This window comes from Bowmanella dokdonensis, from assembly GCF_017254865.1.
GTDB classification, from domain to species: Bacteria; Pseudomonadota; Gammaproteobacteria; order Enterobacterales; family Alteromonadaceae; genus Bowmanella; species Bowmanella dokdonensis.
Map to the genome: position 1 here is coordinate 172,376 of NZ_JAFKCV010000007.1, position 56,280 is coordinate 228,655.

General features: G+C 56.5%; 58 protein-coding genes, 1 pseudogene and 1 riboswitch (2 of these 60 only partly in view). Of the genes and pseudogenes, 40 read left to right on the forward strand and 19 right to left on the reverse strand.

Annotated elements, in window-relative coordinates; translation table 11 throughout:
• The 9 genes from J0A66_RS13680 to J0A66_RS13720 all read left to right on the forward strand — a co-directional run.
• Positions 1–525, forward strand: the 3' portion of a protein-coding gene (locus J0A66_RS13680; RefSeq protein ID WP_206574393.1) for a DUF3450 domain-containing protein. 246 nt of this gene lie to the left of the window's left edge; only the last 525 of its 771 coding nucleotides appear in the window; the start codon falls outside the window, past its left edge; its stop codon occupies positions 523–525.
• Between the two features lie 12 nt (positions 526–537).
• The gene (locus J0A66_RS13685; RefSeq protein WP_206574394.1) at positions 538–1,902 is read left to right on the forward strand and encodes a MotA/TolQ/ExbB proton channel family protein; all 1,365 of its coding nucleotides are present in this window, start codon (positions 538–540) and stop codon (positions 1,900–1,902) included.
• Between the two features lie 5 nt (positions 1,903–1,907).
• Complete coding sequence (locus J0A66_RS13690) at positions 1,908–2,429, forward strand: MotA/TolQ/ExbB proton channel family protein (RefSeq protein ID WP_206574396.1); 522 nt, start codon at positions 1,908–1,910, stop codon at positions 2,427–2,429.
• A 61-nt stretch (positions 2,430–2,490) separates the two neighbouring features.
• A complete protein-coding gene (locus J0A66_RS13695; protein ID WP_206574397.1) occupies positions 2,491–2,895 on the forward strand; it encodes an ExbD/TolR family protein in 405 nt (134 codons plus the stop codon).
• 5 nt (positions 2,896–2,900) lie between these two features.
• On the forward strand, positions 2,901–3,512 hold the full coding sequence (locus J0A66_RS13700) for an energy transducer TonB (protein WP_206574398.1): 612 nt from the start codon (positions 2,901–2,903) through the stop codon (positions 3,510–3,512).
• A 10-nt stretch (positions 3,513–3,522) separates the two neighbouring features.
• Positions 3,523–4,833 carry a tetratricopeptide repeat protein gene (locus J0A66_RS13705; protein WP_206574399.1) on the forward strand — a complete coding sequence of 437 codons (1,311 nt, stop codon included), beginning with the start codon at positions 3,523–3,525 and terminating at the stop codon, positions 4,831–4,833.
• A gap of 234 nt (positions 4,834–5,067) precedes the next feature.
• Positions 5,068–5,865, forward strand: a complete 798-nt coding sequence (locus tag J0A66_RS13710) for a substrate-binding periplasmic protein (protein WP_206574400.1) — start codon at positions 5,068–5,070, stop codon at positions 5,863–5,865.
• 108 nt (positions 5,866–5,973) lie between these two features.
• Positions 5,974–6,477, forward strand: a complete 504-nt coding sequence (locus J0A66_RS13715; protein WP_206574401.1) for a GNAT family N-acetyltransferase — start codon at positions 5,974–5,976, stop codon at positions 6,475–6,477.
• Positions 6,478–6,509: 32 nt separating this feature from the next.
• On the forward strand, positions 6,510–7,148 hold the full coding sequence (locus J0A66_RS13720) for a 2-hydroxychromene-2-carboxylate isomerase (RefSeq protein ID WP_206574402.1): 639 nt from the start codon (positions 6,510–6,512) through the stop codon (positions 7,146–7,148).
• Here the strand turns inward: J0A66_RS13720 and J0A66_RS13725 are convergent.
• The 11 genes from J0A66_RS13725 to J0A66_RS13775 all read right to left on the reverse strand — a co-directional run bounded on the left by J0A66_RS13725 (position 7,098) and on the right by J0A66_RS13775 (position 17,505).
• Positions 7,098–7,523, reverse strand: coding sequence for a CBS domain-containing protein (locus J0A66_RS13725; protein WP_206574403.1), 426 nt, complete (start codon positions 7,521–7,523; stop codon positions 7,098–7,100). The genes J0A66_RS13720 and J0A66_RS13725 overlap by 51 nt on opposite strands.
• Positions 7,524–7,623: 100 nt before the next feature.
• Complete coding sequence (locus J0A66_RS13730; RefSeq protein ID WP_206574404.1) at positions 7,624–8,913, reverse strand: NAD(P)/FAD-dependent oxidoreductase; 1,290 nt, start codon at positions 8,911–8,913, stop codon at positions 7,624–7,626.
• A 223-nt stretch (positions 8,914–9,136) separates the two neighbouring features.
• Positions 9,137–9,487, reverse strand: coding sequence for a VOC family protein (locus J0A66_RS13735; RefSeq protein ID WP_206574405.1), 351 nt, complete (start codon positions 9,485–9,487; stop codon positions 9,137–9,139).
• Positions 9,487–9,660, reverse strand: coding sequence for a hypothetical protein (locus tag J0A66_RS13740; protein WP_206574406.1), 174 nt, complete (start codon positions 9,658–9,660; stop codon positions 9,487–9,489). The genes J0A66_RS13735 and J0A66_RS13740 overlap by 1 nt, the downstream gene beginning before the upstream one ends.
• Positions 9,661–9,719: 59 nt before the next feature.
• Entirely contained in the window at positions 9,720–10,838 is a 1,119-nt protein-coding gene (gene thiH, locus J0A66_RS13745; RefSeq protein ID WP_206574407.1) for a 2-iminoacetate synthase ThiH, read from the reverse strand.
• Entirely contained in the window at positions 10,835–11,602 is a 768-nt protein-coding gene (locus J0A66_RS13750) for a thiazole synthase (RefSeq protein ID WP_206574408.1), read from the reverse strand. The genes thiH and J0A66_RS13750 overlap by 4 nt, the downstream gene beginning before the upstream one ends.
• A 2-nt stretch (positions 11,603–11,604) precedes the next feature.
• Positions 11,605–11,805, reverse strand: a complete 201-nt coding sequence (gene thiS / locus J0A66_RS13755; protein ID WP_206574409.1) for a sulfur carrier protein ThiS — start codon at positions 11,803–11,805, stop codon at positions 11,605–11,607.
• Positions 11,796–12,551: a HesA/MoeB/ThiF family protein gene (locus tag J0A66_RS13760; protein ID WP_206574410.1), complete on the reverse strand. Its 756-nt coding sequence runs from the start codon at positions 12,549–12,551 to the stop codon at positions 11,796–11,798. Before J0A66_RS13760 ends, thiS begins: the two co-directional genes overlap by 10 nt.
• Positions 12,535–14,031 carry a thiamine phosphate synthase gene (gene thiE / locus J0A66_RS13765; protein ID WP_206574411.1) on the reverse strand — a complete coding sequence of 499 codons (1,497 nt, stop codon included), beginning with the start codon at positions 14,029–14,031 and terminating at the stop codon, positions 12,535–12,537. Before thiE ends, J0A66_RS13760 begins: the two co-directional genes overlap by 17 nt.
• A 1-nt stretch (position 14,032) precedes the next feature.
• Positions 14,033–15,970, reverse strand: a complete 1,938-nt coding sequence (gene thiC, locus J0A66_RS13770) for a phosphomethylpyrimidine synthase ThiC (RefSeq protein WP_206574412.1) — start codon at positions 15,968–15,970, stop codon at positions 14,033–14,035.
• Between the two features lie 87 nt (positions 15,971–16,057).
• Positions 16,058–16,174, reverse strand: a riboswitch (TPP riboswitch).
• Positions 16,175–16,236: 62 nt separating this feature from the next.
• A complete protein-coding gene (locus J0A66_RS13775) occupies positions 16,237–17,505 on the reverse strand; it encodes a Zn-dependent hydrolase (protein ID WP_206574413.1) in 1,269 nt (422 codons plus the stop codon).
• 103 nt (positions 17,506–17,608) lie between these two features.
• On the opposite strand from J0A66_RS13775, the gene J0A66_RS13780 reads away from it, so the two are divergent.
• From J0A66_RS13780 to asnB, 5 genes are all read left to right on the forward strand, one after another.
• Positions 17,609–18,031 carry a hypothetical protein gene (locus tag J0A66_RS13780; RefSeq protein ID WP_206574414.1) on the forward strand — a complete coding sequence of 141 codons (423 nt, stop codon included), beginning with the start codon at positions 17,609–17,611 and terminating at the stop codon, positions 18,029–18,031.
• The gene (locus tag J0A66_RS13785; protein WP_206574415.1) at positions 18,024–19,454 is read left to right on the forward strand and encodes a sodium:solute symporter family protein; all 1,431 of its coding nucleotides are present in this window, start codon (positions 18,024–18,026) and stop codon (positions 19,452–19,454) included. The genes J0A66_RS13780 and J0A66_RS13785 overlap by 8 nt, the downstream gene beginning before the upstream one ends.
• Positions 19,441–19,563, forward strand: a complete 123-nt coding sequence (locus tag J0A66_RS23595; protein ID WP_277603560.1) for a hypothetical protein — start codon at positions 19,441–19,443, stop codon at positions 19,561–19,563. Before J0A66_RS13785 ends, J0A66_RS23595 begins: the two co-directional genes overlap by 14 nt.
• On the forward strand, positions 19,557–20,630 hold the full coding sequence (locus J0A66_RS13790) for an aspartate/ornithine carbamoyltransferase family protein (protein WP_206574416.1): 1,074 nt from the start codon (positions 19,557–19,559) through the stop codon (positions 20,628–20,630). Before J0A66_RS23595 ends, J0A66_RS13790 begins: the two co-directional genes overlap by 7 nt.
• Before the next feature lie 160 nt (positions 20,631–20,790).
• A complete protein-coding gene (gene asnB, locus J0A66_RS13795; RefSeq protein WP_206574417.1) occupies positions 20,791–22,800 on the forward strand; it encodes an asparagine synthase (glutamine-hydrolyzing) in 2,010 nt (669 codons plus the stop codon).
• 79 nt (positions 22,801–22,879) lie between these two features.
• Here asnB and J0A66_RS13800 read toward each other — a convergent pair whose 3' ends face one another.
• The gene (locus J0A66_RS13800; RefSeq protein ID WP_206574418.1) at positions 22,880–23,320 is read right to left on the reverse strand and encodes a hypothetical protein; all 441 of its coding nucleotides are present in this window, start codon (positions 23,318–23,320) and stop codon (positions 22,880–22,882) included.
• Positions 23,321–23,636: 316 nt separating this feature from the next.
• Between J0A66_RS13800 and J0A66_RS13805 the strand changes: the two are divergent.
• The 3 genes and pseudogenes from J0A66_RS13805 (at position 23,637) to J0A66_RS13815 (ending at position 27,655) form a co-directional block, all read left to right on the forward strand.
• Positions 23,637–24,598: pseudogene (locus tag J0A66_RS13805) on the forward strand (PQQ-dependent sugar dehydrogenase).
• A 152-nt stretch (positions 24,599–24,750) separates the two neighbouring features.
• Positions 24,751–25,671 (forward strand): porin, encoded by a 921-nt coding sequence (locus J0A66_RS13810; protein WP_206574419.1) that lies wholly within the window; start codon positions 24,751–24,753, stop codon positions 25,669–25,671.
• 121 nt (positions 25,672–25,792) lie between these two features.
• Entirely contained in the window at positions 25,793–27,655 is a 1,863-nt protein-coding gene (locus tag J0A66_RS13815) for a methyl-accepting chemotaxis protein (RefSeq protein WP_206574420.1), read from the forward strand.
• A gap of 51 nt (positions 27,656–27,706) precedes the next feature.
• Here the strand turns inward: J0A66_RS13815 and J0A66_RS13820 are convergent, their stop codons facing one another.
• The 4 genes from J0A66_RS13820 to J0A66_RS13835 form a co-directional block, all read right to left on the reverse strand.
• A complete protein-coding gene (locus tag J0A66_RS13820; protein ID WP_338143897.1) occupies positions 27,707–28,036 on the reverse strand; it encodes an HU family DNA-binding protein in 330 nt (109 codons plus the stop codon).
• A gap of 200 nt (positions 28,037–28,236) precedes the next feature.
• The gene (gene ppx, locus J0A66_RS13825) at positions 28,237–29,766 is read right to left on the reverse strand and encodes an exopolyphosphatase (protein ID WP_206574422.1); all 1,530 of its coding nucleotides are present in this window, start codon (positions 29,764–29,766) and stop codon (positions 28,237–28,239) included.
• On the reverse strand, positions 29,766–31,847 hold the full coding sequence (ppk1, locus tag J0A66_RS13830; RefSeq protein WP_206574423.1) for a polyphosphate kinase 1: 2,082 nt from the start codon (positions 31,845–31,847) through the stop codon (positions 29,766–29,768). The genes ppx and ppk1 overlap by 1 nt, the downstream gene beginning before the upstream one ends.
• A gap of 100 nt (positions 31,848–31,947) precedes the next feature.
• Entirely contained in the window at positions 31,948–32,448 is a 501-nt protein-coding gene (locus tag J0A66_RS13835; protein WP_206574424.1) for a glycine cleavage system transcriptional repressor, read from the reverse strand.
• 189 nt (positions 32,449–32,637) lie between these two features.
• On the opposite strand from J0A66_RS13835, the gene J0A66_RS23715 reads away from it, so the two are divergent.
• The 12 genes from J0A66_RS23715 (at position 32,638) to J0A66_RS13895 (ending at position 44,626) form a co-directional block, all read left to right on the forward strand.
• Positions 32,638–34,749 (forward strand): ABC transporter permease subunit, encoded by a 2,112-nt coding sequence (locus J0A66_RS23715; protein WP_206574425.1) that lies wholly within the window; start codon positions 32,638–32,640, stop codon positions 34,747–34,749.
• Positions 34,742–36,313: a phosphate ABC transporter permease PstA gene (pstA, locus tag J0A66_RS13845; protein ID WP_206574426.1), complete on the forward strand. Its 1,572-nt coding sequence runs from the start codon at positions 34,742–34,744 to the stop codon at positions 36,311–36,313. The genes J0A66_RS23715 and pstA overlap by 8 nt, the downstream gene beginning before the upstream one ends.
• A 24-nt stretch (positions 36,314–36,337) precedes the next feature.
• Complete coding sequence (gene pstB / locus J0A66_RS13850; RefSeq protein ID WP_206574427.1) at positions 36,338–37,150, forward strand: phosphate ABC transporter ATP-binding protein PstB; 813 nt, start codon at positions 36,338–36,340, stop codon at positions 37,148–37,150.
• Between the two features lie 97 nt (positions 37,151–37,247).
• Complete coding sequence (phoU, locus tag J0A66_RS13855; RefSeq protein WP_206574428.1) at positions 37,248–37,964, forward strand: phosphate signaling complex protein PhoU; 717 nt, start codon at positions 37,248–37,250, stop codon at positions 37,962–37,964.
• A 128-nt stretch (positions 37,965–38,092) separates the two neighbouring features.
• Entirely contained in the window at positions 38,093–38,770 is a 678-nt protein-coding gene (locus tag J0A66_RS13860) for a TIGR00153 family protein (RefSeq protein WP_206574429.1), read from the forward strand.
• Between the two features lie 12 nt (positions 38,771–38,782).
• On the forward strand, positions 38,783–40,048 hold the full coding sequence (locus J0A66_RS13865; RefSeq protein ID WP_206574430.1) for an inorganic phosphate transporter: 1,266 nt from the start codon (positions 38,783–38,785) through the stop codon (positions 40,046–40,048).
• Positions 40,049–40,194: 146 nt separating this feature from the next.
• On the forward strand, positions 40,195–41,100 hold the full coding sequence (locus J0A66_RS13870; protein WP_206574431.1) for a hydrogen peroxide-inducible genes activator: 906 nt from the start codon (positions 40,195–40,197) through the stop codon (positions 41,098–41,100).
• Entirely contained in the window at positions 41,101–41,259 is a 159-nt protein-coding gene (locus tag J0A66_RS13875; RefSeq protein ID WP_206574432.1) for a hypothetical protein, read from the forward strand.
• Entirely contained in the window at positions 41,252–41,794 is a 543-nt protein-coding gene (locus J0A66_RS13880; protein ID WP_206574433.1) for a sigma-70 family RNA polymerase sigma factor, read from the forward strand. Before J0A66_RS13875 ends, J0A66_RS13880 begins: the two co-directional genes overlap by 8 nt.
• Positions 41,787–42,446, forward strand: coding sequence for a hypothetical protein (locus J0A66_RS13885; protein ID WP_206574434.1), 660 nt, complete (start codon positions 41,787–41,789; stop codon positions 42,444–42,446). The genes J0A66_RS13880 and J0A66_RS13885 overlap by 8 nt, the downstream gene beginning before the upstream one ends.
• A gap of 14 nt (positions 42,447–42,460) precedes the next feature.
• The gene (locus J0A66_RS13890; RefSeq protein WP_206574435.1) at positions 42,461–43,375 is read left to right on the forward strand and encodes a hypothetical protein; all 915 of its coding nucleotides are present in this window, start codon (positions 42,461–42,463) and stop codon (positions 43,373–43,375) included.
• A 126-nt stretch (positions 43,376–43,501) separates the two neighbouring features.
• Complete coding sequence (locus tag J0A66_RS13895; protein WP_206574436.1) at positions 43,502–44,626, forward strand: beta-ketoacyl-ACP synthase III; 1,125 nt, start codon at positions 43,502–43,504, stop codon at positions 44,624–44,626.
• A 39-nt stretch (positions 44,627–44,665) separates the two neighbouring features.
• Here J0A66_RS13895 and J0A66_RS13900 read toward each other — a convergent pair whose 3' ends face one another.
• From J0A66_RS13900 to fliK, 3 genes are all read right to left on the reverse strand, one after another.
• Entirely contained in the window at positions 44,666–45,208 is a 543-nt protein-coding gene (locus J0A66_RS13900) for an MgtC/SapB family protein (RefSeq protein WP_206574437.1), read from the reverse strand.
• A gap of 165 nt (positions 45,209–45,373) precedes the next feature.
• Positions 45,374–45,691 (reverse strand): EscU/YscU/HrcU family type III secretion system export apparatus switch protein, encoded by a 318-nt coding sequence (locus tag J0A66_RS13905; protein WP_206574438.1) that lies wholly within the window; start codon positions 45,689–45,691, stop codon positions 45,374–45,376.
• A complete protein-coding gene (gene fliK / locus J0A66_RS13910; protein ID WP_206574439.1) occupies positions 45,688–47,733 on the reverse strand; it encodes a flagellar hook-length control protein FliK in 2,046 nt (681 codons plus the stop codon). The genes J0A66_RS13905 and fliK overlap by 4 nt, the downstream gene beginning before the upstream one ends.
• A gap of 141 nt (positions 47,734–47,874) precedes the next feature.
• Between fliK and ccmA the strand changes: the two genes are divergently transcribed.
• The 11 genes from ccmA to tviB form a co-directional block, all read left to right on the forward strand.
• Positions 47,875–48,522, forward strand: coding sequence for a cytochrome c biogenesis heme-transporting ATPase CcmA (gene ccmA, locus J0A66_RS13915; protein WP_241264195.1), 648 nt, complete (start codon positions 47,875–47,877; stop codon positions 48,520–48,522).
• A complete protein-coding gene (gene ccmB / locus J0A66_RS13920; protein WP_206574440.1) occupies positions 48,519–49,187 on the forward strand; it encodes a heme exporter protein CcmB in 669 nt (222 codons plus the stop codon). The genes ccmA and ccmB overlap by 4 nt, the downstream gene beginning before the upstream one ends.
• Positions 49,187–49,936, forward strand: coding sequence for a heme ABC transporter permease (locus J0A66_RS13925; protein WP_206574441.1), 750 nt, complete (start codon positions 49,187–49,189; stop codon positions 49,934–49,936). Before ccmB ends, J0A66_RS13925 begins: the two co-directional genes overlap by 1 nt.
• Positions 49,926–50,165 (forward strand): heme exporter protein CcmD, encoded by a 240-nt coding sequence (ccmD, locus tag J0A66_RS13930; RefSeq protein WP_206574442.1) that lies wholly within the window; start codon positions 49,926–49,928, stop codon positions 50,163–50,165. The genes J0A66_RS13925 and ccmD overlap by 11 nt, the downstream gene beginning before the upstream one ends.
• On the forward strand, positions 50,149–50,616 hold the full coding sequence (gene ccmE, locus J0A66_RS13935) for a cytochrome c maturation protein CcmE (protein ID WP_206574443.1): 468 nt from the start codon (positions 50,149–50,151) through the stop codon (positions 50,614–50,616). Before ccmD ends, ccmE begins: the two co-directional genes overlap by 17 nt.
• An 11-nt stretch (positions 50,617–50,627) precedes the next feature.
• Positions 50,628–52,598, forward strand: coding sequence for a heme lyase CcmF/NrfE family subunit (locus J0A66_RS13940; RefSeq protein WP_206574444.1), 1,971 nt, complete (start codon positions 50,628–50,630; stop codon positions 52,596–52,598).
• The gene (locus J0A66_RS13945) at positions 52,595–53,164 is read left to right on the forward strand and encodes a DsbE family thiol:disulfide interchange protein (RefSeq protein WP_206574445.1); all 570 of its coding nucleotides are present in this window, start codon (positions 52,595–52,597) and stop codon (positions 53,162–53,164) included. The genes J0A66_RS13940 and J0A66_RS13945 overlap by 4 nt, the downstream gene beginning before the upstream one ends.
• Positions 53,161–53,601, forward strand: coding sequence for a cytochrome c-type biogenesis protein (locus J0A66_RS13950; protein WP_206574446.1), 441 nt, complete (start codon positions 53,161–53,163; stop codon positions 53,599–53,601). Before J0A66_RS13945 ends, J0A66_RS13950 begins: the two co-directional genes overlap by 4 nt.
• Positions 53,598–54,812, forward strand: a complete 1,215-nt coding sequence (gene ccmI, locus J0A66_RS13955; RefSeq protein WP_206574447.1) for a c-type cytochrome biogenesis protein CcmI — start codon at positions 53,598–53,600, stop codon at positions 54,810–54,812. Before J0A66_RS13950 ends, ccmI begins: the two co-directional genes overlap by 4 nt.
• Complete coding sequence (locus J0A66_RS13960) at positions 54,809–55,600, forward strand: MlaA family lipoprotein (protein ID WP_206574448.1); 792 nt, start codon at positions 54,809–54,811, stop codon at positions 55,598–55,600. The genes ccmI and J0A66_RS13960 overlap by 4 nt, the downstream gene beginning before the upstream one ends.
• An 87-nt stretch (positions 55,601–55,687) precedes the next feature.
• Positions 55,688–56,280, forward strand: partial view of a Vi polysaccharide biosynthesis UDP-N-acetylglucosamine C-6 dehydrogenase TviB gene (gene tviB / locus J0A66_RS13965; protein ID WP_206574449.1) — the 5' portion only. Its footprint extends 682 nt past the window's final position; only the first 593 of its 1,275 coding nucleotides appear in the window; the start codon lies at positions 55,688–55,690; the stop codon falls past the right edge of the window.

The window sequence follows — 56,280 nt, forward strand, 5'->3', positions numbered from 1 at the left end:
CGTAAACAGATTGAAAACCAGCTTGCCGAGATGCAGGACCTCAACGGTGCCATCGATGAGGTTAGCGTAATTGAACGTCAGATTACGCCCCTGATGATGCGCATGATCGAAGGCCTGAAACAATTTGTCGCCCTGGATATTCCTTTTTTACCCGACGAGCGCAGCAGACGGCTGGCCGATCTGGAAGCTCTGATGGACAGAGCCGATGTGGCCCCGTCTGAGAAGTTCCGCCGGGTAATGGAAGCCTACCAGGTGGAAATGGACTACGGTCGCACCCTGGAAGCCTACAGCGGACTGCATACGGTAGAAGGCCAGGAGCGCGATGTGGACTTTTTGCGCGTCGGTCGCACCGCGCTGGTGTACCAGACCCGGGACGCCAGCATGCAGGGAATCTGGAACAAGCAGACCCGCCAGTGGGAAGAGCTGCCGGACAGCTACCGCAGCCAGGTGACCAAAGGCCTGCGTATGGCCAAAAAACAACTGGCTCCCGATTTGCTGATGCTGCCCGTCGCCCTGACCGATTAAGAGAGTAGACAGATGAAATTATTCAAGATGATCACAGGCACCCTGTTGGCTTCCTTAATCGCCAGCGGAGCCGCCGCCCAGCAGCAGGACAAGGCCCTGAACCTGGATGAATTGCTCAAGCAACTGGAGCAGGGCCAGATTGCCCAAGGCCGCGACAATCAGCGTCGTGAGAAAGAATTTGCCGCTAAAGTGGCGGAGCAGGATGCCATGCTGCGGGAAACCACGGCCGAGCGTAATCAGGCTCTGCAGACCAGTGAAAGCCTGGAGCGTCAATTCCAGGAGAATGAATTTAAACTGGCCGATCTGAATGAAGCCCTGACCACGCGCTTAGGTTCACTCAAAGAACTGTTCGGGGTACTGCAACAGGTGGCCGGCGATACCAAGGGCAAATTCCAGAACTCGGTGATTTCAGCCCAGATCCCCGGCCGTGCGGCCTTTTTGGATGAGCTGGCTCAATCCATGGGCTCCAGTTCCAAGCTGGCCTCCATTGAAGAAATCGAGCGGGTCTGGTTTGAAATCCAGCGCGAGATGACCGAATCAGGCAAAGTTACCAGGTTTACCACCGATGTGGTGGAAGCCGGCGGTAACAAGGTCAGCAAGGAAGTGGTGCGTGTTGGCGCCTTTAACCTGGTGGCCGATGGCAAATACCTGGATATGAATCCGGCCACAGGTACAGTGGCAGAACTGGTGCGTCAACCTGCCGACCGTTATGGCGAAAGTGCGGCACAGCTGCAGGCGTCTAACGGCGAGCTGGTGGAATTCGGCCTGGATCCCACAGGCGGCTCCATCCTGGGTCTGCTGGTACAGGCCCCGGATCTGCAGGAACGGGTCGATCAGGGGGGCATTGTCGGCTACATCATCCTGGCGGTAGGCGCCATCGGATTGCTGCTGGCTCTGGAGCGCCTGATCAGCCTGACGCTGACCAAATCCAAGGTAGACCGACAGCTCAAGCAAAAAGAGGTGCGTGCAGATAACCCCCTGGGGCGGGTACTCAAAGTACGTGAGCAGTATCCCCATGCAGATACCGAAACCCTGGAACTCAAGCTTACAGAAGCTATTCTGGGCGAAGTGCCCAAGCTGGGCCGCAACCTGACCATTATCAAGATCATCTCCGTGGTGGCACCGCTGATGGGGCTGCTGGGTACCGTAACCGGGATGATCAACACCTTCCAGGCCATTACCCTGTTTGGTACCGGCGATCCCAAGCTGATGGCCGGTGGTATCTCCACCGCCCTGGTAACCACAGTGCTGGGTCTGGTGGTGGCCATCCCCATGACACTGCTGTACGCCATGCTCAACACGCGCAGCAAGAACATCGTCTATGTGCTTCAGGAACAGGCTTCCGGCGTCATTGCAGAACGCGCCGAGCGGGGATAAGCGTCATGTTTGTCGAGTTTTTTGAAGCCATCCGCGACTTCACCGAGACAGGGGGCCAGGTACTGCTGGTCATCGGTCTGCTGATCTTCGTGATGTGGCTTCTGATCCTGGAACGTGCCCTGTATTTCTTCATCTGGCACAAGCACTTCAAAAACGAGACGATCGCTAAATGGAATGCGCGCCAGGACAAGTCCTCCTGGTTTGCCGAGCAGATTCGACAGGCCATGATCTCCCGGGTCAGCCTCAGGCTGAACGGTCCGGTACCCATTATCCAGGCGCTGGTGGCCTTGTGCCCCCTGCTGGGTTTGATGGGGACGGTCACCGGCATGATTGAGGTCTTCGACGTGATGGCCATTTCCGGCTCGGGCAATGCCCGCTCCATGGCATCGGGTGTGTCCAAGGCGACCATCCCCACGATGGCAGGCATGGTCGGCGCCCTGTCAGGGGTATTTGCCTCCACCTGGCTGGCACGGATCAGCAAGACGGAAAAGATGCATATCGAAGATGCCATGGCCATGGAGCACTGAGAGTTTGTCAGTAAAACATGAAGTGGCACCTGGGATGAATCAAATTGAGTAAGAGAATTTTATGAAACAGCATTTTCAGAATCTGGTAGACGAAGAAGAAGCCACCATCGACCTGACGCCCATGCTGGACGTGGTCTTTATCATGCTGATCTTCTTTATCGTGACCGCCTCTTTCGTCAAGGAAGCCGGCATCGATGTGAATCGTCCCGAAGCGGCCACTGCGGTGAAAAAAGACCGGGCTAATATTCTGATCGCCATCAGTGAGAAGAACGAAATCTGGATTAACAAGCGCCGGGTGGATGAGCGTGCCGTACAGGCCAATATTGAGCGTCTGTACGCCGAAAACCCGCAGGGCAGTGTGGTAATCCAGGCCGACAAGAAGGCCACCACTGAAATGTTGATCAAAGTAATGGATGCCTCCAGGGCTGCCGGCGTCTTTGACGTCTCCATTGCCGCACAAGAGTAGCAGACATGCCTAGACTTCTGATAGCCCTGTTACTGTCAGCAGCCGTTACCCTGGGGCTCTTCTATCTGATGCAGTCGCTGATCCAGATGGGCGGCAGCGCGCTGACCGAGCCCCCTGTGGGGTCGGTGCTGGATTTCGTGCGGGTCAAGGAAGAAGAGACAGTGGAAAAAAAGGATCGTAAACCCAAAAAGCCACCTAAGCCCGAGGAGCCGCCCCCACAGATGGAGCAGCCACAGATGGACTCACCTACCCCCAATGCTGAAGGAAGCGGGGGCATGGACTTCTCTGCCGATGTGGGCGGTGATATGGCCATTGGCGGCGGCCTGGCCCTGGAAGGGGGCGACGGCGAATACTTGCCTATCGTCAAGGTGGCGCCTGTGTATCCCCGCCGTGCACTACAAAGGGGTATCGAAGGATATGTGATTGTGGAGTTTACCGTCACCAAGGCCGGCACCGTCAGCAACCCCTTCGTGGTAGAAGCCAACCCCGAAGGGATTTTCGAAGAGGCGGCTATGGATGCGGCCCTTAAATTCAAATACAAGCCCAGGGTAGTAAATGGTCAAGCCGCCGAAGTGTCCGGTGTGCAGAACCGTATTACTTTCCAGATCGATGGTTAAGGAGCCGGTGATGCAAAGACAAAATCCACTCAGCTCCCTGTTGCTTTGTGTTCTGCTTGGCATTGGCCTGTATAGTGGGCCCAGCCTCACGCCTGCCGGTCATACCATGGCCCAGGAAGAGGGAGAACCTAAGACCCGCCGCACGCCAGCCCTGCGCTCCAAGGTCTATGAGCAACTGGCCCGTGCCCAGGTGCTGGCCGATGAAGACAAGGTCAGTGAGGCCCTGGCCGTGCTGGACAACGTGAAGGACAAAAGCGGCTCCATGAACAGCTATGAGCTGGCCATGATGTATAACTTCTATGGTTTTATCCATTACAACGCCGAACAGTACGACAAGGCTATCCAGTCATTCGAGCAGGTGGTGGAGCAACAGCCCATCCCTGAGTCGTTTGAGCTGTCCACCCTGTTCAGTCTTGCCCAGTTGCATATGATGCAGGGCACCTATGACAAAACCCTGGCGTTTATCGAGCGTTGGGAAGCGCTGAACGGCGGCGAGATCCCGGCCAAGAACTATCTGCTCAAAGCCCAGGCCATGTACCAGATGAAGGACTATGAGCGTGCTTCACGTTTTATCAACCAGGCCGTGAAAATGGTTGAGGATGAGGGCAAGGTGCCGGAAGAGAACTGGTATGTGCTACAACGGGCCGTGTATTACGAGCTCAAGCAACCCGAGAAGGTCAGGGATGTGCTGGTTAAGATGGTTCGTCATTACAATGAAGGCAAATACTGGGTTCAACTGGGCGGTATGTACGGTGAACTGGGCGAGGAGAAAAAACAACTGGCGATTCTGGAGGCGGCCTATCAGCAAGGCTATATCAATGGCGGCTCAGACATCTTCAACCTGGCACAGTTGTATTACTACCATGGCGCACCGGTAAAAGGCGCCAGGCTGATGGAACAGGCCATGGACGAAGGTGTGCTGGAGCGTAACCTGAGAAACCTTAAGTTTACCGCCAATAGCTGGGCCCTGGCCAAAGAGGACGATAAGGCGGTGCCGGTGCTGATCTCAGCCGCAAGCCTGTCGGATGACGGGGAGCTGGATGCCCAACTGGCGCAGATGTACCTCAATATGGAAAAGCACGATAAGGCCATTGCCTCAGCACAAACTGCGCTGAGCAAAGGTGAGTTACGCAATCCGGGGATCGTGCATATGGTGCTGGCCATGTCCTACTTCAGCCAGAAACGCTTTAACGACGCCCTGAACGAACTGGCCCTGGCCGAGGCGTTCGATAGCTCCAAACGCATGGCCCAGCAGTGGCGCCAGTATGTGCAGTCTGAGAAAACCAGCCACGAACGGCTGCAGGCAGAACTGTCATCCTGATGCTTTCCCCTTAGTGCTTGTTGGCCGCCATTGAGGGCGGCCTTTTTGTTTCGGCTTTCCCTTGGCGACCAACGACTACCGGCTGTACTGTAAAGCTCTGACACCGTTGCCGGCCGGGTGACCCGTCCCATTTTGTTCAAACATCCTGCAGGTAAGGCTTTACTTAGCAGTGACACAAGTGTTTATCAGAACGCTGAACCACAACAGATAACGACACTTTCAGGAGGATAGACGATGAGACTCTTCAGAGTCTGGCTTTGCCTGATGTTGGTGGCTTTTAGTGGGCAGGCAAGGGAGCTCAATGTGGCATTGGCCGATGTGGACTACGGGCCTTTTTATTATCAGGAAAACAACGAAATCCATGGTATCTCAGTGGAGATCCTCGCTCATGTGCTGCAGGAAGTACGGGCGACACCGCAGTACAACCGCCTTCCCTGGTCAAGGGTGCTGGAGGAGCTCAAAGACGGTCGCCAGGATCTGGTGACAGTACTCTATCTGACCAGGAGCAGGCGTTCACAATACGCCTATGTCAGTCCCGCGTATTTGCGGGACAGTATCAACCTGCTCTGCCATAAACCATGCAACCTTGCATTTACCGGCAGCCTGGCTGATGTGCATGGTCGCTATGTGGGAGTGACGCGTAACTTTTCCTATGGGGAGAAACTGGACCATGAAGAGGGCATCCGACGCCAGACAGTAGAACGGGAACCGGAACTGTTCAGGCTTCTTAGCCAGGGCAAACTGAAATTGGCGGTAGCCTCCAGAATTACCTTTTTGTGGAGGGCAAGCCGACAGGATCTCCTGCGTAAGGTGGAAGTGATGGAGCCGGCACTGGACAGTGTCGGCATCCACTTTGTTTTAGGCCGCAAAGTCGCAGAGGACAAAGCTTTTACCACCGAGTTCAGCCAGGCTCTGCGGGACTATCTGCAAAGCCCCGCTTATCAGAAAAAGCTCAAAGAATACCAACTGGAACAACACAGTATCCTTCAGCCTGTCTTTGCGGATACCCATATTGCCCAAGCGCCCCGATAAAGCGTCCTGCTTGCGGATCCCCGTCTTGGCAGGCAGATTAAAAGGGGGCATGTTTTCAGCCGCTTGGGCAGAATAGCTGTTTCGCTGCACCGAATAAGGATTCGATAGATGGCAGATATCAGTGCGGTACCGGGATGCCAATTTATCCAGGCCGCAAAGCACCATATGCTGACTGTGATGGACTGGTTTCCCGATCAGAACGGCCTGACTAACTGGGGCGGACCGGCCATGCGTTTTCCTGTTTCACCGCAATCTTTCCTGCAGGACAGCCGCTGGCAGGAACTGGCCAGCTATGTGCTGCTCAAGGAAGAGCAACTATTGGGATTTGGCCAGTATTATCTGCGCGCCGGACGTTGTCACCTTGGTAGGTTGGCTATCGCTCCGGACTGGCGGGGTCGGCGCTTGGTTGAGACGCTGATCTACGCGCTGGTCGAAACTGGCTGTGCCCAATTGGCAGTCGATGAAGTGTCACTTTTCGTGTTGGCACAGAATAAACCGGCGCTTCGCTGTTATCAGCGCCTGGGGTTCCGGATCGTTGCGTATCCCGGACAGTTACAGGGTATTGAAGGCTGTCTTTACATGGTGGCAGGCAAGTCGCATATTCTGTCCTGAAACTTAAGACAGCTAACAGACAAGGAGCGCCGATGACCGTTGATTTCTGGTTTGAGTTTGCCAGTCCCTACAGTTATCCGGCCGCCATGCGTATTGAGCGTTTGGCCACACAGAGGAAACTGGCCGTCCGCTGGCATGCATTTCTGCTCGGGCCTATCTTCAAGGCCCAGGGCTGGCAGGATTCACCCTTTAACCAGATCCCGGCCAAGGGCCGCTATATGTGGCGTGATATGGAACGTCTTTGCAGCCACTATCAACTGCCCTTCCAGCGGCCTAGCCGCTTCCCCTGCAACAGCCGGCTTGCCACCCGGGTGGCATGCTGGAACAGTGGCGCCCCTTGGCTGCCGGAGTATGTCCGTGCGATATATCAGGCCAATTTCAGCCAGGATTTGAATATAGCCGATCCTGAGGTTATCGCCGCCTGCCTGGGCCAGGCGGGGCAGGTGGCCGGGCCCATCCTTGAACAGGCTGACTCGATGGAAAGCAAAGCCAAACTGCACCAGTTAAACCAGCAGGTGGTCCGTCAGGGAATTTTCGGCGCGCCTTTTATCCTTGCGGGTCAGGAACCTTTCTGGGGGCAGGACAGGCTGGAGCAGGCGCTGGATTATGCGCAGGCCTGCTCACCGCCCGTCCTTAAGCAGGCGAATGGCCAGCTTAACGAAGTCCGATGAGGTGACAATGCCCGCGAGTGTGCCATCGGTGTTAACCACCGGCAGGCAGCCGTGCTTGTGGGCGAGGAAATACTCGGCTACTTCCAACAGCGGCTGATCGGCGCTGATCCTGTCGCCATCCCTGACCGCCACTTCTTCTATGGGGATGCGTTTTTCCTGCTCATCCAGTTCGGCGGCCCCATACAGATTGGCCAGTTTCATCACCCTTGTTACCAGCGCCTTTTGTGTCACTATTGAGTGGAACACGCCGGTTTTGCTGTCCAGCACCGGGATGTGGCGGATGCCTTTGTCACGGCTCAGCCCGTGAGCATCGTGCAAGGTGGCGGTTTCATCCAGGGTATGGAGTTGTGTGGTCATGATGTCTCTGACTTGCATAGGGGCTCCCAATGAAAAACTCGGTTCCTAACAAGCATAGTCCTTTCGCCGGCACGGAGGATTGCGGTGGATCAAGCCACCGCCCTATGCCGCTGACTTGTCAGTGCAGCTTGAGCTTCGGCCGCACCGCCCGGTTCAACTGCTCCACCAGGATCATCAGCATGCCCTTGCGCCAGCCATGAATAGCCACCTGATGCATCCGGTACAGGCTGATATAGACGAAGCGGGCGATCCGACCCTCGATGAACAGGCTGTTACCCGTCAGGTTGCCCATCAGGTTCCCCACTGTACTGTAGCGACTGAGGTTGACCAGTGAGCCATGATCCTTGTAGACATAGGGCTTCATCGGCTTGTTCTGGCGCTGGCGTTGCAGATTGCCGGCCACCAGTGATGCCATCTGGTGGGCGGACTGGGCCCTGGGCGGCACCCAACTACCGTCTTCCTGCTGGCATCCGCAGCAGTCGCCGATTACGAAAATATCCGGATGGCCTTTGGCCTGCAGTTGGGGGGTGACGATGATTTGTTGCAGGCGATTGAGTTCGAATACCCCCGTCTCCCTGATAAAATCCGGCGCTTTGACCCCCGCCGCCCAGACCATCAGGTCCGCTCGGATGGTACGCTCATCCTGGGTAAAAAAGCCGTTTTCCACCGCTGAAGCGACCCGGGTGTTTTCCAGCACTTCCACGCCCAGTTTGACCAATTCCCTGCGGACCGCGTCACTGATTCGTCCCGGCAGGGCCGGAAGCAGACTGGGGCCGGCTTCAAGAAGACTTATTTTCAGTCGTTCGGCACTGATCCTGGGGAGACCATAGCGTCTGGCCAGGGCCGCCACATGATACAGCTCGGCAGATAACTCCACGCCGGTGGCTCCGCCGCCCACGATGGCGATATGCAGATCCTGCTGCTCGCCAGGCTGGTTGACACGCACAAAACTGTTAATCAGGGAGCGATGAAATTTGGCGGCCTGGGCGGGGGAGTCAAGAAAATAGCAATGCTCGGCCACCCCGGGGGTGCCGAAATCATTGGATACGCTGCCTACGGCCAATACCAGCTTGTCATAGGCGAGGCTGCGCGGGGGCACTACAACCCGGTTGTTTTCATCGAGAATCGGGGCCAGGTGAATGCACCTGCTATCTGGGTCCAGCCCGGTCATTTGTCCTTGCTGAAACTCAAAGCAGTGTTTGGCCCCATGGGCGCTATAGGCCACGCCGTCGGTACTGGTATCCAAAGACCCGCTGGCCACTTCATGCAGCAGCGGTTTCCAGATATGGCTGGTGTTCCTGTCGACCAGGATAATCTGGGCCTGCCGGGTCTTACCCAGCTTGCGGCCGAGTTTTGTTGCCAGCTCTAAGCCACCGGCCCCTCCACCGACGATAAGGATGGTTTCCATAGTGTTTCTCCAAGTTTGCAATACATAAACTTGTGACTCCTTGTAAGCCTTTTTTATGTTGTTAATGGCAAGAAGGGCTGATGTGGGTATATTACAGTCTTTCAAGACACTTACATATCAAGGGCCGGAAGAGAAATACTAGGGGGACTCATTAGTTAAAATAATGTTAACCAGCTGCCCGGGAGGCAGGTTGGCGACTATTCAGGTAATAGCTAAGTTGTCGTTATTCCGACCAGATGGCATATTCATTACCGCTGGGATCGGCAAAATGGAACCGGCGGCCCCCCGGGAAGGAGAAGACAGGTTTAATGATTTTTCCGCCCGCAGCTTCGACCTGCTGCTGTGATTGCTGCAGATCCTTGCTGTACAACACCATCAGCAGACTGCCCCCAGCCACTGTGGCTGAATCTTTGGCCCGATAGAAACCGCCATCCAAGCCGCCGTTGGTAAAGCAACTGTAATCGGGGCCGTAGTCAGTAAACTGCCAGTCAAAGGCCTGTTGAAAAAAGGCTTTGGTGCCGTCCAGGTCGGCAGCGGGTATCTCCAGGTAATTGATCTTGTGGTGGGTTGGCATTATTCGTTCCTCATCAGTGCATTCATCTCCTCTTCCATCACCTGGGCAGCCTGACGCCTGGCCAGTTCCAGAAACGGTGAGCCATGGGGCCAGACTTCCTCTGCCACTTCCTGATTACGCTTGTATTTGGTCTCAATGTCCTTGAGGGCCACTATCATCTGTTCTTTAGTCATGAGCTGTCCTTGTGATCCGCAGAGTCTGATTCTAGAACATCTGGTGCCGACAAGCGAAATCAGTAACCGCCGGAGAAGCTTCGCTGCCAGTCTGTCCATATGGGTTGCAGACCGGCCGCTGCCACTGCCTGTGCTACCTGGGCCGGGGAACGGCTGTCGTCAACGGCAAATTGTTCCAGGGCTTGCTGCCGTCCGGCGTAGCCGCCAGGCTGAGTGCTGGAACCGGCGCTGAGGCTGGTGATGCCAAGAGGCAGGACGCTGTCTCTGAAGCTGGCGGATTCACGGGTGGACAGGCTCAGTTCCACTTCCTGGTCGAACAGCCGGTAGGCGCAGATCAACTGCACCAGTTGTTTGTTGGTCATACCCTGCACCTGTCTTTGATTGCCGGTGCAGGGCCGCAGCCGGGGAAAAGACAGGGAAAAGCGGCTGCGCCAGTAGGTTTGTTGCAGGTAACGCAAGTGAGCAGCGGTCATAAGGCTGTCGGTGCGCCAGTCATCCAGACCCAGCAGTACGCCCAGACCTATCTTGTCTATTCCGGCCCGCCCCAGTCGGTCGGGGGTATCCAGTCGCCAGGCAAAATCCTGCTTGTTACCCTTCAGGTGATGCCTGGCATAGGTTCTGGGCTGGTAGGTTTCCTGGTAGACCATCACTGCATCCAGTCCCAGGCAGGTCAGTTCGCGGTAATCCTGCTCGCCGAGCGGCTGGACTTCCATCATCAGATAGCTGAAATGGGCTTTGACGCGGGGTAACACCCGGCGGAAATAGTCCATTCCCACTTTGGCTTCATGCTCACCGGTGACCAGCAGCAGCGAATCAAAGCCCATGGCCTTAATGGCCCGGCATTCACGTTCGATTTCATCCTCAGTCAGGGTCTTGCGTTTGATGCGGTTGCTCATGGAAAAGCCGCAGTAATCACACTCATTGGCGCACAGATTGGACAGGTACAGGGGCAGAAAGAATTGCAGGGTATGGCCGAAACGCTGGCGGGTCAGATGCCAGGATTGTCTGGCCATCTGCTCCAGGTAGGGTTCGGCGGCAGGGGACAGCAGGGCCATCAAATCGTTCAGGCCGCGTTTTTCTCTGACCAATGCCAGTTCCACCTGGGCCGGGGTGCTGGCCCGGATGCGCAGGCTGATATCATCCCACTCCAGGGATTTGAACTGTTCGATAAAGCTCATATGCCCTCCAGAAATCCTGTCAGAGGGCTGGATGGCAGGGCGCGGCTGCTGGTGGCCGGCAGACCTGCCTCGAAGGCCCTTCTGCCGGCCTGAACCGCCAGTTTAAACGCGCCGGCCATGGCGACCGGGTCGCCGGCCACGGCGATGGCGGTATTCACCAGCACCCCATCCACTCCCATTTCCATGGCCTCCGCAGCCTGGCTGGGCGCACCGATACCGGCATCCACTATCACCGGCACCCTGGCCTGTTCGACGATAATGCGCAGGAAATCGCGACTGAGCAGGCCGCGATTGGAACCGATGGGCGCGCCCAGCGGCATGACTGCGGCGCAGCCCACTTCCTGGAGGCGCTGGCATAATACTGGATCGGCACCGCAATAAGGCAGGACCACGAAGCCTTCTCTGACCAGGACTTCTGCCGCCTTGAGGGTTTCAACGGCATCGGGCAGCAGGTAGCGTTGGTCCGGATGGATTTCAAGCTTGAGCCAGTGGGTGTCCAGAGCCTGCCGGGACAGATGGGCGGCGAAGATGGCTTCCTCGGCCGTCCTGGCCCCTGAGGTATTGGGCAGTAAATGGACCCCCAATGTCTGCAGGGGAGGCAGGATTTCATCCTGACGCTGTCCCAGATCCAGTCGTTTCAGGGCCAGGGTGACCAGTTCCGAGCCACTGGCAGACAGTGCACTTTGCATCAACGAGGCACTGGAAAACTTGCCCGTTCCGGTCAGCAGGCGTGAGTTCAATTGTCGGTTGGCGATGGTCAGCATATTTATCCTCCCGCTACCACGTTAAACAGGTGCACGCTGTCACCTTCCTGCAAAAAGATCTGCGGCCACAGGCTACGACTGATCACTTGCCGGTTCAGGGCCAGGGCGATGCCCTTTTCAGGTTGCTCCAGCAACTCAAGCAGTTGCTGAAGACTCAGCGGGGCAGGAAACTGCGCTGTTTCATTATTAATCATCAATTGCATCGGGGGACTCCGCAGACTGGACAGCTTGGATTGGCGGGCAGATCAAATTCCTGCCAATGGTGCATTCCAGCATCGAAACATTTCAGCTTGCCCCAGGGTACCCGGCCTGCGCCAGCCAGGAATTTCAGGGCCTCCAGGGCCTGCAACAGGCCGATCATGCCGACTACCGGCCCCAATATGCCGCCATCAATACATTGCCGGTCAGTCGCCTGTTGCGGGTCATACAGACAGTGATAGCAGCCATGGGGCAAGGCTGGATCCAGCGCCAGCAGTTGCCCTTCCATACGGATGGCTGACCCACTGATAAGCGGCTTCCCTAGTTGATAGCAGGCAGCATTGATGGCCTGACGGGAGAGCATGTTGTCGGTGCAATCCAATACCAGATCGACTTCGCTCACCGGGCCGGGCAAGGCGTGCTTATCCAGTCTGACGGGGATTGCGGTAAGACGGATGTGCGGGTTTAACGCCCACAGCCTGTCCCTGGCCAGCGAGACTTTAGCCTGGTTAAGACCCGCAGAATCATACAGGACCTGGCGCTGCAAGTTGCTCAGGCTCAGCCTGTCCGGATCGGCCAGGGTCAGATGTCCCACACCGGCTGCGGCCAGGTACTGGGCGGCAGCACAGCCCAATCCCCCCAGACCGACAATCAACACCGCACTTTGGGCCAGCCTGGCCTGGCCGTTTTCTCCCACTTCCTCCAGCAACAACTGTTGCCCGTAGCGTAAGGCGTCAGGCTCTGTCAGCATGGCGCTTCTCCAGCATGTTCAACAAGGTGCGGGTGGTCGCCTCGGGATTGGCCGCATCGCGGATAGCACTGACCAGGGCGATACCGCGAATGCCGCTAGCCAGGACCTCGGGTACCCGCTCAACGCTGATACCGCCGATGGCCACCGTCGGCACTCCTTCGGCAAGTATCAGATACTGTCTTAGACGTGTCAGTCCCTGGGGTTTGGAGGGCATCTGCTTGGTTTTGGTGGCAAACAGATGTCCCAGCGCCAGGTAGGAAGGGGAAAGGGATTTGGCTAACTGCAGCTCTGCATAACCATGGGTGGAAATACCAAGCCGCAGCCCGGCCTGCTGGATAGCCAGCAGATCGGCGGTTTGCAGATCCTCCTGGCCCAGATGCACACCGTGGGCGCCGTGACGGATAGCCAGTTGCCAGTGGTCGTTAATATAGACCCGGGCTTCATGGTCACGGCCGAGCTTTATCGCACGGATAATCTGCTCTTCCAGATCGGTTTTCCTGGCTTTTTTGATCCGTAACTGAATGCAGTTCACCCCCAGAGGCAGCAACCGTTCCACCCAGTCGGCAGAGTCGACTATGGGATAGAGGCCGAGTTCAGATTCCTCAGCAAAGGGTTGCAGCGCTTTGGGAGGCTGCCAGTTACCGGGGATGACTGCCGGAAAGTACGCCACGTCCTTCGGCCAGCCCTGATGGGATAGGGGGCCGGGCCCTTCCCCGACTGCACTGGCCTGGCGTAGGCCCCGGTTGACATAAGCCTTGGCCAGACAAATGGCATCCTCAACCGGGTAATCCAGGGCCAGCGCAGTGGCCATGGCGCTGGCCAGTGTGCAACCACTGCCGTGGGAGTGGGGCGTATCGATGCGCACACTGCCAAAACGCCGGTAATCTTGCCCATCAAAATAATAATCTTCGGCTGTTTCTGCCTGCCAGGCCAGGTGCCCCCCTTTTACCAGAACCGCGCCACAGCCTGTCTGCAGCAGCTTCTGGGCAGCGGCGGCCAGAGCATCCGGACTGGTGGGGGAAACACCGGTCAGAAGTTCCAGCTCCTGGGCATTGGGGGTGAGGATATCCACCTGGCCCAGCAGGGCGGTAACATCGTTATCACCGGGCTTAATCTCAGACAGTGCCGCGCCGCTGCTGGCCCGCAGGACCGGATCCCAGACTACGAGGGGGGGCTTGCCGACACGTTTGAGCCAGGCTATGAATTCGGCCAGGCAGTGCAGCTGCAGGCTGTCGGCCAACATACCTATCTTGAGTGCCTGTGGAAATAAATCCTGAGCCAGACAGTTGAGCTGGGCGGTAAAGCTCTCCAGGGAAACGGCCTGGATATGAGCAACCCTCAGAGAGTTTTGCGCGGTTACCGCACTGATCACGCTGCATGCATGGCCACCCATGCCTCTGACGGCCAACAGGTCGGCCTGGATCCCGGCCCCGCCGCCCGAATCCGATCCGCCGATACACCAGATAATAGGCGTCTTCATGTCAGGACCCGTTACTGGTGCTTAGCGGCTTCCCGGCAGCTTTATGATTGAGGGGGGCATCCTTGCGGCGAACTGCCCGTGACATCTGCTTTGAGGCGGTCTGATAGGCTCTTGTGGACTGCTCGATGGCTTTCCAGTCCTGCTCTAACGTGTCCCGGCTGGCGGCATAGTCGCGGACTTCCTGGGAGATTTTCATGGAGCAGAATTTAGGCCCGCACATGGAGCAGAAATGCGCCACCTTGCCGGACTCCTGTGGAATGGTCTGATCGTGGTAGGCCCGTGCGGTGTGTGGATCGAGCGACAGATTAAACTGATCCTCCCAGCGAAACTCGAACCTGGCCCTGGACATGGCGTTGTCGCGTATCTGGGCGCCGGGATGGCCTTTGGCCAGGTCGGCGGCATGGGCGGCGATTTTATAGGTAATCAGACCCTGTTTGACGTCCTCCTTGTCGGGCAGGCCAAGATGCTCCTTGGGGGTGACATAGCAGAGCATGGCGCAGCCATACCAGCCGATCATGGCGGCACCGATGCCGGAGGTAATATGGTCATAACCCGGAGCAATGTCGGTGGTCAGCGGCCCAAGGGTGTAAAACGGCGCTTCATGACAATGTTTCAGTTGCTCGTCCATATTGGCTTTGATCAGGTGCATGGGTACATGACCGGGCCCTTCGATCATCACCTGCACATCGTTATCCCAGGCAATTCGCGTTAATTCGCCCAGTGTGCGAAGTTCGGCAAACTGGGCCTCATCGTTGGCATCGGCGATGGAGCCGGGGCGCAGGCCATCGCCCAGCGACAGGGAGACATCGTAGGCAGCGCAGATCTGGCAAATCTCATCGAAATGTTCGTAAAGAAAGCTCTGCCTGTGATGAGCCAGGCACCACTTGGCCATGATGGAGCCCCCCCGTGAGACGATCCCGGTGACGCGTTTGGCCGTCAGCGGCACATACTCAAGCAGCACCCCGGCGTGGATAGTAAAGTAGTCCACGCCCTGTTCGGCCTGTTCCAGCAGGGTGTCGCGAAACAGCTCCCAGCTCAGTTGTTCGGCTATCCCACCGGCCTTTTCCAGGGCCTGGTACAAAGGCACTGTGCCGATGGGCACAGGACTGTTACGCAGGATCCACTCACGGGTTTCATGGATGTTGCGGCCGGTGGACAGATCCATCACGGTATCCGCCCCCCAACGGGTGGCCCAGACCAGTTTTTCTACTTCCTCTTCGATGGAGGAGGTCACCGCCGAATTGCCGATATTGGCGTTGACCTTGACCAGGAAGTTACGTCCGATAATCATCGGCTCGGCTTCCGGATGATTGATATTGGCCGGAATGATGGCCCGGCCCTCGGCCACTTCCCGGCGCACAAATTCAGCGGTAATGGCCGCGGGCAGATTGGCACCGAAGGTCTGACCCGGATGCTGATGATTCAGTTGCTCATCTTGCACCCGCTCACGGCCCATATTTTCGCGGATGGCGATATATTCCATTTCCGGGGTAATAATGCCGGCCCTGGCATAGTGCAACTGCGTCACCCGCCTGCCGGCAGTGGCCCGCCTGGCTCTCCTTGTGGGGGTGAACCGCAGCTCGTCGAGACTGATATCGGCTTGTCTGGCCCTGGTGTAGTCGGAGCTAGGGCCGGACAAGTAGTCGGTGACCGCCCGTTCCTCTATCCAGCCCTGTCGCAGGGGAGACAGTCCCTGGTAAATATCCAGCTCTGCCTCAGGGTCCCCATAGGGCCCGGAGGTATCATAGACAGGGACAGGACTGTTGGTTTTTGGAACAGGCCCCGTCTGCGTATCATGCTGGTGGATCTCGCGCATGGCGACCTGAATATCCTGTCGGCTGCCCGGCAGGTAGATGCGTTGTGAGCCGGCAAAGGTGCCGCCTGTGATCTGATGCAGGAATTCCTGGGCTTGCTTGCGCGTTTCACGCCTGGTTGACATAGCATCCTCTCCGTTTGACTGGGATTGAAATGCTTGTCGGGAGTGTTGTGAAGAGCATCAGCGGCAAAGGGTGGACGGACTGCCACTGCTGATGTTCGACTTGTTCCCTTCGCAGGTATTAACCTGATCAGGTTCAACGGATCCCGCTTTCGCGGTCTCAGCTCGTTGCGCTTTTTGCACAACTGAGCACTCCGACAAGATACAGGCGGCAGTATAGACACGGCCACCCGGCAATTGCAACCAGAGTGGTTGCCCGTTTATTTCTGCTAGGCGCTGCTTTCCTTTGCTCGGCTGGCGTTGGCATACTCCAGGGCCGTGTTTAATAACAAATTGGTTCCCAGTTCGATATCCTGCCAGTGGGTCCACTCATCCGGAGCGTGGCTGATACCGCCGACGCTGGGTACGAAGATCATGCCGGTGGGGGTGATTTTGGCCATGTACTGGGCGTCGTGTCCGGCGCCGCTGGGCATCACTTCGTAGTCCAGGCCCATCTCTTGCGCCTGACGGCAAAACGCCTGGATAACCTCATCTGCCATGGCCTGAGGCTCCAGCCAGCTCATCTGCTCAAACTCGAACATCAGGTTATGCTTGCGGGCGATACTGGACAACACCCGCCTGCAGGCATCGGCCAGGTTACGCATGGTTTGCGGGTCCGTGTCCCGCCCCACCAGGGTGAATTCGGCTTCACCCGGCACGGTATGGGCATAACCGGGTTTGAGTTCCACCCGTCCCACGGTCAGACGGCTCTTGTCTGAGCCTTCCTCGGCGATAATGCGGGGGATCTCATGGGCAAAATCGGCCAGGCCCATAAAGGCGTCGCTACGCATGTCCATGGGTGCGGTGCCTGCATGGTTGGCTTTGCCAATCAGGCGCACCAGCCACTTGTACACCCCGGAGATGGCTTCCACCACGCCGATGGGTTTTTTTATCCGTTCCAGCACCGGCCCCTGCTCGATATGCAATTCCAAGAACGCCCGGAAATGCTTCGGATCGATATGGGCGTTAAGGGCTTCGATGGCATTCAATCCGGCGCGCTCCATTTCATCTTTGAGATACACATGGGAGGCGTCATGGGCGGTCTCCAGCCATTGTGGGGTCAATTCGCCGGTAATAGCCTGCACCCCCATCATGCCACCAAAGCGCCCTTCCTCTTCTGCAAACGCGTACACTTCCAGCGGAAACTCACATTTAAGTCCGGCGTCACGGACCACGCGCATGCATTCCAGCCCGGCCAATACGCCTAACGTGCCATCGAACATGCCTCCGGCGGGTACCGTATCGATATGCGAACCCATTGCCACCACCGGTCCCTTGCCTTCCTTGCTGGTGCTGCCGATGACATTGCCAGCGCTGTCCAATCGTCCGTGGAATCCCTCTTTGTTGAACTTGTCAATCAACCATTGTCTGGCCTGCATGTCCGCTTCGGTAAAGCCCAGACGGCAGATACCCTTGGTCTCGGGGTCATAGCCGATATGGGACAGTTCAATCAGGTCGTTCTGCAGGCGGGACAGATCAATGCGCGGTGACTGTGACATGGCATATCCTTAATACGAAGGCTAACTGGTCGTTAACGCTGATTTTTGTTTAGAGTACAAACAAATGTTAGCATGCTGACAAGCCGTTAACAGGAGACACAGCATGGGCGGTGCCACCAGGTTGCTGTTATTCTGGCTGCTGATGCTTGCGGGGGACGCCGCCGCAGTGGTGCAGTTAGAGTCAAGGGAAGGATACTTTGTACTGAATATGGAAGATTACAGTACAAATTATGATGGATTGGAAATTGTACAGTTGGTTGAGGGTGAGGCCGATTTTTCCAAGGCGCAGACCTTCGATATCACGGGGCAGCGGCAGGTTACCCTGTCCGGGTTCGCCGATGGCCACTATCAGGCACGGCTGGCTGACAGGGAGGGGGGGGAAGAGGCGGTTCTGATCGCCGAAATCCATGTCCGTCACCGCTCTCTTTATCAGGCACTGGCACTGTTCCTGGTGGGGCTGCTGGCCTTCAGCCTGCTGGTCGGATTGCTTATCGTCTACAACCGCAAGGAGGCGCAGGATGCTTGATGCCCAACTGGACTGGGGTCTTGCCCTGTCTGTGCTGATCGCGTTTGGCGTAATCTGGATAGGTTTCGGCTGGTACCTGGGCCGCGGCAACCGCAATATCGATGATTATGCCCTGGCCGGCCGTAATGTTGGACTGGCCTTTGCCACCGCAACTGCCATGGCCACCTGGATCACCAGCAATACCACCCTGGTAGCCCCGCAACTGGCCTATCAGTTTGGTGTCTGGGGTATGATAGGATACAGCCTGGCGGCTTTGGGGCTGATTCTGTTTGCTCCCATGGCCCAACGGATCAAATCCCTGATGCCCCATGGCTTCACCAGCGGCGACTTTATCCGTACCCGCTATGGCAAGCCTGCCTGGGCCGTGTTTATGGTGATTTCACTGTTTTATGCCCTGGGATGGTTGGTCAGCCTGGGCATGGCGGGGGGCATCCTGCTCTCTTCCCTCAGTGATCTTGACTACCATACCGGCATGTCGGCCATTCTGTTTATCTGCGTTATCTATACCCTGCTGGGCGGACTCAAGGCGGTTATCGCCACCGATTTCGTGCAGTCCATTCTGATCCTGGTGGGGGTGGTGATCATTGCCTGGGTCTGCATAGACAAGGTCGGTATCCCGGAGATCCATGCCCGGGTCTCTGAGTTTCAGCCCGAGCTGCTTAACCTGGCGTTCCCCGCCGCCATCATGTTCCTGTTCAACAATATCTTTTTCGGTCTTGGCGAGATATTCCATTCCAATGTCTGGTGGTCGCGGGCCTTTGCCTTCAAGACCGGAGTGGGTAAGCGCGCCTTCCTGGCCGGCGGGTTGCTCTGGCTGCCCATCCCCATAGTCACCGGGTTTGTGGCCCTGGCCGCCATCTCCCTGGGGATACTGCCGCCCAGTGCCGATATGGTGGGGCCGCTCGTGGCTGCCAAGCTGCTGGGCAGCGTGGGGGCATTGTTTGTGTTTGTCGTGGTATTTTCCGCCCTGGCATCCAGTATGGACAGCCTGCTCGCCGCCACCTCGGATTTGATTACCCAGGATGGCTACAAGCGTCTATTCAACCCTAAGGCAGACAGTGACACCCTGCTCAAAGCCAATAAATGGATTGTGATCAGTCTGGGCCTGCTGACCTGGGTCCTGTGTTTGCCCAAAGTGGCGACCCTGGGCGCATTGCTTAACTTCACCGGCGCCTTTGTGGCCTCAGCCATCTTTCCCATTGTGTTCGGATTGTACCACCCCGGTCTGACGGGCCGCTTCGCAACAGTGGCGATGACCCTGGGCACGCTGACCGGACTGACACTATATTTCCTTATTGGCTTTTATGTAGCGGCAATCAGTTCCTGCCTGGTGTCGCTCGCCTGTTGCCTGCTGGGACTCTGGTTGTTCCCGGGTAAGTTCGACTGGCAGCACTTCAAGGAGAAACAGCATGTACCTGAGTGAAACACTGCTGACGGTGCTGGTGCTGGCGGCTTGCCTTGGTACGGCGCTGGCACCCATTATTTTACTGCTGCTTTACAAGCGTGACCTGAAGGACAAATCTCTATGGTAGATCCCAAACTCGAGAAAGTGATTCAATTTGAGCGGACCAGACCGGATGTTCATGGCGATGCCCATCCGAAGAAGCTGCTCAGAGCCATAGTCGAAGATGGCGATCACCTGACCAAGTTGTCTGAACAGCATATTTATTCTGCGGATCAGTTTGATCGCGACACCCTGTTGCAACTTTTTCGTCTGGCCGCCAAGTACGAGGCCAATCCTGATCGCTTCACCACGTCCCTGAACGGCCAGATCCTGATCTCGGCCTTCTACGAACCCAGTACCCGGACCCGCCTGTCATTCGAGAGTGCCTGGCACCGCCTGGGCGGCGATATCATGTCCATTACCGACCGTTCCACCACGGGCATCGCCAAGGGCGAATCCCTGCGCGATGTGGCCGAAATGTTCAATAACTACGGCGATTGCGTGGTGTTGCGGGATTCCAAGGGAGAGTCGGTAAGGGAAATGATGGAAGCCCTGCGCATTCCCATTATCAATGCCGGCAACGGCACCGATGAGCATCCAACCCAGGCCATGGCCGATTTGTACACTATCTTTAAATGGCGTCCGGATCTGGTTTCAGATGAACCCGGCAAACCGCTGAACCTGGTGCTGGTAGGCTTTCCGGCCAAAATGCGTACCGTGCGTAGCCTGTTGAAGCTGCTCTGTTATTTCCCGGAGGTCTTTTCCAAAGTCACAGTGGTTAACGACAAAAAGAAAAACCAGATGTTTGAAGCGGGCCAACTAGAGCATCTGGAGGAGTTCGGCCTGAATGTGCAAACCGCCGATGATCTTTATGATGTGTTGCCGGAAGCGGATGTGGTCTATATCAATGCCATTTCCTGGGAGGGAAACTCCTTCAAGCAGTACGGCAAGAGCTATCATCTGGATGCGGATTCACCGCTCAAGTCGGACGCCATCATTCTGCACCCGTTGGCCAGGGGGGAGGAGCTCAGTACCAGTCTGGATAACACGCCTCACAATTGGTACTTCTCCCAGGCCAGAGGGGCGGTTTTCCTGCGCATGGCACTGTTGACCTGTCTGGTCAAGCGGGCCGAGCGTGTTTTGGATGTGATTTAGTCGATACGGACCTGCGGCTTCCTGCCTGCGGTCCCGAGTCGCTGCGCAAAAAGCGGGGTTTAGTTTCGCTCGCATTTTCAGAGTCCTGAAAATGGCGATACATCCGGTATCGCGTCCCTGAGGAAACCACGCCAATGCGGTAACGAAATAGGAGTTTTTTATGTGTGGAATCGCCGGCATTTTTGCCAATCGCCCCGAGCGGGAAGTAGATTCACAGGTACTGGTCAATATGGCCGCCATCATGCACCATCGTGGCCCGGACAATTACGGATATTGCAACCCTAAGGACGTCGGAATGGGCATGAGCCATGCCCGGCTGTCTATCATCGATCTGAATGAAAGCCGTGGTCGCCAGCCCTTTTTTCTGCATGGCGGCCAGATCATCTTTGCCCACAATGGCGAATTTTATGACTACCAGCGTCTGCGTGGTGAGCTGACTGCCCTGGGCGAGCACTTCGAAACCAAGAGCGACTCTGAAATAGTTCCTCATCTGTATATGCGCCTGGGCATGGAGGAAACCCTTAAACACCTGCGGGGAGAATTTGCCTTTGGTCTGTTTGATGAACTGCAGGATACCCTGTATCTGGTCAGGGACAGATTCGGCATCAAGCCCCTTTACTGGACCCAGACGGATAACCACATCGTCTTTGGCTCCGAGGTTAAAACCGTCCTGGCGCATCCGGAAGTGAACGCGGTAATTGACAGCCACGGCCTGTTCCACCAGTTGATTCAGGTAATGGTGCCGGGCAGGACCGCCTTCAAGGGCGTGCATCAGGTGGAACCTGGCCATATGCTGAAGATTACCCGCAAGGACGGCCGCTTTAATATTGAAACCACCAAATACTGGGACATGGACTTTCCCACTCCCCAACAGCGGCAGCGGCTGGATGATGAGTATTATATCGAAGGGGTTCGCAAGCATCTGCTGGAAGCCGTGCAACTGAGGCTTAATGCCGATGTGCCGGTGGGCTGTTATCTGTCCGGTGGCATTGATTCCTGCGCCATTCTGGGGCTGGCTTCGGCCGCATCCCAGGATCCCATCCGAGCCTTTACCATCAGTTTCGACAGTGACGAATATGACGAGGCCAGTATTGCTACCGAGATGGCCCGCGCTACCGGCGCCGAACAGGACATTCTAAAGCTCAACGCCGATCTGCTGTACGACAACTTTTCCCGTACTATCTGGCACACTGAACGGACCATCTACAATACCCTGGCCGTGGCCAAGCTGATGATGAGCCAGCATGTCCGCCATGTGGACTACAAGGTAGTGCTGACAGGAGAAGGCTCCGACGAGTTGTTTGCCGGCTACCCCGCTTTTCGCAAAGACATGTTCCTGCACGGTATGGAGGGCCTGGATGCAGAGCAGGCCGCCGAATGGCAACGTACCCTGTCCGAGTCCAACAAGTTGTTTCAGGGGGCCATGCTGCCCAAGGACGAGTATGTATCAGAGAAAATTAACGACAAGGTCGGCTTCACGCCAAGCTGCCTGCAACCCTGGCTGGGCTGCTCGGATCTGGCCAGGCAGTTGCTCAACCCTGAGATCCGCGACGAATTGAAGGACTATGAACCCGGTGCGGCTATAGCCGATCGCCTGGATGAGCGTTACCTCAAAGACAGACATCCGCTGGACAAGGCCCAGTACGTCTGGATCAAGACCATGTTGGAGGGGCAGATCCTGACCTGGGGTGGAGACAGGGTAGATATGGCCAACTCCATGGAAGCCCGGCCGGCCTTCCTGGATCACCACCTGGCCGAATTTGCCGCCACTATCCCTCCCCAGTTGCGAATCCGCGGCAGTAAAGAGAAATATGTCCTGCGCGAGGCCATGAAAGGGCTGTTACCGACCGTGCTGTACGAACGTCAGAAGTTTGCTTTTATGGCGCCCCCGGCCCATACGGACCTGAAAAAATGGAACAAACTCAAGTCTCTGTTCAAGCGTCACGCCTCTGCTGACAAACTGAAGGAGGCGGGTCTTATCGACGCGGACTTTGTGCAGACACTGATGGAGCGACAGGAAAGTCCCGACACGCCGGCCGCAGACAAGGTGCAGATCGATGCCGTACTGAACCATGTGCTGGGGGTGATGCTGCTGCATCATCATTTTGTTGACCAGGATATCAGCCAGTTGGCTCATGACAGGGCACAGGAGCTGGGCTGGGTGGTCTGAAGAAGTTGGCAGTTGGTCAGTGTCGAGGGTCGTGAAGGCATCGCGGTGAACGCCTCGCGCGGCCGCTGAGATCTGCTTATCAGGAAAAATGCATTCTGGGTTTGTGTCGCAGGCCGTAAAAAACCCAACCGGCCACAAATCCTGCCATAGCCTGGGACGCCAGTCCCAGGTGGGTGCGGGCACCGGCTATCAAAGTGATGTCCATGATCGGCTGCATTGCCAGATGGATGGTGAGGATGGCCACCAGACCGGCCAGGGGATAGAGCCAGCCGGACAGACTGCGATAATGCTTGAGCAGAAAACCGGTGACGGCAAAGGCCAGCAGCAGGCCGACAGCGATGATGGCTCCATAAGTGGGCAACAGCCCCCACCAGTCCTGCAGGCTCATACTGACCCTCTCTGACCAGGGAATCACCACCCCGGTGCCGGCCAGCTTTGCCAGTACAAACTGGGTATGGGCCACACTGGCCAGGGTAAAACAGAGCAACAGGGCTATCAGAAATCGCCAGAAAAGATGCATGGCAAGCCTCTATCAGTTGGGTGAGCTATCCCTGGTGCTGAAATGACTGGCTGCGGCATCCTTACCCTGATACCAACAGGATTCACCGTGATGGTATTAGACCGTAGAAATTTCTGTTAAAACAGGTAATTGGAACAACTTACGGCTTGGATAAAGATCATACAGGAGACCTGAGCATATGCAAGTTCAACGGAATTGGCTGCCTGTCCTGCTTACCGCTTTGTCATGCCTGTGTCAGCCGCTAAGGGCGGAGATTGGCCAGTACCGGATTGAGACCCTGGCCAGCGGTCTGCATTTTCCCTGGTCTGTGGCGGTGATGCCCGATGGCAGCTACCTGCTCACTGAGAGAAGTGGTCAGTTAAGAAAGGTGACCCAGGGGCAGGTGCCGCTCCCTGTTGGCAATGTACCCAAGGTGTTTTTTCAGGGCCAGGGCGGCTTGATGGATGTGGTATTGCATCCTGATTATAAGGACAACGGCTGGCTGTACCTGACCTATGCCCATGGCGACGAGACGGCCAATCACCTGCGGCTGCTCCGGGCCAGACTCGTTGATCATATGCTGGTGGATCAACAGATATTGTTTACCGCTCAACCGGCCAAGGCCACGCCCGTCCACTACGGCGGCAGGCTGGCTTTTCTGCCTGACAACAGCCTGGTCATTACCAGTGGCGACGGCTTCGACTACCGGGAACAGGCGCAGAATCCGGCCAGCCACCTGGGCAAACTGATTCGCCTGATGGATGACGGCAGCCTACCGGATGACAATCCGCAGTTGGAAAATGGTGCTGCCGGACTCTACAGCCTGGGTCATCGCAATCCTCAGGGGATTGCCTGGGATCCTGTCAGCGAACAGCTGTATATCAACGAGCATGGTCCGAAAGGGGGGATGAGATCAATCTGATCCGTCCCGGCAACAATTACGGCTGGCCGGTTATCACCCTGGGGATAGATTATTCAGGGGCCAGAATCAGCCCTTTTACGTCTTATCCGGGCATGATCCAGCCCCTGGTGGACTGGACGCCGTCCATTGCCCCTTCCGCATTGGTCATCTACCGGGGAGAGATGTTTCCGGACCTGGTCGGCAGTTTGTTGTCCACTACACTCAAAAGCCGGGAAGTCAGAATGGTGAAACTGCAGGGCACAGCGCTTATGGGGCAGCAAAGCCTGTTCACTGAAATAGGTGAGCGGCTGCGGGATATTGAAGTGGGGCCGGCCGGGGAAATTTATCTGCTGACAGACGCCGAAAATGGCCGTTTACTTAAGGTGACCGCACAATAACCGCAAATAATTGGCTAAATTCATCAAAGCGTCATAAAAAGTACATCATATTGTGTTTTTTACGCGGGATGTCATAAAACTGTAATAAAAATGACATAAAAAGACCGCCCATTCATAATGATGTCGTGTCGATTATTCTTGAAGGTGTCGCAGTGAAGTTTTTTTTACCCCATTCTGTTTGTGCTTTGTTTTCTGTTTCCCTGCTGGCGGTCTCTGCTGAGGCGGTTGCAGAGCCCGTTACCCTGTACGGTAAAGGAAATGTCTCTTTTCAGTCCGCCGATGAAGGAGAGGGACGCTTCACCGAGTTGAAAAGCAATAACTCCAGGTTAGGCGTCAAAGGGGATTTTTCACTGGAAAATGGTTTAACGGCATTCTATCTGTTCGAGTGGCAAATTGACCTGGCTGACCTGTCCGGCAGTGACAACTTCAAGTCCCGCAATCAGTACATTGGCCTTAAGGGCGACTTTGGCGCCGTGCTGTTGGGGCGCAACGATACCATGCTCAAGCAGTCTCAGGGCAAGATCGACCAATTCAACGACCTGGAAGCGGATATCAAAGCGCTCTGGCAGGGAGAAAACCGGGTCAGCAACAGCCTGACCTACCAGTCCCCCAGATACAGGGGATTTCAACTGGGAGTCACCTATATCGCCGAAGAAGCCCCTGAGAGCGAGCCGGGGTATTCGGTTTCGCTCAGTCATGGTGACAGCAAACTGAAGAAACAACCCTGGTTTGCCAGCCTGGCTGTGGACAGAGATGTCGCCGGCTTCGATATCCAGCGTTTCTCGCTGCAGTACAAGCTGGATGACTGGATATTCGGGGGCATAGTGCAGAGGCAGGAAGCCAGCGACACTGGATTGGAGCGGGACGGCTGGCTGGCGAGCCTGGCCTACGACCTGTCTGACTTCCGACTCAAAGCCCAGTACCAGGAACTGGAGGAGGACAGCAGCGCCTCAGTGGGCGCTGATTATCCGTTGTCTGACAACATTAAACTCTATGCCTTTTACACCAGACAGGAAAAACAAAGCAGTTCTGACAAGTCCTGGCTGGCCGCAGGCATGGAACTCACGTTTTGACCCCTGCGCTGCGAATAGTCAGCTAACAGCTTGTTATCATAAAATTTTTAGCCCAAACGACCAGGACGGACTAGGTTTGTAAGGATAGCTTCAAACAAGTAATAAAAGAGGTATCCTGACCATGACCATTAAGCAGCGCCTTATCCTCAATGCCGCCATCGTGCTGGCGGCAATCGTCCTGATGTTTATCTTGTTTGAGTCGTCGTCCGGGGCGCTGAGCCGGCTTTCCGATGCACTGGTCAAGGCAGAGCGGCTGAATTCGGACATGCTGACCCTGCGCCGGCATGAAAAGGATTTTCTGGCCCGCAAGGATATGAAGTACGTACAACGATTCAATGAACAGATGACGGATTTGCAGGCTCTGGTGACAGAACTGCAAGGCGCTTTCAGGGCGTTGGGCCTGCCGACACGGGAGTTGGATCAGACCCTGCCGTTGTTCAAGCAATATCTGCAGCAGTTCAATCAACTGGTCCAACAGCAACAGGTTATCGGGCTGGATCATGAAGATGGCTTGTACGGCTCCTTGCGCGACGCCGTTCATGAGGTTGAAGAAAAGCTCAAGCAGAGTGAATCAGATGCCTTGATGGTCATGATGTTGCAACTGCGCCGCAATGAGAAGGACTTCATGCTCAGGCGGGATGCCAAGTATGTGGACAGGTTGCAAAGTAGTCTGCAATCCATGCGCCAGGCTTTGGCGTCCTCACCACTGCCGCCGGCGCAGCGAGCCGAACTGGACAGCTTACTGGAACGCTACGGCAACCAGTTTATCGCCCTGGCTGAAGCGGAACAGCGCATCGGACTGGATGAGAGTACAGGCATCAGTGGAGAACTGCGTCGCACCATACAAGGAACCGAAGCGGCGCTGGAGCAGTTGGTGGAACGGGCCAGGAACGAAATTCAGCAGCGTGTCGAACGGGACAGTTTACTGGTGCGCGGCCTGACATCACTGGTGGCTGTGCTGGTGGCGCTGATGGCCTTTATGATTGCCAGGAGTATCCTGATCCCCATCCGCGAAGTGTGTGGCACAGTGCACAGAATCCGGGCCAATAATGACTTCACCATAGAGGTCAAAGTTTCCGGCAAGCATGAGCTGGCCGATATGTCGGAAGATATTAATCAATTGGTACAGGATTTTCGCAAGATCGTTGCCGGAATCGGACAATCTGTACAACTGCTCACGCAGACTTCCCAGGAACTGGCCCAGAGCGCACAGCAAACAGCCGGCGATATGCAAAGACAGATCGAGGAAACCGATATGGTGGCAGCAGCGGTCACAGAGATGGGCCATACGGTTAACGAAATCACCAAACATACCGAGGCCACTGCAGATAAGGCCAGGGACAGCAGTGCGCATGCCTCCCAGGGTGCCCAGGAAGTAAAAAGCAGCGTCGGACAAATCCGGGAACTGGCCCATCAGTTGACCGAGTCGGCTAATGCGGCCGGGGCGCTCGATCAGGAAAGCCAGGTCATAGGGTCAGTGCTGGAAGTCATTCGCGGCATTGCTGAGCAGACCAACCTGCTGGCGCTCAATGCCGCCATTGAGGCTGCCAGGGCCGGTGAACAGGGACGTGGCTTTGCTGTGGTAGCCGAGGAGGTGCGTAACCTGGCCATACGCACGCAACAAAGCACCGAAGAGATCAGCAAGATTGTGGCTAACCTGCAACAGCGTACCACAGACATTGTGCAGCGGGTCGAACAGAGCCATTCCCGCGGAATGAAGAGCGCCGAAATGGCCTCGGCGGTGGAGACCTTGCTGACCAGCATTCTGACGGATCTGCAAAATATCATGGACATGACCACCCAGGTAGCTGCGGCCGTGGAAGAGCAATCCATTGTCGCCACCGACGTGGGTAAGAATGTGGTGCAGATAAGGGATCTGGCTGATCAGGCCAATCAGGCTTCAAAGGAGAACAAGGAAGCAAGCGACAGGCTTGCGGAGCAGGCATCCAGTCTGAGCCTGGCGGTCAGTCGTTACAGGGTGTAGGAAAAAGCGGGAAACGACAAAAGGACAGGGCAGCGCCCTGTCCTTAAAAACTTAGTTGCAAGCGTCTTTCAGAGCCTTACCGGCTTTGAATGAAGGCAGCTTGGAGGCAGCGATCTGGATGGTAGCGCCAGTCTGGGGGTTACGACCGGTACGGGCTGCCCGCTCGGAGACCTTGAAGGTACCGAAACCCAGGATAGCCACTTCGTCACCCTTGGCCAGAGCTTCGGTAACAGCACCGGTGAAGGCGTCGATTACACGGCCGGCAGAGGCTTTGGAGATGTCTGCACGATCAGCGATAGCATTGATCAGATCAGTTTTATTCATTGGATGCTTCCTTTTGTTTTGTGTTGTTAGTGAGTGGGAGGTTGCAAGGTATCTAATGATTGATATTCCACGCTACCCCATACTCAATTCTTTAGCGACGTTTTACTGGTATGCCCAGCCCCGGAGAGTTACCAAGTTACATACCCTGGGCGCCCGGACACAATCATTATTGTTACGCCACCTGTCATATAGGTGTTTTCGAGGATGAAATCCTCTCGCACGGCCATGACATTTTCATTAATTGCCTGCCGTTGCCATTAACGCACAACCAGGCTAATCCCGCAACTCAGCATGAAACCGGCTTGCAGTTGCATATCTGCCGCGACCAGAGGAGCATTCTGCAACCAGTCGTCAGCAAATTCCAGTAATAACTTATTCTCGCGTGCTTTTGCCACTATTTGGGGCAAAAAATCGTCCTGACGCTTGATATTCAGCAGCACACCCAACTGCAGGACACATATAAGCCGACACACCTGTCCGGGACTGAACTGGGTGAATTCGGCGAACTCGGCCCGACGGACCTTTTTTCGATGATATCGCACCAGGGTCGCCAGCAACTCCTGTTGCTCCTGGTTGAAGCCGGGCAGATCGGCGTTTTGCAGTATATAGCCTGAATGATGCTGTACCCGCCGGGAATTGATTTGCAGGCCCACTTCATGGAGCAGGGCGGCCCAGCCGAGCAGATTCTGGGCCTCGTCACCGGCAATATCCCATTCTTTGGCTACCTGGTGATACAGGTTCATGGTGGTGCGCAGGACCCGGTTGGCGTGGTCCGTATCTACGTCGTAGCGGACGGCCAGGCTCTCTGCGGTGCGTTCGCGGATATCATGATGGGCGAGGCGCTCTTCCATCTCATAGATGACTCCTTCTCTGAGCGCCGCTGGCGAGAATTCCATCAGACTGATATCCAGACTGTCAAATATACCGGCCAGGATGGCCAGGCCGGCGGCAAACACCGGTACCCTGTCTTCGGTGAGTGCAGCCAGTTTCAGTTTGTCCATATGCTGAGCCTTACAGCAAAGCTCGATGAGTTTGCGCAGCTCCGCCTTACTGACCGTTCCGGGCTTCAACTGGGGATTAAGGTCTTGCGCCAGGCTGACGATGGTCTTTATGGTGCCTGAGGTGCCGATGCAAACGTCCCAGCCGAGTTGGCGGTATTTGCGGTCAATCATCTCCAGTTCCTGTCTGGCCGCCATTATGGCCTTGCTGAAGTATTTTGCTTTCAACTCACCGGCTTTGAAGAAGCGTTGGGTAAAGTTCACACAACCCATCTGCAGGCTGCGCAGCAAAACCGGCTTGAAGCCTGTGCCAATGATAAATTCTGTACTGCCGCCGCCGATATCAATCACCAGTCGCCGGCCGGCATTTTCCTGGGTATGGGCCACGCCCTGGTAGATAAGGCGGGCCTCTTCGACTCCAGACACCACTTCCACCGGATAGGGCAGGACCTGCCTGGCCGCCCTGATGAAGGCCTTGGCATTATTTGCCTTACGCAGGGTATGGGTGGCGACGATACGCACGGTATCCGGCTTGAAACCCCGCAGGCTGTCGGCAAACTGTTGCAGCGTCTCGATACCCCGCTCAATGGCTTCCGGGCTGAGATTGCCCTGTTTGTCCAGGCCGTCGGCCAGGCGGACTTTTTGCTTGACCTTATGCAGAATCTGCACGCTGCCTGCGACAATCCTGGCCACCACCAGATGGAAGCTGTTGGAGCCGATATCCAGCGCGGCCACATGGGTCACGTCCCTGGCTTCGATATCGGCGAAGGCATTGCTGAGTTGGTTCATCAGGATTGTTGCTGCTGCTTGTCTTCCAGAGCCTTCAGATAATGGTAGATTTCCACTTGCGAACGCAACTTTTTCCTGTTGCCACGCCGGACATATTTGTTGGTCTGTTCCTGGTCGATGACCCTGGCCTTGATTGTGTCCCTGAATTGGATATGCAGGATATCGATGACCCGTTTTTTCAGGATCGGGTCGTAGATGGGACAGCCCACCTCGATACGGTTGTCCATGTTGCGGGTCATCCAGTCCGCCGAGGAGATAAACACTTTCTGGTCACCAGCATTCTCAAACACCATCACCCTGGCGTGTTCCAGGAACCGGTCAACTATGCTGATAACAGAGATGTTGTCACTCAGCCCTTTTATCCCGGGGATCAGCGAACACATGCCCCGGACAATGGCCTTGATCTTGACACCGGCCTGGCTGGCTTTGTACAGATCGTCAATTAGTGCAATGTCCACCAGGTTATTGACCTTCAGCAATATCTGACCTTTGAGCCCTTCCTTGACGTTCTGTATTTCCTGGCGGATCAGCAACTGGATCTTGGTTCTGGCGTTGACCGGCGACACCTGCAGATGCTGGAACTTAAAGCGCCGGTAGGGATAATGGATAAAATCGAATACATCCACCGCTTCCTGGGCCAGTTCCTGATCGCGGGTGAACAGGCTGAAATCCGTATAGATTTTTGCCGTCTTCTCATTGAAGTTGCCGGTGCCGAAATGAGCGTAGTTGACCATCTGTCCCTGCTCTTCACGGGTAATTACGCAGAGTTTGGCATGGATCTTAAGGGTCGGCACCCCCAGCATGACCTTGACGCCGGCATCTGTCATGGTCTTGGACCATTCTATATTGGCTTCTTCGTCGAACCTGGCGCGCAGTTCTACCACCACAGTGACCTGCTTGCCGTTATTGACCGCATCGATCAGTGAATTGATGATTCGGGATTTGGAGGCAACCCGGTAGATGTTCAGCCGGATATGTTTGACGTTCGGATCAAAGGCGGCCTGGCGGATGAATTCGCTCAGGTGCAAGAAGCGGTGACAGGGATAATAAAGCAGGATGTCCTGCCTGCTGATGGCATCGAACACCGTATCATGCTGGCCGAATTCGATGGCGTTGATGGCCGGCAGGGGTGGGTTTTCCAGATATTCCCTGCCCACATTGGGAAAGCCGATAAAGTCCTTGAAATTACGATACGGGCCACTGGCGATCAGGCTGTCGTAGGAGGAAATCTTGAGTTGTTTCTTGAGAAACTCCAGCATATCCAGTGGCATGTCCCCGTCATAGACAAACCGGACCGGCTCGGCGATCAACCGCTGCTTCATGCTTTCGGACATCTTGTCCACGTAACTTTCATCTATTTCGTCGTTGATACGGTATTCCGCATCCCGGGTCATCTTAAAGGAGTAGGCCTCCAGGCTGTCGAAGGTCAGAAATCCGCGGAAAATCTGCTCAAGGCAGAGATTGATAATGTCATCCAGCAGAATAATGTGTTTCTTCTTGCGACTTTTCTCCGGCGGGATCAGCACGAATCTGGACATGCTTTCAGTGGGAACTTCGATCAGGGCAAACTGGGTCTTCTGTTCAGCCTTGCGCACGGCCACAAACAGATAAGTGGCCGCGTCATTCAGGCGTTCAACCAGCTTGACCTTGTTATGCAACAGCACCGGGGCGATATGGCGCAGGATTTTGTTCTTGAAGTAGCTTCTCAGCCAGTTGGCCTGATAGGCGTCCAATTGTTCTTTGCCAATCAGATAAATCTGATACTTGGCCAGCCTCGCCACCACTTCTGCGTGGATACGCTCGAAATCCTCTGTCATCACCAGCACCCGCTCCTGGATCTTGTCCATGAGCTGTTTGGTCAGTTCAGCGGCGTCCGGATTCTGATCATTAAGATGGATATAAATCTGACGTTTGACGTCCGCCACCCGCACCCGGTAGAACTCATCCATGTTGTTGGAATAGATACCGAGAAAGCGGATACGCTCGACAATGGGATTGCGCTTGTCGGCCGCTTCCTGCAGCACACGCTGGTTGAAGGCGAGCCAACTGAGCTCTTTGGGATAATAGGGATAGCTGCTCATGCTCATAATCTACTGGCTTGGAGTACAAAAAAACTGAAGGATTCTAGCAAGTTGCCATTGGCTCCGGCATGAAGCTTTTGTGACAGCCAGAGCCGGATCCTCAATGCCAGTCGATATCGACCACCAAATCGTTGGCAATTTTCTCCAGTGACTGACTCAGGGGGCCGAGATCAAAATCCTCCGGGATCTCGATCACCACCTGGGCCTTGAACAGGTTGCCGCCCCAGTTCGGCGCCGCCTCGCAATTGGAACTGAAACGCAGGATATTGAGTTGGAACTGATGCAGCACCGAGGTCAGCTCCTGCACGATGCCGGGCTTATCGTTGCCGAGGATCTCCAGGCTGACCTGCCGGGTTGCGCGGTCGCTTGTCTGACCCTGGACCAGGCGGATGTTCAGTTCCGGCATGGCATCCAGCTTGTCCAGCAGCGGGCGGATATTCTCGCTGGGCAGCTTGACCTCCACAAAGCCGGTAAAATGGCCGCCCATATGGGCAAAATTGCTGGCCAGCCAGTTGCCTTGCAGTTGCCTCACCGCCCGTGACACGGCTTCCATGATGCCGGGCTTGTCTTTACCCAGCAAAGTGAAAATCACTGATTCCATATTCTGCTCCTGTACGACCCACTGATTGAAATGCCGTTTGGCTATGCAGTGAAACTATAATGCAGAAGTTGTTCTTCAGCGACAAGCATGTCCACTAAGGCCGGAATTTTGTGACCTGGGTCAAAGAGTTAGTATTTCAGTTGGGGGCCCTTTACAATAGCGCCTGGCTTAAGTCATGGCGAATGGACAGTGCAGCGTGAACTCTTGAACAACAGCCCGTCGCAGATAAAGCGTAAGCGACGAGACAGACTGGCTGCCAGGATCATAACGCTGGGAGGATGGACCGTACTGCTCACCCTGGCTGTCCTTATCTGGCATTTGCTGTATGTGACCTCTCCCTTGCTGTTGTCTCCCTCCGCTGAACCTGTCAAATCCTGGCCCCTGGCCAGCGACGAAGAAGTGCTGCTGATGGAGGACTTGCGGGCAGAGCGAGCCATACTGAGCCAAAGGGATTGTCAACTGACCTTTTATCAGACAAAACCACAGGAAGACCAACTGCTTGCCCACCGCACCTTACCCCAACCCTGCAAGATAAGCAGCCGGGCTCTGCATTTCCAGGGTGGCCGTTATCTGTTTCAGTTGCATCCGGATGGGCAGCTCAGGGTCGAGCGACTCAGCCGGGTGGCGGATCAGGTCCAGCGCATTCCCGAGCAGTCCCTGTACCTGCCGATCCTCAGGCATAGCCTGGGTGAACCAGCCTGGCGGGTAGCCATATCGGATCATTGGCTTGGTGCTGCCGTCCAGGTGCGGTCCGCCTGGCATATCTACTGGGCTTCCCGACAGCAACCCACCCGGATACAGACACAAACACTGAGCGGGCAGGGGGAACTGGTCTTGTTACCGGCCATGCAAAGCGCTGCACACTTCCAGGGTAAGGAACTGACGCTGATTGGCCAGGGCCGAGCGGACAGGCTTAGCCTGGAAAGTGAAATTACCCGGGTCATCCCCTTTGCCGGCGACAAGGCGTTTTTGCTCGGCTTCAGCAGTGGCGGGGTGGAAAAGTGGTCCGGTTATAACCAGGACGGGCGGTTTGTTTACCGGCCAGTGTATTCGCTGACGGAACCCCTGTGGCTGCAGGATCTGCAAATGGCCCAGGGCAAGGATCTGGGGCTGTTGCTCGGTAAAGAGGGCAAGTTGCTGATGTTTCTGGCCACCACCGGCGAAGTCCTGGGGACCACCAGGCTGCCTGCATCAGCCCGATCCCCCTACCTGGCCGGCAACCGGCTCTATTTTCGTACCCTGGAGGGCATTGAGCAGTGGCAGATTGACAATATCAGCTCGATTGTCAGTTTTGCCAGTTTGTGGAGGCCTGTCCTGTATGACGGTTATCCCCAGGCTGACTATGTGTGGCAGTCGACGGCCGCTGAAGACAACAGTCAGGCCAAGTACAGTCTGGTCCCGCTGGTCATCGGCAGCCTGAAAGCTGCACTGGTTGCCCTGCTGGTGGCCATCCCCCTGGCCGTCGGCGCGGCCATTTACACGGCCTATTTCGTCCCCCAGCGGATACGCAACTGGCTGAAACCGGGCATTGAAATGCTGGAAGCCATTCCCTCCGTCGTAATCGGTTTTATTGCCGCCATCTGGCTGATTCCCATCGTCGAGGATTACCTGCTGGCCCTGATTCTGTTTTTACTGTTGCTGCCCCCCTGTCTGGTGGGGCTGGCATTTTTGCATCAGCCCCTGTCACGGGCATTGAGTATCAAATGGCAGTCCGGGTGGGAGTTGATATTGCTCATCCCTCTCCTGCTGACACTGGCCTGGCTGTCCTTTGTGCTGGGCGGTGAATTCCAGCAGTGGATTTGGCCAAACGGCTGGTACGAGGGACAGGACAATTACAGCAGCAAGAACGCTCTGGTAGTGGCTCTGGCTCTTGGCATTGCCATCGTGCCCAGCATATATTCACTGGCTGAAGACGCCATTTATGAGGTTCCGGCCCACCTTCAGCAAGCTTCCTTCGCCCTGGGCGCGACCCGTGGACAGACGCTGCGAAGGGTCGTATTGGTGGCGGCCTACCCTGGTATCTTTTCCTCCATCATGCTCGGCTTGTCGCGGGCCTTCGGCGAAACCATGATAGTGTTGATGGTCACCGGTAACTCGCCGGTACCGGAGTGGGATCTGTTTGCCGGCATGCGCACTCTGACCGCCAACATTGCTATTGAATTGCCCGAGTCAGAGGTGGGCAGCATTCACTACCGGATTTTGTTTTTCACCGCCTTGCTGTTATTTGTCTTTACATTTTTGATCAACACCCTGGCCGAACTGGTCCGGGGACGACTCAGGAAACATTACAAAAGTGTTTAGTCCCCGCCTGCGCATCAGCTACACAGAAGGTCTGCCCATTGTCTCCACCGCCACCCTGGTGGGGGTAATTCTGCTGATCCTCAGCGGTATGATCGGCATCATGACGGTCAAGGGTCTGGCCCATTTCTGGCCGAAGACCCTGTATCAGGTAACCTATCTGGCTGATGATGAAGAGGTGCCTAAGCAGATCTTTGCCTCTTTGCTGTCCAGGGATTTCGTTACCACAGAAGGGCAGAAGCGATGGCTGTTCAGCCAGGCGAGCCTGTTTCAGTTCAGTGATCAGCAGCATCTGATTGAACAGCAGCAGATAATCAAGATGGAGCCCCTGGAGGATCTGACCGATATTCAACTGCGAAACGGCAACCGGGTCATTGCCAGACTGCAGGGCCTGGTGGAGGGATCCCGGCCGCTGCCCATGGCGGCCCTGGACAAGCTGACGGAGAAGGTGGAAGGGCAGGTTGAGGAACTACAGGCCCTGAAGCGGGGTAAGCTGGCGGCTATTCACATGCAACTGGCTGAGTACGATCGCCGCCAGGTCAGCGCCGATGCGCCGGCCAGACAACGGCTGGTTGAAGAGTTTGAGGCGGTCAGCCAGACCCTGGCCGTTGCAGAACTGGAACTGAGCCGTTACCGGCTGCAATTGCTGTTCGACGACGGGCGGTACCATGAACTGGCCCTGGCCGAGATAGAGAGCCTCCATCGGCTCAACAGCCTGACATCCTGGCAAAAGGGGGAGCACTTTGTGCAGTCCCTCTGGGTGTTTGTCAGTGAAAAGCCTAAGCGGGCCAACAGTGCCGGCGGTGTATTCCCGGCCTTGTTCGGCACTGTGGTCATGGTGCTGATGATGACCCTGATCGTCACTCCATTGGGCGTGATGGCGGCCATTTATCTGAACGAGTACGCTCCGGAGAATGGTTTGACCTCGTTGCTTCGGGTGGGGGTGAATAACCTGGCCGGTGTGCCGTCTATTGTGTACGGGGTGTTTGGTCTGGGATTTTTTGTCTATCAGGTGGGCGGTAATATCGACAAACTGTTTTTCAGTGAACATCTGCCGGCGCCCACCTTCGGCGCGCCGGGCATTTTCTGGGCTTCTTTGACCATGGCCATGCTCACCCTGCCGGTGGTGATTGTGGCTACCGAAGAGGGGTTGCGAAGGGTGCCCGACAGCCTGCGCCAGGGCAGTTATGCGCTGGGGGCCACCCAGTTTGAAACGGTCTGGCGCACCGTTATCCCCATAGCAAGCCCCGGGATCATGACCGGGGTGATCCTTGCCATTGCCCGTGGAGCGGGAGAAGTGGCGCCGTTGTTGCTCGTGGGGGCGGTTAAATTTGCCCCCAGCCTGCCATTGGATACGGAATTTCCCTACCTGCACCTGGATCGGCAATTTATGCATCTTGGCGTATTGATCTATGATGGCGCCTTTCACAGCAATAACATAGGCCATGGTTCCTCCATGATGTTCGCTTCCTGCCTGCTGTTGTTGCTGGTCGTGCTGATCCTGAACATAGTGGCGGTCTGGGTGCGGGCCCGGTTGCGCAATCGTTATCAGGCCCTGGCCAGATAGACTCGCTTGATGGAGTAGTGTTGGATGTTTGACTATTTTGACCTGAGCCGACCGGAAGTGGATCTGGACGGGCTGGCAGACGAGGATATTGCCATCGATGTCAGGGATCTGAGCCTTAAATTCGGCAGCAAGCTGGCCCTGAAGGATATCAGGATGCGTATTCCCAAACGCCAGATTACTTCCGTTATCGGACCCAGCGGCTGCGGCAAGTCAACCCTGCTGGGCTGTTTCAACCGACTCAATGACCTCACCCCTGGCTGTGAGGTTCAAGGGGAGGTCTATATCAACGAGCGCAATATCTATCACCGCAAGGAAGATGTGGCCGCATTGCGCAGCCGGGTCGGCATGGTCTTCCAGCGGCCTAATCCTTTTCCCATGAGTATTTATGAGAACCTGGTCTATGGACTTAAAATCCAGGGTATCCGCGACAGGCGTACCCTGGACAATGCTGCTGAACAGGCCCTGCGCGATGTGGCATTGTGGAAGGAAGTGCGGGACAGGCTGTTTGATTCGGCCCTGACCCTGTCAGGCGGCCAGCAGCAGCGCCTGGTGATCGCCCGGGCCATTGCCCTGCAGCCTGATATTCTGTTGCTGGACGAGCCCACCTCGGCACTGGATCCTATTTCCACCCTGACCATCGAAGAGCTCATTACCCAGTTGAAGGAAAAGTATACTGTGCTGATTGTGACCCATAATATGCAGCAGGCGGCCAGGGTGTCTGATTTCACCGCCTTCTTGCATCAGGGCAGCCTGATCGAATACTCGGACACCAACCGGCTCTTTACCCGCCCCAAGCAACAGCAGACGGAAGAATATATTACGGGGCGTTACGGTTGATGCGTAACGAGTGACAAGTGACCTGTGACGGGTAACAAGTAAGTAGAGATGGCGGTATCCTTGTCACTTGTCACTTAAGCATATTGGCGAGACAAAGATGCAAACCATTAAACTGAACACCCATATCTCCGGGCGTTTCAACCAGGAGCTGGAAAACCTGCGCAATTCCGTGCTGACCATGGGCGGCGTAGTGGAACAACAGCTGTGTGACGCTATCAGCGCGCTACGTGACAACAACCGCGGTCTGGCAGAAAAGGTGGTGCTGAACGACATCATGGTCAATAACATGGAGGTGCAAATCGATGAGGAGTGCACCAGAATTATTGCCAAGCGTCATCCGGCTGCCAGCGATCTGCGTCTGGTCCTGGCCATCAACAAAGCCACCACCGATATCGAGCGGATCGGCGACGAAGTGGAAAGAATCGCCAAACTGATACTCAAGGGTAATTTACCCGTGTCCGAGGATATCAAAAACGGTATGATCGCCACCGGCAACCATGTAATGGAGATGTTGCGCCAGACGCTGAATGCTTTTGCCCGTATGGATGCCGAAGCGGCCATGAGTATTCATATCGGCGATCAGGAGATAGACGAGCAGTACAAGCAATTGCTGACCCAGGCGGTGGAGGAGATGCGGCAGGATACCGATGCCCTGCCTCAATGGCTGGAAATCCTGTGGGCCATGCGCTCCCTGGAAAGGGTGGGGGACAGATGTAAGAATGTCTGTGAATACATTATTTACCTGGTGAAGGGTAAGGATGTCAGACATATCTCCCGCCACGCCATGCAGGAAAAATTGCGTGAGTTACGTTAGAGGCTGACAGGAAAGATAAAGGTACCCTAAATTTGCCTGGTTTTCGCTTGATGTCATAAAAGTGAAATATTTTGTTCATATATTGCGTGCGACGCACAACCATTAAGAAGGTATGAAAAGTGCCATTTATGTCAAATAATTCGTTCCTTGAAGTTTTCGCGAAATCCCCGCTGAAACCTCTTGAAGAACATATCAATACCGTTCATCAGTGCAGCCAGGGCCTGTTGCCCTTCTTTGACGCTGTCTTCAACAAAGACTGGAAAGCCGCCGAGAAACATCAGCACGACATTTCCAATCTGGAGCGTAAGGCCGACTCCCTCAAGCGGGAACTGCGAATCAACCTGCCCGCGGGAATCTTTATGCCCATTCAGCGCCAGGATCTGCTGGAGCTGCTGAGTCAACAGGACAAAATTGCCAACCGGGCCCGGGATATTTCCGGCCGGGTGCTGGGCCGTGAGCTGGAAATTCCGCAACCTCTGCAGGAAAAATTCCTCGCTTACCTGAAGCGTTGCCTGGATGCCACGCAACAGGCACAGAACGTGACCAACGAGCTGGACGAATTGCTGGAGACCGGCTTTAAGGGCCGCGAGGTCAAGGTGGTCGAGGAAATGATCAACCAACTGGACCAGATAGAGGACGACACTGACAAGATGCAGGTCGTGATGCGCCGCGAGCTTCGCGCCATTGAGGGCGGACTCAATCCTGTGGACGTCATTTTTCTGTATAACATCATTGAATGGATCGGCGACCTGGCCGATATCTCGCAACGGGTCGGGTCCCGCCTCGAATTGATGCTGGCAAGCTAAGGGCAGTTTTTCATGGATATCTTAACCACTTATGGCTTCATGCTGATAGCCACAGCCGCTATCGTCGGTTTTTTGATGGCCTGGGGAATTGGCGCCAATGACGTGGCCAATGCCATGGGAACCTCTGTGGGCTCCAAGGCACTGACCATCAAACAGGCAATCATCATTGCCATGATCTTCGAATTCGCCGGTGCTTACCTGGCGGGAGGCGAAGTTACCTCGACCATCAGAAAAGGTATTATCGACAGTACCTACTTTGTCGATACCCCTGAGCTTTTGGTGTACGGCATGATTGCCTCTCTCCTTGCGGCGGGCATCTGGCTGGTGATCGCCTCTTATCTGGGCTGGCCTGTTTCGACCACCCACTCCATTATCGGTGCCATCGTCGGTTTTGCCGCAGTGGGCGTGAGCGCAGAAGCCGTCGAGTGGGGCAAGGTCATCGGCGTGGTGGGCAGTTGGATTGTGACGCCGGCCATTTCCGGCTTTCTGGCCTACCTGATTTTTATGAGTGCCCAGCGTCTGATATTCGACACGGAAAACCCCTTTGCCAACGCTAAGCGCTATGTTCCCTTCTATATGGCGCTGGCGGCTTTCATCATGTCGCTGGTCACCCTGACCAAGGGCCTCAAGCATGTGGGCCTGAAGATTGACACCCTGGATTCTTATCTGATTGCCTTGGTGCTCGCCGCGCTTGTCGGGATAGGAGGTAAGGTTTTTATCAACAGGATCAGGCTTGATCGCGAGGCTAACCGACGTATGCAGTTTGCCAGCGTCGAGAAAGTTTTTGCCATGCTGATGGTGGTGACTGCCTGCTGTATGGCGTTTGCCCATGGCTCCAACGATGTAGCCAATGCCATTGGCCCGCTGGCCGCCGTGGTCAGCGTGGTACAAAGTGGCGGCGAGATCGCCAGTAAGGCCAAGCTGGCCTGGTGGATATTGCCGCTGGGTGCGGTGGGCATCGTGATGGGCCTGGCTATTTTCGGCCACCGGGTCATTCAGACCATCGGCAAGGGCATCACCCATCTGACCCCGAGCCGCGGCTTCGCCGCTGAGCTGGCTGCCGCGTCAACTGTGGTCATCGCGTCCGGCACCGGCCTGCCTATCTCCACCACGCAAACCCTTGTGGGGGCCGTACTGGGCGTCGGTATGGCGCGGGGTATTGCCGCTTTGAACCTAGGGGTAATCCGCAATATCGTGGTGTCCTGGGTGGTCACCCTGCCGGTAGGGGCAGGCCTGTCCATTATGTTCTTCTTTATGCTCAAAGGCATATTTGCCTGACAGCGGTTAAGCCTCAGAAAACCCGGCCAGTGCCGGGTTTTCTGCTTTTTGCCATCAGGGAATGGCAGACAAGGTCGTGGGGAGCTGCTAGCATTAGTCAATCTGATTAATAAATCGGTTTCTAATCGATTGTTTAGGAGTGTACGATGAAGTGGCCCAACCTCAAACACCTCCACTACCTGGTGGTGTTATATGAAGAACAGCATTTCAACCGGGCGGCCCAGCGCTGTTTCGTCAGTCAGTCAACCCTGAGTACCGCCATTCAGAACCTGGAGGAGCAACTGGGCTGCCAGTTACTTGAACGGGATCATAAGACCTTTATCTTTACCGCCCTGGGACTGGAAATGGTGGAGCGCAGCAAGGCCTTGCTCAACAGCACGTCAGAGCTGCTGGAATACGCAGAAAGCGCCGGCAACTGGCAGGCCGGCAAGCTGAAACTGGGGATTATCCCCACCATTGCTCCTTTTTTGCTGGAAGGGCTGATTGGTCGGGTGGGCAGCGACCTGCCCAAGCTGAATCTGCAACTGCAAGAGAATACTACCGCCAATCTGTTGCGGGAGCTGACCAGCGGCGAGCTGGATCTGTTGATTCTGGCTCTGCCAATGGAAACGCCGGGCTGTAAGCAGATGGTGATTGGCCACGATCCCTTCCATCTGGTCGCCCATCCCGAGATGCTCAAGCTGTTGCCCTCCCCACTGGATTACAGCGCCCTGCCCAGGGACAGCGTCTTCCTGCTGCAACAGGAACACTGCATGACGGGCCACGCGGTCAGTGCCTGTGGCCTGAAGAACAAGGATCAGGTCAGTGCGCTGGCCGCCAGCAGCCTGTTTACCCTGGTGCAACTGGCCAACAGCAAACTGGGTCTGACCTTTCTGCCGGAGCTTGCCCTCCAGAGCGATATTCTGCTGCACAGCAGCCTGGTGTCTTTTCCGGCGGAGGACAAGGCCTACCGGGAAATCGGCCTGGTCTGGCGTAACGGCACCACCCGGGTGAGGCTGTTCCGGCGCATTGCCGAATTGCTGCAACCCCTGATGCCCAGGCCGGTGTTGTGAATGGATGACAGGCAGCCAGTAACAGAAAAAGTTTGCCGTGAAAATTTTTCTAAAGCGGCAAACTTTTTTTTTGCCCGGCTCGACTTTACTGAGCAAGAGCAACCAAGAAGATGTCATACCAGCTCCGCTGGTACTAAAGGAATACCTGCAGGTGTTTGAACAGAGTGACAGCAAGCTTATCCACAAGGCCATGGCAGGCAACAACCAGGCCTGGCTAAAGCTGGTGAAGCGATACGATAAAGCCATCTACAACTATGGTCTGCGCATGACGGGTAGTGCCGATGACGCCATGGACTTGATGCAGGAGGTGTTCCTGTCGGTGTTTCGCAATCTGGCCGGCTATCGGGGCGATGGCAGCTTCCGGGCCTGGTTGTTTCGTATTGCCCACCATCGACTGGTGGAATTCTATCGGCGCAGGAAACCCCATCAGGGGCTGGATGACAGTCCGGAACCGGTAGATGAGCAGGCCTGTGTCAGTGCCAGATTCCTGGCCGATGCCGACGCGAAACTGCTGCTACGGGCCATGCAGGGATTACCCCTTGAGCAGAAGGCGGTGGTGGAGTTGAAGTTTTACAGTCAGTTCACTTTTGAGGAGATTGCGCAGCAGATGGGCATATCCAGTAATACGGTTAAATCCAGGCTATATGCCGCCCTGGGCAAACTCAAAGAGCTGATGGAGGTGCAATATGTCTGAGAAAGAAACCTTGTTTGCCTTGTGGCTGGAAGATGATCTGAACGACGAACAACTGGCCGAATTCCGGCAACTGTGCGCAGACGATGACGAGTTTGCCGCCAGGGTCGCCCTTGGTCGGGATATGCAGCATCAGGCCAAGCATTATCAGCAGGCCGAGGTGCCAAGATGGGTTCCCCCTGCCATCGGAGCTCAAAGCCGGTCCGGGAGCCCATGGGGATGGGCGGGTTTTGCCCCCTTGTCTTTCGCCACCTCCTTGTTGGCCATCGTCATGGTGCTGCTCAGAGTGGAGGTGCAGGTGCAAAACAACGCCCTGACCCTGAGTTTTGCCGGGCAGGGACGACAGGCTGAGATCGAACAGGCGGTTGCCGCTCAGTTGGATGATTTCCGCCAGCAACAGCAAGTGGCGCTGGTGGATTATGCCAGGGATTTACGAGACCAGCAGCAACAAGCCAATACCCAACTGGCCAGCTATCTGCTGACATCCAGCCGAACGGAGCGACGTGAGGATTTTGCCGAACTGATTAAATTCGTCAATCAGCAGCGTGCCGATGATCAGGTTTTCTATGCCAGGCAGTTAAACAAGCTTGAGCAGGAACTTTACAGCAACACGGAAACGACACCGGTTACACCCGGTAGCGATCCCAACCCTTAGTAAGAGGACTTTCCATGAAAGGCAAGATATTTTCCCTTATGATCGCCGCCCTGACGGCCCCTCAGCTACAAGCTGCCCAGGATCTGGCAGGCCTGAACAAGGAGCTGGAAATCATGACCGGCATCATGAATACCACCTTGCGACAGGACAGGAGCAAGGGCGACATTCGTGTGCGCTCCCTGGACGCCACCTATCTGACAGGTCAGGGGGTGTTGTTTGAGATGAACACCAGTGGTGCAGGCCTGGGCTTCAGTTTCAATTTCGGCGAATTGTTTGGCGGCGTGCCGCCAGCCCCTGCAGCGCCGGCGGTATCCGGCGGCGACTACCAGTTTCATATCCAGATCGATGACGATGAGCTGGACAGCCGTATCGAAGAGGCCATGGAGGTCGCCCGGGATGCGTTGCGGGAAAACCGGGAAAAACTCGGGGAACTGCGTGAACAGGAAAGAGAACTGGCCTGGGAGATGCGGGAGTACGAGCGGCGTAAGCGGGATCTGGAGTTTGAGAAGCGTCATGCCGAAGGTGAGCGCAAAAAGGATCTGAATCAGGATACCCAGGAGCTGGAAACAGAGCTGGCGCGCTTGCGCGAGCGACAAAAAGAAGTGGCCCAGTACGCACAGGAACTGGAGAAAGAACAGCAGCAACAGGCCCTGAAGCAGCAGGAAGCGCTGCAACAGCAGTACAAGTCATTCCTGGCGGGTTTCGAGTCCAATGTAGCCGATGTCCTGTGCAAATACGGAGCCGGGTTGCGCACCCTGCCGCAGGATGAGCATGTCTCACTGGTGCTGAAGAATTTTATGCAGGATCCTCAGGGTGGCGGCCGCCAGGACAAGATCTATGTGTTCCGCAACCAGGACGTACAGGCCTGTGTCACCGGTAAACTCAATGCCCAGAAACTGCTGGAGCAGGTCAGGACCTATCAGTTCTGACACCACGGCGCCCCTGGGCGCCGTTTTTTTGTTTCGACGAGTGCCAGCCTACTGGCCCGATGAGTCCATGACAAACCGGCCCACAGGGGGTAAGCTAGCAGGGTGTAAGTTTTCCGGACCCTTTGCATGTCTCAATCCGTGGTTATCAGCGGCAGCGGCCTTTGGACCCCGCCATACAGCATCAGTAACGAAGAACTGGTCGCCAGTTATAACGGCTGGGCTGACCAGTACAATCGGGACCACCGCCAGGCCATTGAGGCCGGCGAGCTTGAAGCCAAGCCCCACTCCAGCGCCGAGTTTATTGAGAAGGCGTCCGGTATCAAAAGCCGCTTTATCTACAGCAAGGAAGGCGTGCTGGATATCGGACGTATGCGCCCCAGCTTTCCCGAACGGGCCGATGAAGAGCTCTCCCAACAGGCAGAGATCGCCGTCGAAGCGGCAAGACTCGCCCTGGCGGCAGCCAACAAGCAGGCCGGTGAGATAGACGCGGTGATCGTCTCCTGCGCCTACACCCAGCGGGCGTACCCGGCTATCGCCATCGAAGTGCAGGAAGCCCTGGGTATTGAGGGTTTCGGCTTTGATATGCTGGTGGCCTGCTCGGCGGCCACCTTCGGCCTGCACCGGGCCTATGAGATGGTCAAAGCGGGAACGGCCGGCACCGTACTGGTGATCAACCCTGAGCTGGTTTCTCCGCAGATCAACTACAGGGATCGGGACAGCCATTTTATTTTTGGCGACGTGGCCACGGCTAAGGTGGTGGAGAGGGCTGAAACGGCCCGCGGGCATCATTGCTTCGAGATCCTCAGCACCAGAGCGGTGACCAAATTCTCCAACAACATCCGCTCCAATTTCGGTTTTATGAGCCGGGCTCAGGATGTGGATCCCTTTGGTCTGGACAAGCTGTTTCACCAGAATGGCCGCAGTGTCTTCAAGGAAGTCTGCCCCATGGCCGCTGAGCATTTACAACAGCATGTTCAGCACCATGGCCTGACCACATCGGATATACGCCGCTGGTGGCTGCATCAGGCCAATATCAATATGAACCTGCTGATTGGCAAAAAACTGCTGGGCCGGGAGGCCACCGCCGATGAAGCCCCCATTGTGCTGGACCGTTATGCCAATACGGCCTCCGCCGGTTCAATGATTGCCTTTAATCTGCATCATCAGGATATGCTACCCGGTGAGGTGGGCGTGCTTTGCTCCTTCGGCGCAGGCTACTCCATCGGCAGCCTGGTGATCAGGAAACGTTAGTCGTTTAATGCCGGGGGGAGCGGTTGGTATAAGAGACGGTTAAGGCGGGTCCTCGCTGCCACTTCCAGACGGCGGGTCGCCGGCCCGCCTATTCATCTGTCCATTGCGGTTACGCCATTCGCTGTACTTGCGATGTACGCCGCGGCGCATGACAACCGAAGAGTTTTCCAGAAGGTCGATGCCCACCAGCACCACGACCGTCAGCACCGATAATTTAATTGCTGTCATATCATGGCCAAGACCGATACAGACGCCGATCGCAGCCAGCATCCAGATAGTTGCCGCCGAGGTGACGCCCAATACTATACCGTCACGTGTCAGTATCACCCCCGCGCCGAGAAAGCCGACTCCGGTAATGACCTGACCTATGGTGCGGGAGGGATCTGTGCTGGCATTATTGATGGAAACAGACACGGCAATAAAGACATAGGTACCAAGAACGATAAGGGTAGAGGTGCGAATACCTGCCGGCTTGCCGCGAAGCTGCCGCTCAAGACCTATGATCAGCCCGCACACCAGGGCGGTAGCGACTTCCTGCCAGCGAAAAGGGCTGATATTCAGCCATGCCTGCCAATCCCCCATTAGTTTTCCTGACACCATTAGATTAGTAAGTTTTTGTAATATAGCGTGTTTCTAATCAGACAGACAAAACAAAACAGAAGAAGTGTCAGAATCACTCGGATCACAGTGACATATAGCCCGGGGTTCTTTACCGCTGCGATATTATTGGATGACACTGGACACTCGTCACGCCCGGTCATCCACCTTGCCATGCTTGTTGGTCCAGCTATCCGGGAACTTGCCCTGCAAAACGTAGGAAAAGGCTATCAATTCGGCTATCACCACATAAAGCTCCCGCGGGATCTCCTGGCCCAGGTCCAGGCTGGTCAGGAAACCGGCCAGATGCTCGTCTTCATGGATCAGTACCCCATGCTCCCTGGCCAGTTCGACAATCTCATCGGCCAGGTCGCCAAAGCCCTTGGCCACCACTGTGGGGGCCTGCTGTTTATTATCGGCCTGGTATTTGATGCCGACCGCGCTCTTGGGTTTGTCCTGTCTGCTCATGCCCGGGTCTCGAAGATATGATAGGGACGCTGTTGCAACTGATCGGGAATTTTGCCTAACTGGCACTGACTGTGGTTGACCTGAAGGCCCAGTGAGACCAGGCGCTTTTTCAGATGGGGAAGAAATTCCAGCACCCGGTTTTTCACCTCGTCATTGGCTGCATAGAAATCCAGTTCCAGTTCGTTATGAAACAGCCTGGCCTTGGCGAGCAAAGAGCCCGTCTGACCGATATCCAGCTTCATGCTCAGGTGCCACTGGCGATCAGCGTCCTGGCCGGGCCGGCGTTTGTCCCCGGGCGGCGGCTCGCGGCGAATCAACAGTTCCATTTCCCTTCTGTTTTCGGCAGACCCAACGGGCAGACTGTAGTGAAAGCTGTCCTGCCCCTGTATCTGCGCATCCGCACTGGCCGCTTTCTGGCTGGTATGTTGAGCCAGCAGCCGGCCCAGATTACGGATCAGTTGATGGCGCTGCTCCACCTGGGCAAAATCAGTCAGCCCTCGCATTGGTGCTGGCTGGGCACTTGTGCTCCTGCTTCCTTCCAGCAAGCTGGTCAAGCCTTCACTCAGACGTTGCACCTGCGCCGCCGTGCGGTTCTGCTGACTGGCCAGCCTGGAAGCCAGGGACACCTGTAACAGGGTAATCAGGCCGCCGATAAACCCCTGAGAGGCAGCCGGAGTGGTCAGTTGTACCGGATTCATGGTCATGGGGGGATGGGTAAAAAGCTGGCGCAGCATCTGTGCATCCTGCTCATTGCCGCCGGGCAGCCCCTGACTGATCTGTTTGCCTATCTGACCGACCAGGGAAGCCATGGCTGGTGCCAGGCGGTCAGATTCACCCAGGGCCAGTTCTATTCTGCCAAGCAGGGCCGGCGCCGGCTCCTGCTGGCTCTGCAGATGTCGGGTAAGCTCAATCAACTGCTTGTACAGGGCGCTGTTGAGATCCGCTTTGGCGGCTGCAGTCTGGGTGCTACTGAGGGGCTGGCCCGACAGCGCCCTGTCGGGTGGCTGTTGTACAGGAGCAACAGCCGTTCTGCTATCCCTGCCCTGGAGTGGTCCGCTCTTATCCGTCGAAATCCCCGGATCCCCGGCTACTGGCAACGGAGCCTGCCGACCGACGGGCAAGGTTGCTTCCTGTCTGCCTGAGGGCTGCCCGTCTGCACGGGGCAGCCAGGTCTGCAGCTTAGCTGCCTCGGCTTTGCCTAAATCCAGGCTGGCCTGTGGCGCGGCCTGTTGGTACTGCAACTGGATCTGGCCCTTGCCGGTGACCAAAAGCTGTACCGAGGAAAGGGGACCGCTGATTTTCTGCGCCAGGGCGTTGGCCGAAGGCAGGGGAATCTGCTGCAGGTTATGGCGCAGGCCCTCAACCGGCAGGGCCAGTGGCTGGTTCCGGGGCAGCAGCAGGGTCGCGGGGGACAGCGCCTGAGGGGGGATTTCGACCCTGATGGCCTGGGTTGCAGATCCCTGCAATGGCCTGAGTTGCCACTGCCTGGCATCGGGCTGGTAGGCCAGCTCCAGCTTCTGACCTGTGCTGAAGCTGGCCGGTGGGGTTGGCAGCACAACATTGAGGCGACTGTCCGCCACCTGCAACACCAGTCGCTGGGCGTTCTGACTGATCACCGTCGCATCGAGCGTGAGGGCAGAGCTCGGCAGTCGGCTGCTCTCCAGCAGTCTGGGCATCAGGATATCTGCCAGGGCTTTGGGCACCAGCGCCGTTTGTTGAGGGCCCTGGTTGATTTGTCTGGACGTATCGGGATAGAAATGCAGCCGGCTGCTGTTATCCGGATCCTGCACCAACTGATAGGACTGGCCGCCAGTCAGGACACCAGTCAGACCACTGCTACTGACCACCAGTGGCGCAGGCGGGTTGTTACCCGCCCGTGCGGCACGAGGCGACAGATTAAGTTGCAACTGGTTGCCCGCCAGATGACTGACCAGCACCTCGGTGGCCTGGCGCAGCAACGGTGCCCCGGCGGCAGCGGGTTGCTGCAACTGCCTGAGCGCGTTGACCATCTGCTGTTGTGAAGAGAGGAATAATTCTGACATATCCCATTATCGACCCGAAGTGGCAGTAATTTAAAGTAGTTATCACCGGCCGCTGGCCTGGAACTGACTCAAAATGACGTTGAATTGGCCCGGCAGTCATATGCCTGGCCAACCGGGCTGTGATATGATTCCGGCCGTTTTTTGCCTGACTGGATAATTGCCGGTTTGTCTCAGCTTTGCGTTAACAATCTTGCCTGTATCAAGCGTGATCGTCTGCTGTTCGATGCTGTCTGCTTTTCCCTGCAGGCCGGAGACATCCTGCACCTTCAGGGGCCCAACGGGGCGGGCAAGACCAGTCTGCTGAGGATCCTGGTGGGCTTGTCAGAGCCGCAGAGCGGGAGCGTACAATGGCATGGCGCGCCCATCAGTCAGGATCGGGCGGCTTATCACCGGCAGTTGATCTACTTTGGCCATAAACCGGGTGTTAACCTGGCACTCAGCGCAAGGGAAAACCTGCGTTACTGGTGTGATCTGCAAGGCGTGGCGCAACCGCTGGATATCTATTCGCTGCTCGACAGCCTGGGGCTGGTGGGCCTGGAAGATCTGCCTGCCAGCCAGTTGTCGGCAGGCCAGCAAAGACGTATCGGTCTGGCCCGTCTGTGGCTGAAGTCCGCCAGACTCTGGGTACTGGACGAACCCTTCACCGCCCTGGACCGTCACGCCGTCACCCTGCTCAAACAGAGAATGCAGATGCATCTGGGGGAAGGGGGCATGATAGTGCTCACTTCCCATCAGAGCCTGGAGTGGGCGGGACAGTTAAAAACATTGCATCTGGAGTATCGGATTTGACCGCCAAGCTGACAGGACTGCTGCGCCGCGACCTGGCTCTTGCTTACCGGCAAAAGGCCGAGTTGATGCAGCCGCTGATCTTCTTTTTGATTGTCATCAGTCTTTTCCCTCTGGGGGTGGGGCCGGGGCCGCAAACCCTGCAGAAAATCGGTCCGGGGGTGATCTGGGTGGCCGTGTTGTTGTCGTCCCTGCTGGGCATGGAGCGGCTGTTCCGTGATGATTTCAATGACGGCTGGCTCGAGCAGATGATGCTCAGCGGTTTGCCGCTCAGCCTGGTGGTTCTGATCAAAGTCGCCGCCCACTGGCTGACCTGCATCCTCCCCCTGCTGCTGGTCTCTCCTTTGCTGGCGCTGTTTTTGAACCTGACGCCGCCTATGTATCAGGCCTTGTTGCTCAGTTTGTTGCTGGGCACGCCGCTGCTCAGTCTGGTGGGCGCCACCGGGGTGGCGCTGACCCTGGGGTTGCAGCGCGGCGGCGTGCTGTTGTCGTTATTGTTACTGCCCCTTTTGGTGCCGCTGCTGATTTTTGCCACCTCGGCGGTGGATGCGGCGGCCCTGCAACTTTCTTATAATGGGCAGCTCGCCATTATTGGCGCGTTGTTTTTACTGGCCCTGGCCCTGACCCCGCTGGCCACGGCCCATGCTTTGAGAGTGAGTCAGAACTGATGTGGAAGTGGTTGCATCCCTATGCCAAAACCGAGCAGGCTTACCGGCTCTGTTCGACCCTGTTGCCCTGGTTTGCCGTGGCCAGCTTGCTGTGCCTGATCCCCGGTCTCATCTGGGGACTGGCTTATGCACCGGCAGACTACCAGCAGGGAGATTCGTTTCGCATCATCTACCTGCATGTGCCCAGCGCCATTCTGTCTATGGGGGCCTACAGCGCCATGGCCGTGGCTGCCTTTATCGGCCTGGTCTGGCAGATTCGCAGCGCCGACATGGCGGTGGCCGCCATCGCCCCGGTCGGCGCAGTCATGACTTTTATTGCCCTGTTTACCGGCGCCGCCTGGGGCAAGCCCATGTGGGGCACCTGGTGGGTCTGGGATGCCCGGCTCACCTCCGAACTGATCCTGCTGTTTCTGTATCTGGGGGTCATTGCCCTGTACCAGTCCTTCGAAGACAAGCAGCAGGGCAGCAAGGCCGCCGGTATTATGGCCCTGGTCGGGGTGGTCAACCTGCCGATTATCCATTATTCGGTGGAGTGGTGGAACACCCTGCACCAGGGCGCCACCATCACCAAGTTCGGCAAGCCGTCCATCGCCCCTGACATGCTCTGGCCTTTGCTGCTATGTCTTGCCGGACTGGCTTTTGTCGTCGGGGCCCTGAGTCTGTATCGCCTGCAGACCGAGATGCTGCGCCGGGAACTGCACCGTCCCTGGGTGCAGAAACTGGCAGGGGGAAATAGCGATGCAGTTTGACAGCTGGCAGGCCTTCTGGGCCATGGGCGGATACGGATTTTATGTGTGGCTGGCCTTTGCCGTCAGCCTGCTGGCCCTGATAGTGCTGATTGGACACAGCCTGATCAGCCGACGCAACCTGGTCCGGCTGATCGGCCGGGAACAACAACGGCTGGCGCGTATCAAACGCAGCCAGGCCAGACGCCAAACAGCAGACCAATTTGAGGTAGACGATGAACCCCAGACGTAAGCAGAGACTGATTGCGGTATCCACGGTGGTGGTGGTCATAGGAGCCGCTATCGGCCTTATGCTGTATGCCCTGGGCCAGAATATCGATCTTTTCTACACTCCCAGCGAAATCGTGCAGGGCAAGGACGGGGTCAAGCCACGGGTGGGCCAGCGCCTGAGGGTGGGGGGGCTGGTGGTGCCGGGGTCGGTCAAACGGGATGAAAACAGCCTGGCGGTGACCTTCGATCTGGTGGATACGGGACCCATAGTCCAGGTCAGCTACCAGGGCATACTGCCGGACCTGTTCCGTGAGGGACAGGGGATTGTGGCGACGGGCCATCTGAGCGCCGCCAACCAGATCCTCGCCGAGGAAGTGCTGGCCAAGCATGATGAAGAGTACATGCCGCCGGAGCTGGCAGAAGCCATGAAGGGCATCAAACACGTCAAACCCCAAGATGCCAATTACAACTGACAGGAGTTGAGATGTTAGCCGAACTCGGGCACTTTTCACTGGTACTGGCGCTGTTTCTGGCCATCCTGCTGAGCGTTTACCCCCTGTGGGGCGCCCAACATGGCCAGGTACAACTGATGCGGGCGGCCCGGCCGCTGGCCGTCGGTATGTTCCTGTTTACCGCCTTTGCCTATCTGTGCCTGACCCAGGGCTTCCTGGACCACGATTTCAGCCTGGCCTACGTGGCGCACAACTCCAACAGCCAGCTGCCCTGGTATTATCGCATCACTGCGGTATGGGGCGGTCATGAAGGCTCATTTTTGCTCTGGGTATTGATTTTCTCCCTGTGGACGGTGGCGGTGGCCCTGTTCAGTCGCAGTATCCCGCTGGAGATCCTGTCCCGGGTACTGGCCATCCTCGGCCTGGTGGGGGTGGGTTTTTATCTCTATATCCTGCTCGCCTCCAATCCTTTTGAGCGCCTGTTGCCTTTCTATCCGGTGGATGGGCGGGATCTTAATCCGTTGTTGCAGGACTTTGGCATGATCATCCATCCGCCCATGCTGTACATGGGCTATGTGGGGTTCTCGGTGGTATTTGCCTTCGCCATTGCCGCCCTGATCGCCGGACGCCTGGATTCCACCTGGGCGCGCTGGTCGCGACCCTGGACGCTGGCGGCCTGGGTCTTCCTGACCCTGGGGATCGCCCTGGGCAGTTGGTGGGCTTATAACGAACTGGGCTGGGGCGGCTGGTGGTTCTGGGATCCGGTGGAAAATGCTTCTTTTATGCCCTGGCTGGTGGGAACGGCGTTGTTGCACTCCCTGGCAGTGACCGAAAAACGCAAGGTCTTCAAGTCCTGGACGGTACTGCTGGCTATCGCGGCATTTTCCCTGAGCCTGCTGGGCACTTTTCTGGTCCGCTCGGGGATCCTGGTGTCGGTGCACTCCTTCGCTTCTGATCCGACCCGCGGCCTCTTTATTCTCGGCCTGCTGGTGCTGGTCATCGGCGGTTCCCTGTTGCTGTATGCGCTGCGTGCCCCGCAATTGCGTAGTACAGGACGTTATGAACTGCTCTCCCGTGAAACGATGCTGATTGGCAACAATATCCTGCTCTCTGCCGCTACCCTGGTGGTGCTGATGGGCACCCTGCTGCCACTGGTCCACAAGGAGCTGGGGCTGGGCTCCATCAGTATCGGCGCGCCTTTTTTCGATCAGATGTTTATCTATCTGGTGATACCTTTTGTACTGTTGCTGGCCATGGGCCCAATCAGCCGCTGGAAGCATCAGCCCTGGCCAGCCCTGCGCAACCAGCTGTTGACGGCTTTTTCACTCAGTCTGGCCTGTGCAGCCCTGCTGCACTTTGGCACCGATGGTGCGTCCTATATGGCGACCCTGGGCATTCTGCTGAGTGTGTGGATTGTGTTCTCCACCGTGCAGGAAGTTCGGCAGCGGAGCGACGGTAAAGTAGCCCGCATCAGCCAGCTAACCGTCAGTCACTGGGGGATGGTGATGGGGCATCTGGGCTTTGCCGCCATGATACTGGGCGTAGCCATGGTCACCAGTTACAGTCAGGAGCGGGATGTACGCATGGCAGCAGGAGAAACCCTCAATCTCAACGGCTATGAGTTTGTCTTTCTCGGCGTCGAGGAATTGCAGGGTCCCAACTATGAAGGCCATGTGGCTAAGCTAGATGTGCTTAGAAAGGGTAAAAAGATCAGTCATCTGGAAGCCGAGAAACGCTTCTACCCGGTACAGCGCAGCATGATGACCGAGGCGGCGGTGGATGTGGGCCTGACCCGCGATCTCTATGTGGCCCTGGGGGAGCAGTTGAACAACGGCGACTGGGCGCTGCGTATTTATGTTAAACCCTTCGTGCGCTGGATCTGGGGTGGCGCGATTTTAATGGCACTGGGAGGCGTGCTGTCCATCTGCGATAAGCGCTACCGAATGGCCAGACTGACCCAAAGCGATGCTCCGGGCACCAGTCCCGCAGGAGCCCGGGCATGAAACGTATTGCATTGTTCCTGCTGCCCCTGGCGCTGTTCCTGTTTATCTCCCTGTTCCTGTTGCAGGGCCTGTTTTCCGATCCCAGGGAGCGTGAGTCCAGCCTGCTGAACCGGCCGGTCCCGGCGTTCTCACTGCCGGATGTGATGGATGAGACCAGGATCTACACACCCGAGGTCTTTGAGGGGGAGGTGACCCTGCTTAACGTCTGGGGTACCTGGTGCGTCACCTGCGCCATTGAGCTGCCTTTTCTGACGGAGCTGAAAGAGCAGGGGGTGAGGATAGTGGGCCTTTACTACGAGCAGAATCTGGATCCCGACTTTGGCGGCAAATCCATCGGGCAGATCCGGGCCGATATCCGTCAGAAGCTGGATCAACTGGGTAACCCCTATGCCTTCAATATTTTCGATCACAGCCGTGATACGTCACTGGACCTGGGCGTGACCGGGGCCCCTGAAACCTTTCTGATCGACAGCCAGGGACGTATCCGCCTGCATCATGTGGGCGATCTGAATCCGCGGGTCTGGGAGAGCCGGTTCGCTCCCCTTTACCAGGAGCTGACACAATGAAGGGCTGGTGGCTGTTTGTGACCTTACTTCTGACCGCGGGGCCGGGTCTTGCCGAGGAGATCTATGCCTTTGAGACGGATGCCCAGCGGCAGATCTTCAAGGAGCTTACCGAAGAGTTGCGCTGCCCCAAGTGCCAGAACCAGAATATTGCCGACTCAGACGCTCTGGTGGCCCAGGATCTTAAGCGCAAGGTCCATGAGCTGATGCAACAGGGCTATGACAAGCAACAGGTCATCGACTACATGAAACAGCGTTACGGGGATTTCGTCTATTACCAGCCCCCGCTGAGTCCGGCCACGGTATGGCTGTGGCTGGGACCGCTGTTGTTTATCCTGTTGGCGGCAGCGGTGCTGGTATGGCGGCGCAGGAGTGCCGGCAACCAGCTGGATCCCGAACTGCTGGCCAGGGCAGACAAATGGTTGGAGAAAGATAAGTGACTCAGTTGTATGCAGGCCTGGCCGGATTAGCGTTGTTGGCCGGACTCTTTGTGCTCTGGCCCTTTATGGTGAGCAAATCAGGCCGGCGCCCCGACAGCAGGAAACTAAATATCGAGCTGACCCGGCAACGGCTGGCGGAAATGCAGCGGGAAGTGGCCGAAGGGCTGATTGGTCGGCAGGACAAAGACCAGTTGGAGCAGGAGCTCAAAGCCGCACTGGCCCTCGAGCAGGACAAGGCCGACAGACCGCAGAGTCCCAGTCGCTGGATTTTGCTGGCCGGCTTGCTGCTGGCCGGTGTGCTGAGCCTCTACAGTTACTGGCAGGCTAATGAAATTGGCAACCTCCAACACTGGCGGCAGGCCAACGCACAGCTGGCTGAACTGGGCAGAAGGGTGGTAGTGGAAGCCGATCCCTCGGTGACCGCCGAAGAATTGCAGCAATTTGCCCTGGCCCTGCGTACCAAGCTCAAACAGCAGCCCCAGGCTCCCGAAGGCTGGTTACTGCTTGGACGCCTGCATGCGAGTCTGAACCGGCTCGATTCCGCCATCGAAGCCTATGAGAAGTCACTGGCGCAGGATCCGGGGCGTCCGGGTGCCCTGCTCAGCATCAGCCAGGCGCTGGTGATGACTGGCAGTGAAGCCAACCTGCGACGCGCCCTGGGCTACCTCAAGAGATTGCAACAGATAGAGCCGGATAACCTCAGTGCCCTGGGCCTGACAGCCATTGCCGCGACCCAGTTGGGTAGCCAGGAACTGGCCCTTGACAGTTGGCAACAACTGGCCGCAACCCTGCCTGAAGGGGATCCCATGGCGTCTATGGTCGCCCAGAGAATCGCCGAGCTGACCGGCACAGGCCAGACCCGCGTGCTGATGACCATTAATCTGGCCGAGGGACTCAAAAGCAAGCTGCCCGAACAGGGCTACCTGTTCTTGTTTGCCCGCGAAGCCGGCAGTGAAATGAAGATGCCTGCAGCCGTGGTCAGGGTGCCCCTGTCCGAGCTGCCAATGGAGCTGGAGCTGACGGATGCCAACGCCATGCTCGGCGACTACAAGCTGTCCAGCCTGACCCATGCGCAACTGATTGCCCGGGTCTCAAGGGATCCCAATGTGGAAACGGCCAGCGGGGAATTGCAGGGCGAGACGATGGTGGATATATCCCCCGGTACCCTGATGCAGGGACAAATCTTAATCGACAAGGAATTAAACGAATGAGATCCATTTTACTGCTGTTATTGCCCGTGATTATGCTGGGGGGCTGTGCGTCCAACCAGGGCGCTGAACAGGCGGCAACGGCCAGCAGTCAGCCGGTGCAGGCCCAGACCCAGGACAGCCAGGCTCCCCGGGACCCGCTGGAGGGGATCAACCGCAAGATGTGGACCTTGAACTGGGATTACCTGGATACCTATATCGCCAGGCCGGCAGCGGTTTTCTACCGGGATTATCTGCCGGACTTTGCCCGGACAGGACTTTACAACGCCGCCACTAACCTGGAAGAACCGGCCAACGGCCTGAACAATCTGCTGCAGGGTAAAGTGGGTGATTCGCTGGTCAGCGTCGGCCGTTTTGTTCTTAATTCCACCGTCGGCCTGTTGGGCACCATCGATGTGGCCAGTGAGATTGGTCTGATGCGCAAGGAAGAAGGTTTCGATGAGGTGCTGGGCGTGTGGGGTGTGGGCAATGGTCCCTTCCTGATGCTGCCTGGCATGGGACCGACGGATGTACGTGGCGGAGTGGGGGATTATGTGGACTCGGCCTACTGGCCGGTGGATGCCCTGAGCTGGCAGCTCAGCCTGTTCCGCTGGAGTATCGATGCCCTGGAAAGCCGGGTGCAACTGATGCAGCAGGAACAGATGATCAACGGTGCCGTGGACCCCTATGCGCTGGTGAAGGATATCTATTTCCAGAACAAGGAATATGAAGTTAAAGACGGCCAGGTGGAACCTGATCCCAAGGAGCAGGAACTGGATGAGGATATTGAAGCCTATCTGGATGGCCTCTGAGCCGAGCGATAGGCGTTGACTTGGGCGGAAATTCCATCACCATAGTCAGCAGGCTTTTATCAGAACAACGAAAAACAGGAACAGCAGATGGAGTTCAGTGAACTGAGGGTGGCCGTTATCGGTCTGGGCTACGTGGGGTTACCGCTGGCAGCCGAATTTGGCAAGAAGCGGCCGGTCATCGGCTTTGATATCAATGCCAAACGTATTGCCGAATTGCAGCGGGGCGTCGACTTTACCCTGGAAGTCAGCAAAGAAGAGTTGGCCGAATCCCGGCATCTGAGCTTCACCGACAAGCTGGACGAGCTGGCCAGGGCCAATGTTTTTATTGTCACGGTGCCCACGCCCATTGACGGCTTCAAGCGGCCGGATCTGACCCCTTTGGTCCGCGCCAGTGAAACCATCGGCAAGGTGCTGAAAAAAGGCGATATCGTCATTTACGAATCCACCGTCTATCCCGGCGCTACCGAAGAAGACTGTGTGCCGGTGCTGGAGCGGGTATCAGGCCTGAAGTTCAATCAGGACTTCTTTGCCGGCTACAGCCCGGAACGCATCAACCCGGGTGACAAGGAGCACCGGGTTTCCACCATTAAAAAAGTCACTTCCGGCTCAACTCCGCAAGTGGCCAAAGTGGTGGACGATCTCTACCGGGAGATCATCACGGCCGGCACCCATCTGGCCAG

Bases quoted from the DNA above. Each gene is read 5' to 3' on its own strand.
- J0A66_RS13900 (WP_206574437.1), bottom strand. From the start codon at position 45,208: ATGGGGGATTGGCAGGCATGGCTGAATATCAGCCCTTTTCGCTGGCAG.
- J0A66_RS13690 (WP_206574396.1), top strand. From the start codon at position 1,908: ATGTTTGTCGAGTTTTTTGAAGCCATCCGCGACTTCACCGAGACAGGG.
- thiS (WP_206574409.1), bottom strand. From the start codon at position 11,805: ATGCAATTGATGATTAATAATGAAACAGCGCAGTTTCCTGCCCCGCTG.
- thiE (WP_206574411.1), bottom strand. From the start codon at position 14,031: ATGAAGACGCCTATTATCTGGTGTATCGGCGGATCGGATTCGGGCGGC.
- J0A66_RS13700 (WP_206574398.1), top strand. From the start codon at position 2,901: ATGCCTAGACTTCTGATAGCCCTGTTACTGTCAGCAGCCGTTACCCTG.
- J0A66_RS13940 (WP_206574444.1), top strand. From the start codon at position 50,628: ATGTTAGCCGAACTCGGGCACTTTTCACTGGTACTGGCGCTGTTTCTG.
- J0A66_RS13945 (WP_206574445.1), top strand. From the start codon at position 52,595: ATGAAACGTATTGCATTGTTCCTGCTGCCCCTGGCGCTGTTCCTGTTT.
- asnB (WP_206574417.1), top strand. From the start codon at position 20,791: ATGTGTGGAATCGCCGGCATTTTTGCCAATCGCCCCGAGCGGGAAGTA.
- J0A66_RS13925 (WP_206574441.1), top strand. From the start codon at position 49,187: ATGTGGAAGTGGTTGCATCCCTATGCCAAAACCGAGCAGGCTTACCGG.
- J0A66_RS13860 (WP_206574429.1), top strand. From the start codon at position 38,093: ATGTCAAATAATTCGTTCCTTGAAGTTTTCGCGAAATCCCCGCTGAAA.
- ccmE (WP_206574443.1), top strand. From the start codon at position 50,149: ATGAACCCCAGACGTAAGCAGAGACTGATTGCGGTATCCACGGTGGTG.
- J0A66_RS13890 (WP_206574435.1), top strand. From the start codon at position 42,461: ATGAAAGGCAAGATATTTTCCCTTATGATCGCCGCCCTGACGGCCCCT.
- J0A66_RS13715 (WP_206574401.1), top strand. From the start codon at position 5,974: ATGGCAGATATCAGTGCGGTACCGGGATGCCAATTTATCCAGGCCGCA.
- J0A66_RS13705 (WP_206574399.1), top strand. From the start codon at position 3,523: ATGCAAAGACAAAATCCACTCAGCTCCCTGTTGCTTTGTGTTCTGCTT.
- J0A66_RS13730 (WP_206574404.1), bottom strand. From the start codon at position 8,913: ATGGAAACCATCCTTATCGTCGGTGGAGGGGCCGGTGGCTTAGAGCTG.
- J0A66_RS13740 (WP_206574406.1), bottom strand. From the start codon at position 9,660: ATGACTAAAGAACAGATGATAGTGGCCCTCAAGGACATTGAGACCAAA.
- ppx (WP_206574422.1), bottom strand. From the start codon at position 29,766: ATGAACCAACTCAGCAATGCCTTCGCCGATATCGAAGCCAGGGACGTG.
- J0A66_RS13710 (WP_206574400.1), top strand. From the start codon at position 5,068: ATGAGACTCTTCAGAGTCTGGCTTTGCCTGATGTTGGTGGCTTTTAGT.
- fliK (WP_206574439.1), bottom strand. From the start codon at position 47,733: ATGTCAGAATTATTCCTCTCTTCACAACAGCAGATGGTCAACGCGCTC.
- J0A66_RS13865 (WP_206574430.1), top strand. From the start codon at position 38,783: ATGGATATCTTAACCACTTATGGCTTCATGCTGATAGCCACAGCCGCT.
- J0A66_RS13875 (WP_206574432.1), top strand. From the start codon at position 41,101: ATGGATGACAGGCAGCCAGTAACAGAAAAAGTTTGCCGTGAAAATTTT.
- J0A66_RS13950 (WP_206574446.1), top strand. From the start codon at position 53,161: ATGAAGGGCTGGTGGCTGTTTGTGACCTTACTTCTGACCGCGGGGCCG.
- J0A66_RS13685 (WP_206574394.1), top strand. From the start codon at position 538: ATGAAATTATTCAAGATGATCACAGGCACCCTGTTGGCTTCCTTAATC.
- J0A66_RS13885 (WP_206574434.1), top strand. From the start codon at position 41,787: ATGTCTGAGAAAGAAACCTTGTTTGCCTTGTGGCTGGAAGATGATCTG.
- J0A66_RS13790 (WP_206574416.1), top strand. From the start codon at position 19,557: ATGGTAGATCCCAAACTCGAGAAAGTGATTCAATTTGAGCGGACCAGA.
- J0A66_RS13695 (WP_206574397.1), top strand. From the start codon at position 2,491: ATGAAACAGCATTTTCAGAATCTGGTAGACGAAGAAGAAGCCACCATC.
- pstB (WP_206574427.1), top strand. From the start codon at position 36,338: ATGTTTGACTATTTTGACCTGAGCCGACCGGAAGTGGATCTGGACGGG.
- J0A66_RS23595 (WP_277603560.1), top strand. From the start codon at position 19,441: ATGTACCTGAGTGAAACACTGCTGACGGTGCTGGTGCTGGCGGCTTGC.
- thiC (WP_206574412.1), bottom strand. From the start codon at position 15,970: ATGTCAACCAGGCGTGAAACGCGCAAGCAAGCCCAGGAATTCCTGCAT.
- thiH (WP_206574407.1), bottom strand. From the start codon at position 10,838: ATGAGCTTTATCGAACAGTTCAAATCCCTGGAGTGGGATGATATCAGC.
- ccmD (WP_206574442.1), top strand. From the start codon at position 49,926: ATGCAGTTTGACAGCTGGCAGGCCTTCTGGGCCATGGGCGGATACGGA.
- ppk1 (WP_206574423.1), bottom strand. From the start codon at position 31,847: ATGAGCAGCTATCCCTATTATCCCAAAGAGCTCAGTTGGCTCGCCTTC.
- J0A66_RS13735 (WP_206574405.1), bottom strand. From the start codon at position 9,487: ATGCCAACCCACCACAAGATCAATTACCTGGAGATACCCGCTGCCGAC.
- J0A66_RS13960 (WP_206574448.1), top strand. From the start codon at position 54,809: ATGAGATCCATTTTACTGCTGTTATTGCCCGTGATTATGCTGGGGGGC.
- J0A66_RS13800 (WP_206574418.1), bottom strand. From the start codon at position 23,320: ATGCATCTTTTCTGGCGATTTCTGATAGCCCTGTTGCTCTGTTTTACC.
- phoU (WP_206574428.1), top strand. From the start codon at position 37,248: ATGCAAACCATTAAACTGAACACCCATATCTCCGGGCGTTTCAACCAG.
- J0A66_RS13815 (WP_206574420.1), top strand. From the start codon at position 25,793: ATGACCATTAAGCAGCGCCTTATCCTCAATGCCGCCATCGTGCTGGCG.
- J0A66_RS13835 (WP_206574424.1), bottom strand. From the start codon at position 32,448: ATGGAATCAGTGATTTTCACTTTGCTGGGTAAAGACAAGCCCGGCATC.
- J0A66_RS13895 (WP_206574436.1), top strand. From the start codon at position 43,502: ATGTCTCAATCCGTGGTTATCAGCGGCAGCGGCCTTTGGACCCCGCCA.
- J0A66_RS13870 (WP_206574431.1), top strand. From the start codon at position 40,195: ATGAAGTGGCCCAACCTCAAACACCTCCACTACCTGGTGGTGTTATAT.
- J0A66_RS13760 (WP_206574410.1), bottom strand. From the start codon at position 12,551: ATGCTGACAGAGCCTGACGCCTTACGCTACGGGCAACAGTTGTTGCTG.
- J0A66_RS13905 (WP_206574438.1), bottom strand. From the start codon at position 45,691: ATGAGCAGACAGGACAAACCCAAGAGCGCGGTCGGCATCAAATACCAG.
- J0A66_RS13775 (WP_206574413.1), bottom strand. From the start codon at position 17,505: ATGTCACAGTCACCGCGCATTGATCTGTCCCGCCTGCAGAACGACCTG.
- J0A66_RS13725 (WP_206574403.1), bottom strand. From the start codon at position 7,523: ATGCAAGTCAGAGACATCATGACCACACAACTCCATACCCTGGATGAA.
- J0A66_RS13720 (WP_206574402.1), top strand. From the start codon at position 6,510: ATGACCGTTGATTTCTGGTTTGAGTTTGCCAGTCCCTACAGTTATCCG.
- J0A66_RS13785 (WP_206574415.1), top strand. From the start codon at position 18,024: ATGCTTGATGCCCAACTGGACTGGGGTCTTGCCCTGTCTGTGCTGATC.
- J0A66_RS13780 (WP_206574414.1), top strand. From the start codon at position 17,609: ATGGGCGGTGCCACCAGGTTGCTGTTATTCTGGCTGCTGATGCTTGCG.
- J0A66_RS13750 (WP_206574408.1), bottom strand. From the start codon at position 11,602: ATGCTGACCATCGCCAACCGACAATTGAACTCACGCCTGCTGACCGGA.